This is a genomic window from Leptothoe sp. PORK10 BA2 (assembly GCF_034932105.1).
In the GTDB taxonomy this organism is placed as follows: domain Bacteria; phylum Cyanobacteriota; class Cyanobacteriia; order Phormidesmidales; family Phormidesmidaceae; genus Leptothoe.
In genome coordinates, this window is record NZ_JAYGIG010000121.1 from 1 (window position 1) to 56884 (window position 56884).

The 56884-nt window shown below is 50.2% G+C and carries 58 protein-coding genes; 28 read left to right on the forward strand and 30 right to left on the reverse strand.

The features are described 5' to 3' along the window. Positions 1 to 154: 154 nt before the first annotated feature. Positions 155 to 967, forward strand: coding sequence for a class I SAM-dependent methyltransferase (locus tag VB741_RS18470; protein WP_323366669.1), 813 nt, complete (start codon positions 155 to 157; stop codon positions 965 to 967). Positions 968 to 1049: 82 nt separating this feature from the next. Here VB741_RS18470 and VB741_RS18475 read toward each other — a convergent pair whose 3' ends face one another. Continuing rightward, positions 1050 to 2231, reverse strand: a complete 1182-nt coding sequence (locus tag VB741_RS18475) for a TRC40/GET3/ArsA family transport-energizing ATPase (RefSeq protein WP_323366670.1) — start codon at positions 2229 to 2231, stop codon at positions 1050 to 1052. Between the two features lie 354 nt (positions 2232 to 2585). Between VB741_RS18475 and VB741_RS18480 the strand changes: the two genes are divergently transcribed. Both VB741_RS18480 and ruvB read left to right on the forward strand, forming a co-directional pair. After that, entirely contained in the window at positions 2586 to 2993 is a 408-nt protein-coding gene (locus VB741_RS18480; RefSeq protein WP_323366671.1) for a hypothetical protein, read from the forward strand. Between the two features lie 129 nt (positions 2994 to 3122). Continuing rightward, positions 3123 to 4289, forward strand: coding sequence for a Holliday junction branch migration DNA helicase RuvB (gene ruvB, locus VB741_RS18485; RefSeq protein ID WP_323366672.1), 1167 nt, complete (start codon positions 3123 to 3125; stop codon positions 4287 to 4289). Between the two features lie 376 nt (positions 4290 to 4665). On the opposite strand, the gene VB741_RS18490 is transcribed toward ruvB, so the two are convergent. Further along, entirely contained in the window at positions 4666 to 4812 is a 147-nt protein-coding gene (locus VB741_RS18490; RefSeq protein ID WP_323366673.1) for a hypothetical protein, read from the reverse strand. 114 nt (positions 4813 to 4926) lie between these two features. Here VB741_RS18490 and VB741_RS18495 point away from each other — a divergent pair, with 114 nt between their 5' ends. Further along, positions 4927 to 5565 (forward strand): hypothetical protein, encoded by a 639-nt coding sequence (locus VB741_RS18495; RefSeq protein ID WP_323366674.1) that lies wholly within the window; start codon positions 4927 to 4929, stop codon positions 5563 to 5565. A 97-nt stretch (positions 5566 to 5662) separates the two neighbouring features. Here VB741_RS18495 and bicA read toward each other — a convergent pair whose 3' ends face one another. Further along, positions 5663 to 7312, reverse strand: coding sequence for a bicarbonate transporter BicA (bicA, locus tag VB741_RS18500; protein ID WP_323366675.1), 1650 nt, complete (start codon positions 7310 to 7312; stop codon positions 5663 to 5665). A gap of 1134 nt (positions 7313 to 8446) precedes the next feature. Between bicA and VB741_RS18505 the strand changes: the two genes are divergently transcribed. The 3 genes from VB741_RS18505 to VB741_RS18515 all read left to right on the forward strand — a co-directional run bounded on the left by VB741_RS18505 (position 8447) and on the right by VB741_RS18515 (position 11016). After that, on the forward strand, positions 8447 to 9571 hold the full coding sequence (locus VB741_RS18505) for a DUF1611 domain-containing protein (protein ID WP_323366676.1): 1125 nt from the start codon (positions 8447 to 8449) through the stop codon (positions 9569 to 9571). Positions 9572 to 9661: 90 nt separating this feature from the next. Further along, the gene (locus tag VB741_RS18510) at positions 9662 to 10732 is read left to right on the forward strand and encodes an alanine/ornithine racemase family PLP-dependent enzyme (protein ID WP_323366677.1); all 1071 of its coding nucleotides are present in this window, start codon (positions 9662 to 9664) and stop codon (positions 10730 to 10732) included. A gap of 56 nt (positions 10733 to 10788) precedes the next feature. Beyond that, positions 10789 to 11016, forward strand: coding sequence for a hypothetical protein (locus tag VB741_RS18515; protein ID WP_323366678.1), 228 nt, complete (start codon positions 10789 to 10791; stop codon positions 11014 to 11016). A 183-nt stretch (positions 11017 to 11199) separates the two neighbouring features. Here VB741_RS18515 and VB741_RS18520 read toward each other — a convergent pair whose 3' ends face one another. Then, the gene (locus VB741_RS18520; RefSeq protein WP_323366679.1) at positions 11200 to 13581 is read right to left on the reverse strand and encodes an NACHT domain-containing protein; all 2382 of its coding nucleotides are present in this window, start codon (positions 13579 to 13581) and stop codon (positions 11200 to 11202) included. Between the two features lie 299 nt (positions 13582 to 13880). On the opposite strand from VB741_RS18520, the gene VB741_RS18525 reads away from it, so the two are divergent. Next, a complete protein-coding gene (locus tag VB741_RS18525) occupies positions 13881 to 14204 on the forward strand; it encodes an NfeD family protein (RefSeq protein ID WP_323366680.1) in 324 nt (107 codons plus the stop codon). 129 nt (positions 14205 to 14333) lie between these two features. Then, entirely contained in the window at positions 14334 to 14570 is a 237-nt protein-coding gene (locus VB741_RS18530; protein WP_323366681.1) for a hypothetical protein, read from the forward strand. 93 nt (positions 14571 to 14663) lie between these two features. On the opposite strand, the gene VB741_RS18535 is transcribed toward VB741_RS18530, so the two are convergent. From VB741_RS18535 to radC, 7 genes are all read right to left on the reverse strand, one after another. After that, a complete protein-coding gene (locus VB741_RS18535) occupies positions 14664 to 15044 on the reverse strand; it encodes a hypothetical protein (RefSeq protein WP_323366682.1) in 381 nt (126 codons plus the stop codon). Then, the gene (locus VB741_RS18540) at positions 15044 to 16795 is read right to left on the reverse strand and encodes a VWA domain-containing protein (RefSeq protein WP_323366683.1); all 1752 of its coding nucleotides are present in this window, start codon (positions 16793 to 16795) and stop codon (positions 15044 to 15046) included. Before VB741_RS18540 ends, VB741_RS18535 begins: the two co-directional genes overlap by 1 nt. Before the next feature lie 80 nt (positions 16796 to 16875). Next, a complete protein-coding gene (locus tag VB741_RS18545; RefSeq protein WP_323366684.1) occupies positions 16876 to 17508 on the reverse strand; it encodes a hypothetical protein in 633 nt (210 codons plus the stop codon). A gap of 182 nt (positions 17509 to 17690) precedes the next feature. Beyond that, on the reverse strand, positions 17691 to 19034 hold the full coding sequence (locus VB741_RS18550; RefSeq protein ID WP_323366685.1) for an IS701 family transposase: 1344 nt from the start codon (positions 19032 to 19034) through the stop codon (positions 17691 to 17693). A gap of 697 nt (positions 19035 to 19731) precedes the next feature. Then, positions 19732 to 20130 carry a hypothetical protein gene (locus VB741_RS18555; RefSeq protein WP_323366686.1) on the reverse strand — a complete coding sequence of 133 codons (399 nt, stop codon included), beginning with the start codon at positions 20128 to 20130 and terminating at the stop codon, positions 19732 to 19734. 218 nt (positions 20131 to 20348) lie between these two features. Beyond that, a complete protein-coding gene (locus VB741_RS18560; protein ID WP_323366687.1) occupies positions 20349 to 21173 on the reverse strand; it encodes a metal-dependent phosphohydrolase in 825 nt (274 codons plus the stop codon). A gap of 494 nt (positions 21174 to 21667) precedes the next feature. Beyond that, on the reverse strand, positions 21668 to 22435 hold the full coding sequence (gene radC / locus VB741_RS18565; RefSeq protein ID WP_323366688.1) for a RadC family protein: 768 nt from the start codon (positions 22433 to 22435) through the stop codon (positions 21668 to 21670). Between the two features lie 149 nt (positions 22436 to 22584). Between radC and VB741_RS18570 the strand changes: the two genes are divergently transcribed. Further along, complete coding sequence (locus tag VB741_RS18570; RefSeq protein ID WP_323366689.1) at positions 22585 to 23007, forward strand: DUF1824 family protein; 423 nt, start codon at positions 22585 to 22587, stop codon at positions 23005 to 23007. 25 nt (positions 23008 to 23032) lie between these two features. Here the strand turns inward: VB741_RS18570 and VB741_RS18575 are convergent, their stop codons facing one another. Beyond that, the gene (locus VB741_RS18575; RefSeq protein ID WP_323366690.1) at positions 23033 to 23731 is read right to left on the reverse strand and encodes a response regulator transcription factor; all 699 of its coding nucleotides are present in this window, start codon (positions 23729 to 23731) and stop codon (positions 23033 to 23035) included. 310 nt (positions 23732 to 24041) lie between these two features. On the opposite strand from VB741_RS18575, the gene VB741_RS18580 reads away from it, so the two are divergent. Together VB741_RS18580 and VB741_RS18585 are read left to right on the forward strand one after the other, a co-directional pair. Next, on the forward strand, positions 24042 to 24683 hold the full coding sequence (locus tag VB741_RS18580; RefSeq protein WP_323366691.1) for a peroxiredoxin: 642 nt from the start codon (positions 24042 to 24044) through the stop codon (positions 24681 to 24683). 238 nt (positions 24684 to 24921) lie between these two features. After that, a complete protein-coding gene (locus VB741_RS18585; protein WP_323366692.1) occupies positions 24922 to 25914 on the forward strand; it encodes a cysteine synthase A in 993 nt (330 codons plus the stop codon). A 22-nt stretch (positions 25915 to 25936) separates the two neighbouring features. Here VB741_RS18585 and VB741_RS18590 read toward each other — a convergent pair whose 3' ends face one another. From VB741_RS18590 to VB741_RS18600, 3 genes are all read right to left on the reverse strand, one after another. Further along, positions 25937 to 26728 carry a COP23 domain-containing protein gene (locus tag VB741_RS18590; protein WP_323366693.1) on the reverse strand — a complete coding sequence of 264 codons (792 nt, stop codon included), beginning with the start codon at positions 26726 to 26728 and terminating at the stop codon, positions 25937 to 25939. Between the two features lie 227 nt (positions 26729 to 26955). Further along, a complete protein-coding gene (locus VB741_RS18595) occupies positions 26956 to 27426 on the reverse strand; it encodes a YchJ family protein (protein WP_323366694.1) in 471 nt (156 codons plus the stop codon). A gap of 88 nt (positions 27427 to 27514) precedes the next feature. Beyond that, positions 27515 to 27853, reverse strand: a complete 339-nt coding sequence (locus tag VB741_RS18600) for a hypothetical protein (protein WP_323366695.1) — start codon at positions 27851 to 27853, stop codon at positions 27515 to 27517. A gap of 1008 nt (positions 27854 to 28861) precedes the next feature. Between VB741_RS18600 and VB741_RS18605 the strand changes: the two genes are divergently transcribed. Further along, positions 28862 to 29257: a hypothetical protein gene (locus tag VB741_RS18605; protein ID WP_323366696.1), complete on the forward strand. Its 396-nt coding sequence runs from the start codon at positions 28862 to 28864 to the stop codon at positions 29255 to 29257. 107 nt (positions 29258 to 29364) lie between these two features. Here the strand turns inward: VB741_RS18605 and VB741_RS18610 are convergent, their stop codons facing one another. Continuing rightward, positions 29365 to 29601 carry a hypothetical protein gene (locus VB741_RS18610; protein WP_323366697.1) on the reverse strand — a complete coding sequence of 79 codons (237 nt, stop codon included), beginning with the start codon at positions 29599 to 29601 and terminating at the stop codon, positions 29365 to 29367. 32 nt (positions 29602 to 29633) lie between these two features. Then, positions 29634 to 30617, reverse strand: coding sequence for a protein-methionine-sulfoxide reductase catalytic subunit MsrP (msrP, locus tag VB741_RS18615; RefSeq protein WP_323366698.1), 984 nt, complete (start codon positions 30615 to 30617; stop codon positions 29634 to 29636). 165 nt (positions 30618 to 30782) lie between these two features. On the opposite strand from msrP, the gene bchI reads away from it, so the two are divergent. Further along, entirely contained in the window at positions 30783 to 31862 is a 1080-nt protein-coding gene (gene bchI / locus VB741_RS18620) for a magnesium chelatase ATPase subunit I (RefSeq protein WP_323366699.1), read from the forward strand. Further along, entirely contained in the window at positions 31863 to 32357 is a 495-nt protein-coding gene (gene ruvC / locus VB741_RS18625; protein ID WP_323366700.1) for a crossover junction endodeoxyribonuclease RuvC, read from the forward strand. 445 nt (positions 32358 to 32802) lie between these two features. Here the strand turns inward: ruvC and VB741_RS18630 are convergent, their stop codons facing one another. Further along, positions 32803 to 34011, reverse strand: coding sequence for an argininosuccinate synthase (locus VB741_RS18630; protein ID WP_323366701.1), 1209 nt, complete (start codon positions 34009 to 34011; stop codon positions 32803 to 32805). 125 nt (positions 34012 to 34136) lie between these two features. Between VB741_RS18630 and VB741_RS18635 the strand changes: the two genes are divergently transcribed. Both VB741_RS18635 and VB741_RS18640 read left to right on the forward strand, forming a co-directional pair. Then, positions 34137 to 35063 carry a glycosyltransferase family 2 protein gene (locus tag VB741_RS18635; protein WP_323366702.1) on the forward strand — a complete coding sequence of 309 codons (927 nt, stop codon included), beginning with the start codon at positions 34137 to 34139 and terminating at the stop codon, positions 35061 to 35063. Positions 35064 to 35632: 569 nt separating this feature from the next. Further along, on the forward strand, positions 35633 to 36220 hold the full coding sequence (locus VB741_RS18640; RefSeq protein WP_323366703.1) for a hypothetical protein: 588 nt from the start codon (positions 35633 to 35635) through the stop codon (positions 36218 to 36220). Between the two features lie 20 nt (positions 36221 to 36240). Here the strand turns inward: VB741_RS18640 and VB741_RS18645 are convergent, their stop codons facing one another. Together VB741_RS18645 and map are read right to left on the reverse strand one after the other, a co-directional pair. Then, positions 36241 to 36759 carry a hypothetical protein gene (locus tag VB741_RS18645; RefSeq protein ID WP_323366704.1) on the reverse strand — a complete coding sequence of 173 codons (519 nt, stop codon included), beginning with the start codon at positions 36757 to 36759 and terminating at the stop codon, positions 36241 to 36243. Between the two features lie 60 nt (positions 36760 to 36819). Continuing rightward, complete coding sequence (gene map, locus VB741_RS18650) at positions 36820 to 37623, reverse strand: type I methionyl aminopeptidase (protein ID WP_323366705.1); 804 nt, start codon at positions 37621 to 37623, stop codon at positions 36820 to 36822. Between the two features lie 220 nt (positions 37624 to 37843). Between map and VB741_RS18655 the strand changes: the two genes are divergently transcribed. Continuing rightward, positions 37844 to 38143, forward strand: coding sequence for a hypothetical protein (locus VB741_RS18655; RefSeq protein WP_323366706.1), 300 nt, complete (start codon positions 37844 to 37846; stop codon positions 38141 to 38143). A gap of 22 nt (positions 38144 to 38165) precedes the next feature. Here VB741_RS18655 and VB741_RS18660 read toward each other — a convergent pair whose 3' ends face one another. Continuing rightward, a complete protein-coding gene (locus tag VB741_RS18660; RefSeq protein ID WP_323366707.1) occupies positions 38166 to 38954 on the reverse strand; it encodes an SDR family NAD(P)-dependent oxidoreductase in 789 nt (262 codons plus the stop codon). 293 nt (positions 38955 to 39247) lie between these two features. Between VB741_RS18660 and VB741_RS18665 the strand changes: the two genes are divergently transcribed. From VB741_RS18665 to thrC, 5 genes are all read left to right on the forward strand, one after another. Next, on the forward strand, positions 39248 to 39679 hold the full coding sequence (locus VB741_RS18665) for an Hsp20/alpha crystallin family protein (RefSeq protein ID WP_323366708.1): 432 nt from the start codon (positions 39248 to 39250) through the stop codon (positions 39677 to 39679). Positions 39680 to 39979: 300 nt separating this feature from the next. After that, the gene (locus VB741_RS18670) at positions 39980 to 41431 is read left to right on the forward strand and encodes a BCD family MFS transporter (protein ID WP_323366709.1); all 1452 of its coding nucleotides are present in this window, start codon (positions 39980 to 39982) and stop codon (positions 41429 to 41431) included. 4 nt (positions 41432 to 41435) lie between these two features. Next, positions 41436 to 42245: an inositol monophosphatase family protein gene (locus tag VB741_RS18675; RefSeq protein ID WP_442786395.1), complete on the forward strand. Its 810-nt coding sequence runs from the start codon at positions 41436 to 41438 to the stop codon at positions 42243 to 42245. Between the two features lie 282 nt (positions 42246 to 42527). Then, positions 42528 to 43124: a Uma2 family endonuclease gene (locus tag VB741_RS18680; protein ID WP_323366711.1), complete on the forward strand. Its 597-nt coding sequence runs from the start codon at positions 42528 to 42530 to the stop codon at positions 43122 to 43124. A gap of 606 nt (positions 43125 to 43730) precedes the next feature. Next, a complete protein-coding gene (gene thrC / locus VB741_RS18685; protein WP_323366712.1) occupies positions 43731 to 45092 on the forward strand; it encodes a threonine synthase in 1362 nt (453 codons plus the stop codon). A 59-nt stretch (positions 45093 to 45151) separates the two neighbouring features. On the opposite strand, the gene purQ is transcribed toward thrC, so the two are convergent. Next, on the reverse strand, positions 45152 to 45850 hold the full coding sequence (gene purQ / locus VB741_RS18690; RefSeq protein ID WP_323366713.1) for a phosphoribosylformylglycinamidine synthase subunit PurQ: 699 nt from the start codon (positions 45848 to 45850) through the stop codon (positions 45152 to 45154). A gap of 97 nt (positions 45851 to 45947) precedes the next feature. Then, complete coding sequence (purS, locus tag VB741_RS18695) at positions 45948 to 46214, reverse strand: phosphoribosylformylglycinamidine synthase subunit PurS (RefSeq protein WP_323366714.1); 267 nt, start codon at positions 46212 to 46214, stop codon at positions 45948 to 45950. A gap of 116 nt (positions 46215 to 46330) precedes the next feature. On the opposite strand from purS, the gene VB741_RS18700 reads away from it, so the two are divergent. Together VB741_RS18700 and VB741_RS18705 are read left to right on the forward strand one after the other, a co-directional pair. Next, on the forward strand, positions 46331 to 46720 hold the full coding sequence (locus VB741_RS18700; protein ID WP_323366715.1) for a Fur family transcriptional regulator: 390 nt from the start codon (positions 46331 to 46333) through the stop codon (positions 46718 to 46720). Positions 46721 to 46790: 70 nt separating this feature from the next. Then, positions 46791 to 47567: a Uma2 family endonuclease gene (locus tag VB741_RS18705; RefSeq protein WP_323366716.1), complete on the forward strand. Its 777-nt coding sequence runs from the start codon at positions 46791 to 46793 to the stop codon at positions 47565 to 47567. A 230-nt stretch (positions 47568 to 47797) separates the two neighbouring features. On the opposite strand, the gene VB741_RS18710 is transcribed toward VB741_RS18705, so the two are convergent. Both VB741_RS18710 and VB741_RS18715 read right to left on the reverse strand, forming a co-directional pair. Continuing rightward, a complete protein-coding gene (locus VB741_RS18710; protein ID WP_323366717.1) occupies positions 47798 to 48754 on the reverse strand; it encodes an SPFH domain-containing protein in 957 nt (318 codons plus the stop codon). Between the two features lie 49 nt (positions 48755 to 48803). Then, positions 48804 to 49229 carry an NfeD family protein gene (locus VB741_RS18715; protein ID WP_323366718.1) on the reverse strand — a complete coding sequence of 142 codons (426 nt, stop codon included), beginning with the start codon at positions 49227 to 49229 and terminating at the stop codon, positions 48804 to 48806. Between the two features lie 108 nt (positions 49230 to 49337). Between VB741_RS18715 and VB741_RS18720 the strand changes: the two genes are divergently transcribed. Together VB741_RS18720 and VB741_RS18725 are read left to right on the forward strand one after the other, a co-directional pair. Further along, positions 49338 to 51206, forward strand: a complete 1869-nt coding sequence (locus VB741_RS18720; protein ID WP_323366719.1) for a PP2C family protein-serine/threonine phosphatase — start codon at positions 49338 to 49340, stop codon at positions 51204 to 51206. A 173-nt stretch (positions 51207 to 51379) separates the two neighbouring features. Then, positions 51380 to 51616: a ferredoxin-thioredoxin reductase variable chain gene (locus VB741_RS18725; protein ID WP_442786396.1), complete on the forward strand. Its 237-nt coding sequence runs from the start codon at positions 51380 to 51382 to the stop codon at positions 51614 to 51616. On the opposite strand, the gene VB741_RS18730 is transcribed toward VB741_RS18725, so the two are convergent. The 5 genes from VB741_RS18730 to VB741_RS18750 form a co-directional block, all read right to left on the reverse strand. After that, positions 51609 to 51842, reverse strand: a complete 234-nt coding sequence (locus VB741_RS18730; protein ID WP_323366721.1) for a hypothetical protein — start codon at positions 51840 to 51842, stop codon at positions 51609 to 51611. The genes VB741_RS18725 and VB741_RS18730 overlap by 8 nt on opposite strands. 11 nt (positions 51843 to 51853) lie before the next feature. Further along, the gene (locus tag VB741_RS18735; RefSeq protein ID WP_323366722.1) at positions 51854 to 52624 is read right to left on the reverse strand and encodes a YdcF family protein; all 771 of its coding nucleotides are present in this window, start codon (positions 52622 to 52624) and stop codon (positions 51854 to 51856) included. A gap of 197 nt (positions 52625 to 52821) precedes the next feature. Further along, positions 52822 to 53133: a hypothetical protein gene (locus VB741_RS18740; protein ID WP_323366723.1), complete on the reverse strand. Its 312-nt coding sequence runs from the start codon at positions 53131 to 53133 to the stop codon at positions 52822 to 52824. 255 nt (positions 53134 to 53388) lie between these two features. After that, positions 53389 to 53685 (reverse strand): 50S ribosomal protein L25, encoded by a 297-nt coding sequence (rplY, locus tag VB741_RS18745; protein ID WP_323366724.1) that lies wholly within the window; start codon positions 53683 to 53685, stop codon positions 53389 to 53391. Between the two features lie 230 nt (positions 53686 to 53915). Next, a complete protein-coding gene (locus VB741_RS18750) occupies positions 53916 to 55253 on the reverse strand; it encodes an adenylosuccinate synthase (RefSeq protein WP_323366725.1) in 1338 nt (445 codons plus the stop codon). 426 nt (positions 55254 to 55679) lie between these two features. Here VB741_RS18750 and VB741_RS18755 point away from each other — a divergent pair, with 426 nt between their 5' ends. Then, positions 55680 to 56708: an adenosine deaminase gene (locus VB741_RS18755; protein WP_323366726.1), complete on the forward strand. Its 1029-nt coding sequence runs from the start codon at positions 55680 to 55682 to the stop codon at positions 56706 to 56708. Positions 56709 to 56884: the final 176 nt, after the last annotated feature.

Genomic DNA, 56884 nt, shown 5'->3' on the forward strand with positions numbered 1-56884 from the left:
AAACGACCGCTTGGTCAAACGATATCAACCACAGGCAACGGGGGGTTGACTGGCAGATGAAGGTCGATGATGCTCGCTGTAAGCTAGCCTCCGTTTACCCTAAAATTAAGCTTTGACACTGCACTAGTTGGCTAACACTGTTTGGTAATTGGTGATGGATAGCCTTAGCTCCATGGATACCCTCAACCCAACCGAAAGGTTTTCAAATCGGGTAGCTGACTATGTTAAATATCGGCCCGATTATCCTGCTTCGCTAATGGATTATCTGGTGGAATGCGTTGGCTTGAAGCCAGAACATGTGGTGGCGGATGTGGGGGCTGGTACAGGATTACTCACCCAGCTGTTTCTCAAGCAGGGAAACCGAGTATATGGGATTGAACCCAATCCTCCCATGCGGGCCGCCGCTGAAGATGGATTGCGAGCCTATGGCAACTTTGTGAGTGTGGCTGGCCAAGCGGAAGCAACCACGTTAGAAGCCACTTCCATCGATTGGATTGCGGCGGGTCAGGCATTTCATTGGTTTGACCAAGGGGCGGCCAGGCTAGAGTTTTCGCGCATTCTGAAACCGGGTGGTTGGGTGGCTCTGATTTGGAATAGTCGGCTGATGAGTGACCCCTTTCATCAGGCTTACGAGCATTTTTTGTTGGCCCATCTCCCTGATTATTCTAGGGTTAAGCAGCGACGACCCACCGCCGAAGAACTGGCGGTATTTTTTGCTCCTGCTGCCATGACTATTGCTGCCTTTGATCACCAGCAGGTGTTTGATTTTTCAGGCCTACGGGGACGGTTGCTGTCCTGTTCCTATGCGCCCAAAGAAGATGGGGCGAACTGTGGGACGAACTATGGGGTGATGATGGAGGAGTTGCGATCTCTCTTCGAGCGTTACAGTCACCAAGGCCAGCTAATCTTTCGCTATACCACCCACCTTTACTACGCCCAGCCATACCCCAACAGCAAAACGGAGTGAACCGGGGTCCACTCCGCTGACGAGATATCGCCTGGGATACTGACTGAGATTTTATGGTGTACGGCCCAGGGGATGGCGACAACTAGCTCATGGGCTTAAAGCGAATCTTCAAATAGTCATCTTCCATCTTGGCCCCGGCAGGCTGGAGGGCTGCTAAAGACTGGGGAAGCACCAAATTACGCCGATGGTTGCCAATGCGAATATTTAACTCATCGGCATTTTTACTCAGCTCCACCTGGCTTTTGGGAATACCGGGCAGATAAACCTCTAGGCTGTAATTGTTTTCTTCTTGCACCACCCGCAGGGTTGTTTCCTTGTAGTAAACCTGGGTGGGATCTTCGTCCCCATAAATAGTCTCCTTTAGACGCTCCAGGGCAGCCAGGCCACACATCTCCTCTGAGAATAGGGGGACTTCTTTTACCGGTAACGGACTAAAGTCATCGTGAATCTCTTTCCGATAAACTTCCTGGTTCTCTTTCCAGCGCTTAAAGAAGGGATCCGTCACCGCATCAGGAATAATCCGGTTGGCCACCACCATATCCGTACCGACGTTATAGAGACTGAGATAGGCATGGGCCCGGAGGGACTCCTTCAGGACCATTTTTTCAGGATTCGTCACCAGCCGGACAGACGTGGTCGTCGTATCTGTGAGGACTTTTTCCAACTCCACGAGCTGTTCATAAAACTCATAGGGAGCATCCATCACCTCATTCGTCGGCAATGAGAATCCTGCCACGGGTCGGAAAATGGGTTCCACCAAGGGACGGAGGGCGGCTGACACAGCTTGAAATGGCTTGTAGAGCTTGCGCATGTACCATCCAGCTACCTCCGGCAGGCTGAGTAACCGCAGGGCTGTCCCCGTGGGGGCAGAGTCGATGATTAGCACATCATACTCATTCTCGTCATAGTGGCGTTTCATCCGCACCAGACTAAAAATTTCATCCATCCCTGGCAAAATGGCCAGCTCTTCTGCTTCTACACCATCTAGCCCACGGGCTTGCAGCACCTGGGTGATATAGCGCTTCACCGCACCCCAGTTACCCTCTAACTCGCGCAGGGCATCTAGTTCCGCCCCCCAGAGATTGGGCTTGACTTCACGGGGATTGTGCTCCAGCTCCATATCAAAGCTATCAGCCAGGGAGTGAGCCGGATCGGTGCTCAATACTAGGGTTTTATAGCCCAGCTCAGCACAGCGTAATCCCGTCGCCGCTGCCACCGACGTCTTGCCAACGCCGCCCTTACCCGTCATCAGGAGTACGCGCATACCTACCTTAGAAACGTTACATTCTTTTACTGTAACGAGTTTTACACCATTGCGGCAGATGTCTTTGGTGTCGATACCCGGAAATGAGACCTACAGTTCGGTGGATGGTAGGTCGTAACCTAGGGTGAGCCTTAACCGAACTGATACGCCCACAATGTCGGGACACAACATCGTTGGGCCCGACATCTGGTGTCGATATCTGGCTCACTGCCAAGACTTTGACAATGTGTGGGTTAGACTTGCGGTGGCCAGGGAACTCTGAAACCGATAACGATGACTCCGATAGCGGTTGGACTCCATGGCCATGGAACGCACTGACAGGATGAGTCGTCCTCTAGGTACGGAGGAATTATTATGCTTAAAAAATTACTTTTTCTCAGCTCTGCCCTGTTGGTAGCTACGGCATCCACAGCTGTCCAAGCAGCAGAATGTGTCTATCAATGTGGGTCAGATGAAATTCAATTTACCCCTGGACAGGCGGTGATCTTAGAGGTGGTGAACCGTACGGGGGGACGGGTGAGCCTGGAACGGGTATTGGATTTTAACCCCTATGGCATGTGGCCGGATCAGGTGATTACCCTGGATGTTCAGGTGGGCATAGGGGATTTATCCCTGGTGTTTTGGGAGGCGGCCCGGCGCCCCATCGAAGTGCGGCTGCATCGGCCCAATGCCAACCGATTACAGATTGAGCTATTGCCCAGTGGTGCTGTCAATGACAGTGCGGTACACATTGTTAACGATGGACGCGTAGTGATTTACTAAACGTTATAGTACATTTGTTGTGCTTGCGATTGGTGGATTTAGGACGACCTTTTCTGGTTACAGGGTTTTGAATTTACGCCAATTGCTGCTCAGTAATGTCCATTTATCTACATCGTTGGTTGAGTTGCCATGGCAATTATTTCATCCAAGCAGCCGGAGCCTGATCAGGCTGGCGATCAACCGCAGCAACCGAAAAAAACACTGCCAAAACCGCCGACGCAAAAGCCAGCGGGCCAGAAAAACCAGCTTTTAGAAACGGAGGCTCGCCCCGATGAAGTGAGCCGGAATGATGAGGGTATCCGTCCCCAAAGCTTAGATGATTACATCGGTCAAAAGGCCCTCAAAGAGGTCTTAAACATTGCCATCAAAGCGGCTCAATCCCGTAAGGAGCCGCTGGATCATTTGCTGCTTTACGGGCCGCCTGGTTTGGGAAAAACCACCATGGCCCTAATTTTGGCCCATGAGATGAAGGTGGATTGCAAGATCACCACCGCTCCAGCCCTAGAGCGGCCCAGGGATATTGCGGGGCTACTGGTGAATGTCAAAGCAGGGGACATTCTCTTTATTGATGAAATTCATCGGTTGTCGCGAGTGACCGAGGAAATCCTGTATCCGGCTATGGAGGATTCTCGCCTGGATATCACTATTGGTAAGGGGCAGAGTGCCAGAACCCGCAGTATTCCTCTGCAGCCCTTTACCCTGGTGGGGGCCACCACTAAAGTCGGTGCCCTCACATCCCCCCTGCGGGACCGGTTTGGCTTGGTGCAGCGGCTGCGGTTCTATGAATTGGATGAGCTGACTAAGATTATTTTGCGCACGGCGGCGGTGCTTAAAACCGACGTGGAAGAACCTGGAGCGCTGGAAATTGCCCGTCGGTCTCGGGGCACGCCGCGCATTGCCAACCGTCTGCTGCGGCGGGTGCGGGACTATGTGCAGGTCAAGGCCTCTGGCCCCATTACTGAGCAGATTGCGGGGGAGGCGCTAGAACTGTTTAACGTGGACCCCTGTGGTTTGGATTGGACTGACCGGCGACTGCTGTCGGTGATGATTGAAAACTTTAATGGTGGCCCAGTGGGTCTGGACACAATGGCGGCGGCCACGGGGGAAGACTCCCAGACCATTGAGGAAGTGTATGAGCCCTATCTATTGCAAATTGGCTATTTGCAGCGTACCCCCAGGGGCCGCATTGCCACTCCAGCCGCATGGCGACATTTAGGATACGAAATGCCTGAACGACCTATGCTAGTTGCAAAGCCAGAGCCTGAGGACAATATTGATCAACTTTCTTGGATGTAAACTTTCTTGGATGTAAAGGACGTACAAGGTCTGTTCCACCCGATCTTCGCGCCCCAAGCACGGGGACGCAGTACGCTCGAAACATAGAAACCGCCTGTCTTCGAGATGATTCGCCCGGGGGAGAGGTAGTCATTCAAAAGTGAGCTAATGTTCAGCAACAAACCTGAAGCCGATTAATCAGTTCCAAACGGTGACGAAACAAACTGCTTCAAAAACTCTCGCTGCTGCTCCAATGTTCGAGACGGATTACTACTACGCATCGCTCCATACAACAGCTCTGATTTCACCGCTGAACAAACCGCCATCTCCTCAATAGGTGTAGCCAACAATCAATCTCGTACGGTAACGGATTTGCTAAGGAACTCGTCCCAGTCATTCACACCTGCACTGGCTGATAAATCACCATCATTTCTACTTGCCGATCCGTTAATCCGACCGGAATTTCGAGGTGCAGCATGCCATCCTGCCCCACACGCTGCCGTACTCTAATGCTTTCAATGTTGGATGACTCCGGACTGAGCACGATCCCTACTCCATTGGAACCACAGCTCATATCAGCCTAAACGGCTACGACTTAATCCCACTTTGGCTGACGGTTAACTGATAAAATCGGTGGGTTATAAATTGTGACGCGGTCTTGGGTGTAGAACTTCGTAGCTACGTATATATTGACAATTTGCAACCACAGCACGCTGCTTACATGGGCAGCGTTTCTGTTGGTTTCTTACCATTGCCTGGTGATGCGTCCCTGTGGGTTGAAATTTCCCCTGGTATTGAAATTAATCGCATTACGGATGTGGCTTTAAAGTCGGCGGTGGTTACTCCTGGGGTTCAGATCGTAGAGCGATTGTATGGCCTGCTCGAAATTCACTCCAGTAGCCAAGGTGAGGTGAAGGCAGCAGGATCTGCGATTTTGGATGTCCTGGGGGTGAAAATGCGCGATCGCTTAAAACCGCGCCTGGTATCTAGCCAGGTGATCCGCAACCTAGACCCCCACCATGTGCAGCTGATTAACCGTACCCGGCGGGGGAATATGATCTTGGCGGGGCAAACCCTCTACGTGATGGAGGTGGAGCCTGCAGCCTATGCCTCTTTAGCGGCGAACGAGGCCGAGAAGGCGGCCCTGATCAATATTCTGCAGATTTCGTCCATTGGTAGCTTTGGTCGACTTTACTTGGGTGGAGCAGAGCGGGATATTTTAGCGGCGGCGCGGGCGGTGGAGGACTGTTTGGCTAATGTGCCGGGGCGCGATCGCAACACCCTCCAACTCGAATAGACCCCTGCCTCAAACAGTCCCCGATAGCGAATAAAGATCACCATGGTGGCCCAGGAGCCAAGGGCTACTAAGTTCTCTTCAAGTCTCCCTGAAAGTTTCACCCAACGTTGACCGCCGCCGCAGCATATTTCAGGGCTTCTTCACGGTTCTCAAACAGGTGATTTGGCGGCAATAAACTCAATACCTTGAGACTTTCAAGCCGCTTTCGAGTCTGACCGGCTGCACCGACAATAAACACATGACGACCTTTTTCTAGGGCGTCCTTGATGGCATTTTCAATGGTGAGGGAGGCGGTGACTCCCATGTGGGGCACATCGGCCAAGTCAAAGACAATGGCATCGCAGTCTTTGATGGCATTATGTTGTCGGGTAATGGCCTTGGCCACGCCGAAGATCATGGGACCACTTAAGCGAAACAGCAAAATCCGATCCTTCGCACTGTTTAACCAGTGTTTTTCATTGGCATTCAGCAAAATGGTGTCATCGTCGTCGCTGATGGTCCTGACTGATTTCGACTGGAGGAGACTCATTCGCTCAATGGTGAGGATATTGGCAATGAAGACACCTACACCCACGGCGACGATCAGGTCTACTAAGACGGTGAGGATAATCACCAAATACATGATCATTGCGCCCTTAAGGGAAACCTGATGGGCGCGCTTCAAGAAACTCCAATCGATGATATCAATCCCGACCTTGAGGGCGATACCGGCTAGTACCGCCAGGGGAATGGTGGCAGCGAGGTTAGCGGCACCCAAAATGACGATTAGTAACAGGACCGCGCGGGTTAGGCCAGATAGGGCAGTTCTTCCTCCAGATTGGATGTTGACCACGGTTCCCATGGTGGCACCAGCACCTGCGATGCCACCAAATAGACCAGACATGATGTTGCCAATACCTTGGCCGATCAGTTCTTTATTAGAATCATGCTCTGTGCGGGTGAGGCTGTCGGCCACCATGGAGGTGAGGAGGGCATCGATGCAGCCCAACATGCCTAAGACAGCGGCATTGATGACCATGAGCTGGAACTGGGCTGGTTCGATGGTGGGTACCTGAATCGACGGAAACCCCATGGGAATTTCGCCGATGCGGCGGATGTCTATGTTGGGAAATAGGATGAGAGACAATAGGGTGCCGACGATCAGCGCAATTAACTGGGGCGGAATCACGCGCTTAAACCGGGCGGGCATGAACCAAATAATTGCGATGGTGATGCCCGCCAGCGCTGTTTCTGCTGGCTGGATGTTGCCCAACAGCTCAGGGATAGATTGCAGGGTGCCAATCACCCCTCCAGAGGGACTAGCCTGTCCTAAAAAGGGCCCTATTTGTAGGATGATGAGAATGATGCCGATGCCAGACATAAAGCCTGAAACCACGGTGTAGGGCATCATAGTGACATATTTTCCTAGCCTTAGGGTGCCAAAAATGATTTGAAACACTCCGGCCATCATCACGACGGTAAAGGCCATGGCCAGGCCATTGTCGGGGTCAGCTGCCGTGAGGTTGGCAATGATTGCCGTCATCACCACGGTCATGGGGCCAGTGGGTTCTGAAATGAGGGAGGGGGTACCGCCAAAGAGGGCGGCAAAAAAACCGACTAACACCGCTCCCCATAGACCGGCCACTGCTCCGGCACCGGAGGCGACACCGAAGGCTAGGGCCATGGGTAGGGCGATCACTGCAGCGGTAATCCCACCGAAGATGTCACCGCGTAGATTGCGAAAGTGGATTTGGTTGGTAAGTTGCACGGCTACACTATTTTGAAAACAGATTGGGCGTTGCTGATCTTCATCAGTAACAGGACGGACTTGGAGGCATCCGACTAGTGCTCTTGCTACGGTGGGGCAGCAAATTGGCTAAAAGCATACTTGCTGCTATAGATCTAGGTCTATGCGAAAATTTGACTGATAGATTTAAGTCTATATTAAAAAGGTCGAGGTTTAGATCTAACCCTGGATAAAAACTACTAAAACTATTGCAGGATTTGCATGCGGTACTTTTGTGCTGAGTAGATTATCCAAATTAGGCTTCAGACTCCGAAGCTCCCTTTTCCCAATACTGGGGTTAACTTAGACTCAAAGCCTCCACCATGTAGCCCAAGGTTCAAGAAAAGGGGTTTGGGGCATATTCGATGAGGTCAAACTCTTGATCTTCCATCTTGTAAATGATTAGACCAATAAATGATTAGACCAGCCTACTTATTGGGTCTGGTAATTACTTCTGGCAATCATTGTTTATGGGCTGACGTTGCAGATGATTGCCCCCGTCGTACTCAGTTCCGTAGATCGAAGCTCAGGGTGGTTATGTCTTTTGTTATATGGAAAATCTTCTTGAATCTTCTTTGTATTCTATGATGTAACCACTCAGCAACAGTTAGGGGTGCGATGTGAAGACTCTCTGAGGACTGGTTAGAACTTGAGGGAAATCTCTTATGGCTGCTAAAAAGGTGAGTTATGGGAGTTGTTTTATCTTGTTTAGGGAAGAAGAAAGTACTCCCCGACTACCTACTCTGTTAGTGGGTTAGCCTAATCGTTTATTGAGATAGAAGATCAGGGGTCCATTGATGGGACAGGGGAATTAATCCAAAAAAAGTAATGTGTGTTACTGTTAATGTGGGCTAAGTACAAACCGAAACTCGATTAGGTCTTGAGATTTCCGTTACAAATCTACATCACTTAGGCCTTTCAAAAGATTTGCAAGGGCGCTTAGTTATATGGATGCTTGCAAAGCTAGTGAGTAGAAAAAATACGGGTCTCAAAGTGAACAACATCTGATCAGTATTTTTTTCATATCAGGCAGGGTTTTTAAACTTTAGGGAAACTTTTCGGTTTCAAAGGAGCTTCTTGAGGGTCCGGTCTACGGTCCTGAGGGAAATTAATGGAATGGTAACCACAAAAAAAACGGCTTTAGTTTACTGCGAGAGTGAATTTGGCTTAGCGGATGGGAAAACTGCCGCAGGGCTCGTGAGGCATTCTGAAATCTATAGAATTGTTGGAGTGTTGGATAGCTCATTAGCTGGCAAGGATGCAGGGGAGGCATTGGGGGATAAAAAGAATGATATTCCCATTTTTGCCAATTTAGATGATGCTTTGAGTCATCTCCCAGTGTTGCCAAATTGTTATGTATATGGGAAAGCACCCTTAGATACCTACATCTCCATAGCGGAAAGATCTCTCATCTTAGAAGCAATGGAGAAGGGGATGGATATCATTAGTGGTCTGCATCAATTCTTTTCTGAAGATCCAGAGTTTTCCCATATGGCGGTGACCTGTGGTGTCCAAATTGAGGATGTTAGAAAACCGCCTAAATTGCAAGATTCCCATGTTTTTACGGGGCGCATAGCTACGGTAGATGTGCCTGTAATTGCTGTACTGGGTACCGATTGTGCTTGCGGGAAAATGACTACCGCAGTGGAGCTTAACAAAGCCTTAAACAATCTAGGCTTGAAATCCGTCATGGTTGCCACAGGGCAAACCAGCTTGATGCAGGGGGCCAAGTATGGCGTATCCATGGACGCACTGGTGGCCCAATTTGCCATCGGTGAAATAGAAAATTCTGTTGTTCAGGCTTTTGAACAGGAAAGTCCCGATATTATTTTAGTTGAAGGACAAAGTGCGGTAAGTCATCCTGCTTTCATGAGTTCCATTGGTATTTTGAAGGGTAGTTTACCCGATGGTGTGATTCTGCAACATCCGCCTGTGCGACGATTTCGATGTGATTTTCCTGGGTTGGCGATGCCCACGGTTGAAAGTGAAATTCAGCTGATTGAGACGGTTTCTTCGTCTCGGGTAATTGCGATCGCACTAAGCCACGAAAATCTACCAGACGAAGAAATTCCGATCATCATCCAGGATTACGAAGACCGTTTTCACTTACCCACAACGGATGTATTGCACTACGGGTGTGAAAAGCTGATTCAAGCCTTAAGCGCTCGCTTTCCCAGTCTGAATCAAAAAATTAATCCACCTGTGCCTTTAGAACCGTTGCCCGTATTGGCCATGGGGTAGGACACCATGTCGTGCCGTTGCTGATTGAGAGGATTTATTCAAATCGATGTATCCCAAGCTCAGCAACGGCCAATATCTGGATAGATATCGATGAACGCGTTCATGCCAAGAATAGAAATTTCCCTCGCTCAAATCCGGCACAACGCTGAAATCCTATCTGAACTCTATGGACGCCAAGGCATTTCCTTAATGGGCGTATCCAAGGCGACCCTAGGAGATCCATCAATCGCCAAGGCCATGATTCAAGGCGGCGTAAAATTTATTGCCGATTCTCGCCTGGAAAATATTCAAAAAATGAAAAATGCAGGCGTTGCGACCCAGTTTGTGCTGCTACGCACGGCATTGAGCCAGGCAGAAGCTGTGATTAACAATGTCGACATTAGTCTCAATACGGAACTTGAGACGGTGAGAGAGCTTGCCCATTATGCCAAGATACACGATACGGTCCATCAGATTATTCTCATGGTGGAGTTGGGCGATCTGCGCGAAGGCATATTGCCTCCTGACCTGCCTCAATTTATTCGCATAATTCTTGGCCTACGCCATATCAAACTCCTTGGCATCGGCTGTAACTTGGCCTGTTACGGTGGCATCAAGCCAGATAACCAAAAGATGCATGAGTTATCCAGCTTGGCTGACGCCATTGAAAAAGAATTTAAAATTAAGTTAGAAATAGTCTCGGGCGGTAACTCCGCTAACTATGAATGGTATGAATCGGCCCCACAGGTGGGAAGAGTTAACAATCTACGCTTGGGGGAATCGATTCTTTTAGGGTGTGAAACCATTAACCGAAAAGCCATTCCAGGCTTGCACACCAGCGCTTTCAATTTGATTGCCGAAGTCATTGAATCCAAATCAAAGCCATCTTTGCCCTATGGTGAGAGCTGTCAGACTGCCTTTGGCAATAGTCCCACCTTTATCGATCGCGGCATCCATCTCCGGGTGATTATCGCCTTGGGCAGGCAAGATATTCTATTATCTGGTTTAAGGCCCCATAAAAACCTGGAAATACTCGGGGCTAGTAGCGATCATGTTGTTCTCGACAGCGAGAATTATGATTTGCAGGTGGGTAGCGAGGTGACGTTCGATCTTGATTATGGTGGGTTGCTGTCGGCCATGACATCTCCGTTCATTAAAAAGCAATTTATCGGCTGTGCGTAGCTCCAGTCACCTGGCCGGAGCGAATGTGCTCAGCCACTGCAACCCCATGGATTTCAATGGTAACTAATTGCCCTTTGCTGGTAGAACTCCTTGAATGTCCGGTAGCCCGAACCATTGAAAGCAATGACGATGGTTATTACCTCGCTGATACTCAACCGAGACTGATAGCCTTTCAGCTGGCCACCCCACGGCAACCGGGGGATAGCTCGTTCACAGAGCCGCTCAAACTCGCGGTAGAAGTCGTCCACGTCGCAGAAGATTCGGGTCAGGTCGAGGCTCGCTAAACTCAAAGACATGGCTGAGGTGCTTAGAATTCAATACTTTGAGCGTCACCCTCAGCCTTTCTTTCTGCACTTTACTCGTTGTCGAACTCAGGTTGATCAGGGTATTCCTTTGTACAAAGTCCAATACTTGATTTATCAGAGGACTTCCTTATTGCTCCAAATGAGATTAGCAAGAGCTGGTCCCTAAGTAATGCTTTCGTCCATCGGAAGCAAGTAATTTTTCTCAAGTTTTTCTCTCACTTCACGTGTTAGGTAACAATCACTTTTCAGGCAATCATGAATGAGTGTGCTGGCGTTGTAATAATCTTTCAGTATAGTTTTTGTGTCTCCATTCAAAGACCATTCCTTTCCAATATTCCTATGCATAATTGATATCTCTCTTAATTTTTTAATCCACTCATATCCATTTTTGTCCCACCACTCAATTACCGGAATTTTGCTATCAATGAGCTGATTTCTCAACATGGATATACCCTGCTTAAGGCCTACCAGTTGAATCTTTTGAATACAAATTCCCATATTCCTTATTAAGATATTGTGGCTATTCTCTATTTCAGATGTACGTTCATCTATTTTAATCTTTTGTGATAGTGAGGGAATAAAATTAACGTTTTTCTGAAGCCAAATACTATGATCAAGAATCTTCATTAACATGCAGTCAAGCTCTAGATCAGAATGTTGTTTGTAGAGCTTACTAAGCTGATTCATTACGACTAGCTCAAAATAAACAATCTGGGCTGAAGATTTTAGCTCTGAACTGCTTATAAATTCTTGGTTAGAAAAAACCTTGTCTCTCAGCCAAGACATAAATAACTCTATTTCTTGATGGTCTTTTACTATGAAATCAATCTTGGCTTTAGCAGCCAAGAGCAGTTTATCTGCTTCCCTTGGAATGGAAACAGACATAAGAAATACTTCTCTCCATCTATGATCGTGAATATTATTTATAACCATTTTCAAATGTAAGTCTCTCTCCTCTAAATTTGAACTATTAGTAATTGAATTGGCTACGAAATACTCATGAAAAGTTCGATGTGAGAACGCGTATATTCCTCTTGTGACCTCCATTATGATTCCATGTTGAACTATGATTGCATTTAGAACAGCAGCAGCATCTATATCAATTTCTTCTGGATGACTTATAAATTTTGGAAGATTTTGAATATAGTCCTTTATTATACTTTCCACTAATCTTTTTTTAAATAAGCCTTCATCACGCTCAAATGTTTCAAGCGCTATTTTACTTAGCAAATCTTCTTTTCTCTTTTTAGAAAGTCCCTTATAGACTTCAGGCCTTTCTACATTTCTAGATTCGTCCCACTTTTGTAGCAAAACAAGTACTCCCTGCTCATATAATTCATAACGGCTATGAGGAAGATCTCCGGAGTTGAGGAAAGTAATGCATAGCAGTGTTAGAAGTAAAGGGTTCGAAGCTAATTCCCTTATCCCTTCCTCCTCGTTGATACGGTTAAAAAACTTCTCTATTTTTTGGTTCACTAGAGCTGCTTCTTCATCTATTTTTTTGTGAGCTTGAAACCAGTTCTTTGAAAATTGTCTAATCTGTTCATCTGAAAAATCACAGATTTCTGCTTCTGTAAAACCCTCAAACGTATATTTATTGGCCGCCACACGACAAGTAATCAAGAATCTATTGTTCTGAATATCAGAATCTAAAAGTTCTTTTATTTTTTGAGTAACCTTATCCACTTCTTTTTGACGAATTTCATCTAATCCATCTAGGAGAAATATGATTCTTGAATGAAGCAATAATCTATCTAGATCATCTTTAGTAACTTCATATTTAATAAGTTCTTCCTCAATATACTCTCTGAGAGTAAGGTTCTTGTGGTTATTTTGAAAATCTTTTAATGAAACAAAAACTGGAACATGTCCTGGTAAGAGTTTTGAACTATTTGCAAGAACAGCAATATGTTTAAGAAACGTCGTTTTTCCTGCACCTGGCTTGCCCAAAATCAATAATTTGTTGGAGATATTTAAGACATTAACGCCGTCAATTTTCGTGTCAGGTAATAGAGATAACTGCTTGTTTTTTTGGCCTTTTCTGTCTTTAATACTTTCAATAACGTCAGGCATTTCCATTTGAATCTTAGACAGAATTTTGTCTGTAATTTTAACTTGTGTGAAAATTTCCTGAACTTCTATAGGTTGGGTCATGTCGAGAATCTGCATGTAGCCACACTTCTTTTTAATCCAGCCAGAAATTTGATTTTGAGTATCTTCGGCTAATGCATCGACAGCATCTTTAACTCGTGTATTGGCTATAGCGCTATTTGGGTGCGCCATCTCATACATATCAAGGACTTTATAAAAAAGCTCCTTGGCCTTGCCTGGGCCTCGCCCTTCCCCTAAGCCGAACACCTTGTAAACCGTAGTCATTCGGTTACTGTACAAGCTTCTCGCTATGTTTAATTCCATAGCGACCTTCATATCAGTCCGATCTCGATCTACTAAACGTTCTACAAATGCAGCCTTAGCAAATGCATTGAGCCCTTTCTGATCGGCTAATTTTTCAAGATAATCGCGAGGAATAGAAGGCATGTTCATTATTAGGGACATCTTTTCCTTATATATCATTCGAAAAAAAAAGGAAACCTATTAGAGCCCTAAAAGGAAAACGTCACGATATGTCAAGCAATGTCATCAGCTTGTCCTTAGATTATTTATGTACTTTTTTTAGAACATATAATATGTCATCAGATATCCGGCTATGTCTCTCTATATCCCATGAACCAGGTCAGTATTGAATTTGTCATTCTAGTTCTAGGTGAGTTAAACCTGTTTCAACAAGAGCCTGATAACTCATCCGCATTTTTATTCCCAAATTGCACTAGAGGGAGAAACACATGTTAGGACTACTCCGAGTTACTGCTTTCCTTAATAACGGACATGTCGAGCAAGCCCACGTTTTTGAAGCACCATTCCATTTAATAGATTTTAATCGGATGGAAAATAGATATTTAGCTGAAAAATGTGTTGTAGAAAAGCCTCTTGCTGCAAAAGGAGAATACAGGGTCAAAATTGGCGGCTCATGGTGGAATGCTCAAAGCCACAATGGGTGTTTATTAGAAGTTGGTCAATCAGTTCATGTTATTGGGAGAAAAGGTTTAACCCTCTTGGTTAAACCAAGGCAATATGCTTATACATTTAGAGGGAAAACCTTCTCCTAAATCAGATCTAATTTGGAATTACATTTAAAGCACTGCTAAAAGCTTGGACTTTGTACAAAACTGGCGAAAGGGATGTGCTAGGAAAAGGTAATAGGCGATAAAGAGTACAAACACGCTCAGCTTATTGCCATGACTACTCCAGATCTTATCAATCAACTCGTTCAATTGCAGGCGCAGATTTACGCTAGTTTTAGCCAACGTTCAGACAGTGTGATGGATTTGTTGGATTTGCTCTGTGCCAATACCGGTGCTAATTCGGTTGTAGAGTTAAGTCTTAATCCGCTATTTCGTCGAGTTGGACTTTTAACAAAAACTTGTGGGCAGCCGTTTTTGTCTCTGCAGAGTACAGAGCGTATTGTCGTCTGACACACCTTTTTGTTAAAAGTCCAACAGCTCTGTTTCTCTCCAGTCACCTTGCCGAGACGGGAGGGAAATTTACTTGGCTAAATTATACTAACCCTACGGTCCACATTTGAGCACAACAGTCTCTGGAAACTGTTGCTGTAACTCAGTCAATGTTTCAGGGCTGGGGGCTTGACCAAAGGGATTACCCAAATCCTCGGGGGTGGGAATCGTGGCCAGGGCCGTTTGGTCAATATCCGTCACCACCACCACCTGGGAAATCTTGCGCTGGTTGGCCTGACTCTTTTGATACAGGTCACCGTAGGGTTGAACCACAGAGGACTGCCACTGGGCTGGGGGACAATAGCTCTGATCAATAATGACGGTCACTTCTGGTACCTGAACGGTATAGCGTAGCCCCAGGCCCAGGCCAGCAAATGCTAACCAGCCGAGGCCGAGGGTACTTAAGAGACGTTTTGTGGGATTGAGGGGGGCCATTACAGATTTACTTGGAATAAGTCCTTAAACAGGGTTTGCACATTTTCCGGGTTGCCTTGCTTCACTGTTGATTCTCTCAGACTGGCAATGGCTTGTAACTCTGACTCGTTGATGTCACCATAGGCAATGGGATAGAAGCGCACCTCACTGTAGGCCATGATGTCTTTAACATCTTGGAACAGGTGACCCGCGTTAACCGCCCCATCGCTGAGTAATAGTAGATAAAACCGACCGTTGGGGTCGCTGGCTCGTTTTTCCATCAGTTCAGCTAGGGCTACCATGACGCCGTCATACATGGCGGTGCCCCCATCGGCTAAGAGTTGGTCAATGGCCGCCAATAGCTTTTTCTGTTGTAATTCATCAAAGGGTGTGAGATCTAGTCGTCGCACTGGCTGGTCGGAAAAGGTGACTAGGCCCACCTGGTTGCCCTGGTTGATTTGCTGACTGGCAATGCGCAAACCGGCTTGAACTGCTTGGAGTGGCTCCCCTTCCATGGAGCCGCTGGTGTCGATCACCATTTCCAGATACACGGTGCGACCGCTATCTTTGTTGTTTTTCCAGCTGGACTGGGCAGCCAGTAGAGTTTCTCCATTGGGGATGGGGGGATGGGAGGCTTTGAGATAATCGGTTTCGATAAAGCCCTGGTTGTTGGCCAGCTTGACCATGGCAGGAGACTGGGCAAAGGTGGCGAATTTTTGCAGGGCAGCGGCGGTCTCGGGGGTATTCCAGTCAAAGCCCACTAGGGGGTTGTTGTGGGGGATGCCAAAGGGAATAAACTCAGTGTTTTCAAATCCGGAGACTTGCTTGAGGGCCAGGTAGTTTTGGTATTCTAAGGGGAATGCCTGGAGTTTAGTTTGGTCTCGGAGAAAGAGTTCTTGCAGCTCTAAGGTAGTGGGGGTGGTGATCAGCACCTGGGATTGAAACTGGTCAAAGACGGACTTGACTTGGGGGGTTTGTAGCTCAGGGATGGTGAGGGCTTTGCCGTCTTTTTGGTGTCCGGCGGCGCGCCAGTAGAGGGTGTAGAGCAGGTTTAATGCGGTGGAGCTTTTGTAGGGGTTGGGGTAGGCCACGCTGACCTGGCCCGCTGCGATCGCATTCAATAAACTGTCAAACGTCACCTCACCACCGCCCTGGAGCTGTTGATAAACATCACCGGGCACTACCCAGCCAGCGGTATTCGCCACTAAACGCTCAGCGACGGGGATGACGTTAATATCCTGGCTTTTGATCATGGACACCCATAGATCGTTGGAGGGACTGTAGCCTGTCGGTTGAACAGCCCCTGCCCCAATCAGACGGGCGGCGGTGCCGGAGTCGACTTTACGGATGCCCACCTGGATCACTTTACCGGAGCTGCTTTTTTCCTGTTGTTGGTTAAAGGCTTCGGCCACTTCCACCAGCCAGCGTTCATTTTGCCGGTCAATATTGGCCTTTTCCGAGGAACTGTAGATTTCTAAGTAAACTTGGTTGGCCTTGGGTGAGGCTCCGTAAAGGGGAAATTCCTCGATATTTGGCAGGGGGTCAACAATTTGGTCGACGGTGTAGCGGCTGGCGACTTCGTCGGAGACTAAATTGCTGACGACGTTGATTCTTGGCAATACATTTTTTGTGAGGGATTGTTGGGCGGTTTCTAGGGAGGTGACGGAGGATTGACAACCCACCATAAAACCCAGGCCCAGGGTAAAAACCAGCCCCAGGGCAACGCTGAGGAGATGACGATAGGTGCGGTTGGGAAGCAGTTTTTTGAACATTGATAGTGCTTAAAGAAACGATTACAGCGGGTGTCTGGTGTTAGGCAGTAGATGAATGCTCGATTGGCCCCAGATAGACGTTAGGTTTCTAAAATTTCTTTATTGGCGGCGATCAGGATTTCTAAGCGCTGGGGCAAGGGGGTGTCCCCCTGGGAGAGGCTGGCCAGGGCCACCTGGTCCTGGAGCTGCTGCAGCTGCCGGTAGGTTTGCTCCATGCGATCGCAACTTTGCTGCAGCCGCTGTTTGGCCATTTGCCGGTAGGCGGGGGTTTGAATCTGAGCCTGCACCTGAAGGCCATCCGCTACCTGCTGGGCTAGTTCCACCACGGTGTAGAGCGCTTCTAGCAGTTCGGCACGGAGGGTGGATTCGCGATCGCAAATGCCCATGGCAAAGGCTTGGGACTGCAATGCCCAAGTCTTAACCTGCTGCCAAGTTTTATCGCCATCGCGGGACACTTGGGCCTGGATTGCATCAATCCGCCGTTGAAAGCTAGCCGCATCCAGGAGATCCGTATCATCGTTTTCCCCCACCGGGGGTATCCCATAGCCCTTGATCCAGCTACCCACCATCACCGTGGCCACCGCTCCGCCCCCCACCCAGGTCACCGGTCGGTTCCCAGCCAAAGAAACTAACAGACCAAAGCCCAGGGCTGTGCCCAAGAGTAATCCATAGGTCTGAGGTTGACGTCCCAGGGTGGGCCAATTAATGGACATAGGGTTTACGCGCCTCCATGCGCTGCGGATCTAGGTAGACGACTCTAATATTTAGATGATTACCTTGGCCGATGCCACTTGCTCAATGGTAGTAGAAGGCGTTGCGTGACAGTTAAACCTCCTAGGAATATGTTTATTTCACCGTAAATTCCTGAATGATGTGCTTAGCTCGACTTTATCCATTAAGCTGCGTAGCAAAGTAAGTCAGACCAAGTGTTGAAAAGGTCTACTGGGACTTTAACCATCTCAGGTTCATGCATCGACATCTGAAAAGTCTTCAATTGCCAAAGTCGTTGTCTGACTAGGGCTAGTGCATCTGCGAATGTCGGGAGAGTCTTGTGGTACCAGATTGTTTTTGGCAGCGTAAACGGTTGTTGTTTTTGCAATTGGTCAGCCAGAGCGGTGACGATAGAGAATAGGGCAAGCAGCGCGGGAGTGGTTCGTAGAATGGCTTTATCAGTCCACTGTCGTTGGGTTTCAACGCCCAGATGAGCCCGAACTTCGGCAAAGGTCACTTCCACCTGCCAGCGCAGGCGAAACCACGTCGAGATTTGAATGGGCTCAGTGCTCACGTCAGTGCAAAGCAATGCTTGGGTTTCAAACCGCCGCTTAGGATCTTTAATCAAGACCCATCGAATGGGCACGGGAGGCCTGCCTGAGTGATACCAAACAGCGGTAGACGAAGCGATTTCCAAGGTGTAGTCACCGTGGCCATACCAGTCTTCCATGACCACGGTTTGCCAAGGGGTATAGGGATTATCGATGAGTGCTTTGAGGCCTGGTAATCGCGGCCCCACTTTGCGAGGACGTCCTAGGGTCCCCGGAGCCCGAGGGGGTGCGGGCTGATACAGTTGGGCATCTAAACGCAGTCGGGTGACCATATGTACTGGGGTGGGCAGCTTAACCAAGGCTGCCAAGAGTTCCAAGGTCGCAAAACTACTATCGGCAACCACCACAATCGCTCGGGTCGGTAGCCATCGACGAACCTGAGTGAGCATCTGTCTAGCCCAATCGGTTAATCGTTTATGCCGTCGTCCTTGTGCTTGATGGTAGCGTTCTGAAGGGGCTAAGACGGTCAAAAAGGGGAGTCCCCAAGTTCGCTGTGCCCAAGGAATCGGGACTAATAGCTGTAAACTCAACCAGCGCAGTCCACTGGCTTTGACCAAGTGGCTATCACTCGAACGGACGGGGTCTCGATAGATCCCTTTAGCCGCGATCTTCTGCCCCCGTCGGCGCTCTATCGTATCATCGAGTCCCATCACTAACCAGCCGGTGGGGGCAAACACTGCCAGGATATGGATTAACACGATACGACTGGCCGCAAGGCTTGACCATACCGCTCGATTGAGCACCCGATGATAGGTTTGAAAGTTGACTGCCTCACTCAAGCCCATCACTCTCAAAATTGCCGTTATCGTTCGTTTGCCCGGTGCTAAAATAGCCCCAAGCAACAGCACCTGAGCTGAGACCCAGACTCGATGAGAGAATAAAGGGGCGAATATGCCCAGCACACTCAGTATTTCCATTCGCAGCAAGTTGGTTCTGATAAACCTATTGTGCTTGCTGCTTTCCTCTTAATCCATATGTTTGGATAAAGTCGAGCTTAGAAGGATCATTCCCCAGCAGGAACTCACTATAGTCAGCCAGGGTATCAACTACGGAAACTATTGCGTCATAGGTACAATCGCAGTCAGGGGAGGCATGACGGAGGTTATGAATTATCTTCTCGGTTAAAAAACTACCCAAGAAAACAATCGACCATCCCTGGAGTGGAGAATTCTTAAACGATTGCAATCGCTATATTGCTAGTTCAAACCCAGCAGAATAATCTTTTTTATCGCAATCTGATGCAACCCTTCACCAGATTGCGACGCCCATAGCTTTTGTTATCTAATGTTTTCAGCGATTACCTCTGGTGTGAACTATGGGTGCAAAGCTATATTAGAAAATACAGTTGTTTCATTGGCGACGTTATCCTTGAAACCCAGGCCAGGGGATAAAATCTAGTTGCACTGCCATGGTCTGCAATGATAAAAAAGAACACTTCACCTACCGAGGTTTCCCAGGTGATAACAAAATAAAATAACAACAGCTATGGGCGCAAAGCTATCAATGCTTTGCCCTAAACCACCCCTAAACCACCAGAAAACACCGCATCTTCCTGATTAGGGATGCGAAATATACTTATTGCTCAGTATTTAGGCTTAGGTGCCTAAATTTGGACTATTTCAGCACCGTGTCCAAAATATCTCTAGCGGGTTGGGCGTTTTCTAGGGCTGCTTGGTAGTCGCTATAGATTCGCACCAATTTAGACAGGCCACTGACCCCGATTTTGAGCTGCTCTAGCTCATCCCCCGATAATAATTCTCCATCCAGCATTCGCACAATTAAGGGTTTAATATCCCCCACTTCCTGGCGTGACTTTTGCAACTTGTCCACCGATGTCATTAAGGTTTTGAGGGCGTTGAAGATGGTATCCAGGTTATCGGTGTCAACCGGTGTTTCAGTGGCTGGGGCAGCGGGGGGGGCGGGTGCAGGTGCTGTCTCAGCTGGGGCAGTTACCTTTTCCTCAAGCTGAACTTTGGGTTTACTTACATTGGCGGGAATATTGGTGGGAGCCATTAGTCTCTCGGTGAAGAACAGCCACTAGTGTAGGGTCTTTCCGTAAATATGGGTATGAATGTTACCAGATACGGCCAGTAAAACTTAATCAATGGTTTAGATGGTCATGGCTAACTCGAATCTGCATAGCCGTGCCCCAGGAGGCGACGGTCTTGGGATTGACCATCATCCCAAGGTGAGAGTCCGTTCTGGCGCAACTCCCCATCCCTAAACCTAGGTCAGTCGCCGGATACATTGGCCTGGAGTTCTGTCACGATTTTCTGACCTGAGGGGGTGTGGTTTAGATAGGCGATCGCTTCTTCCACATACCCATGTACACAGTTGCGATAAAAATCTGATAGCCCTGACTGCACATCGATCAGATGGCGATAGCCCAAGGTTTTATTGGTGCCATTTTGCTCAAACTCATAAAATAGGGCCGGTAGCTTTTGCAGATAGTTGCGATCGCTAAACTGCCCAATCAGATCCGCCGATCTGCCTAGGCTAGCCAACCCCTGGGGATCTGGCAAGCTACCCTGACGGACCGGAAACCGGGTCAGATCCACAATTTGCTGCACCGTCGTCATATCAATCAGGTGTTCATCCTGAAACTGTTCTTTGACATACTGCTTACCCCGATCCACATGGTAGTTACTTAAGGATGCATCGGTGGAGCCCAAGGGGAGAACCACGAAATTATTTCCCAACCCCGTCGTATGAAGTCCCTGTTCACAGTCATCCTCCTGACAGGCACCTTTGCAATAGCCAATGTCATGGCACAGCAAAGCCACCACCAAATGTAACCAATCTTCCGGCGTTACACTCCCAAACCCGTCACACACCTGTTTGGCCTGCAAAATTTCCTGCCCAACGGAGGTGACTAAAATCGTGTGCTCTAGGTCATGGTAGAGGGCATCGCTTTGGGCAATGGTATCGAGCACCCTGGGCGCGACGGCACCCAAAAAATCGACATGGTGAGGCTGACCCTGACCAAATACGGCTTGATAGGTTTCCTGTAAATAGCTAACAAAGGTTAGAACTAGCGTTTGCTTCGGGCTATACATTGGCGGATGGATTAAACCCCTAGTTGTAATCAAGCATCACCCTGGCAATCAAAATGGTACCTGGTTCTGGGGCAGAATATCTGCCTGTCACCTTTGAACTGTGTGGGTGCTTTACGGAATTTAGTTATGCCCACGGCCAGCAGCACCCAAAATAGATAGGTGGATCAAATATGTGGGTCAAATACGCAGATAAACCATGTTCAAGTAAAACCCGTTCCTGTCTCCTAAGTAAAATTACCGTTCTGGACGCGAACAGGGTTTATAACGCTATCATCGGCCAAAACACGGGTGGTTACATCCCTTTTTACACCCAAGAATGATTGCATTGCATCGTACATATGCAGGACGAGCATATCTACTAGACTTGTTCCTGGCATGGACTATCCAGGGTTTGGGGAATCTCTAATTTTGACTTTAACGAAGATGGCCGTCATGCCAATTCAAAAGCACAGGACGGGGGATGGAAAAGGTTATCTATCCCCCTATTTCCCGGGTCACTCTGCCTGATCATCCCAGAGGGCCGTTGTTTGGCGCAGACTGAGGAAATCTCCGTTTCCTAAAATCAGATGATCTAAGAGGGGAATGCCTAGGATGTTGGCCCCTTTGAGTAGCTGGCGAGTTAAGTCTAAGTCCGCCTGACTGGGTTGGAGTTCGCCTGAGGGATGGTTGTGGGCCACAATCACGCGGGTAGCGCCCTGTTTAATCACTTCCCGAAAAATCTCCCTTGGGTGGGCCAAGGTTTCGGTGGCTGTGCCGAGGGAAATGACTTTGGTGCCCAGGAGTCGATGCTTTACGTCAAGTAGTGCGATCGCAAATCTTTCCTGGGACTGCCACATTAAATCCTGGCCCAGGGCCGCTGCAGCGACGGCGGGATCATCCACCACTGTTCGATCGGTGGGGCGATTTTGTAAAACCCGTTTGCCCAGTTCCAAGGCGGCGATGATGGTGGCGGCCTTGGCCAGCTTAATGCCGGGAATCTGCATCAGTTCTTGGGGACTGACCGTTCTAAGGGCCTCTAGGGAAGACTGCCCGTCCTTGGCCAGCTCGTTCAAAATATATTGACCCAGGTTAACCGCCGATAGCTTATTGCCTCGGCTCACGCCAGTGCCTAGCAAAATGGCAATCAGTTCTGCCGGAGTCAAGCTCTTGGCTCCCCGAGCCATCAGTCGTTCCCGCGGGCGTTGCTCCGTGGGCATGTCCTTTACCCGCAGGTTATAGGGGCTGATCTGGTCTTCTTGGCTGCGATCGCAGGTGAGTGTCATTCGATGTAGGCTCAATGGCATAATGATTACCGCGCCGCTCTGGAGCGGCACCATCATGATTTAGTGAGCCCAACAGTCCGCCTAAGAGCGACCCCACTTACCCAAAATCAGAACAAGTCCACCTGAGCCCCCCTCTTCGTCTAGGCGCTATGTCAACCTTCCAGCCCACCCCCGCCAATATCCAAGACGTGCGCCAACGGTTATCCAAGTTCAGCAGTCTGGCGGTCCCCCCACAACTATCTCTGCCCCAGAAGCAGGAGCTGATGGAAGCGCTGCTGTGGTTTAGCGACCTAGCCGAATACGAAACCTTGGGCATTTGTACCGACACCCTAGCTGCGGGTAAGGCAGCCATGGAAGCCTATGTCCGCAAGTTGGCCCGGCCCATTAATCTGGAGCTGCCTGAGCGGGAAGGCGCAGTGTACATCAAGTTCAATACCCTTAAAGGAGCCTGGTATCTGGATGACTATGTCGGTCCTAACCGGGGGGTGCTCGTGTCATTCCACACCACCGAACCGGAATATGACCTAGTGAATGGCACCTATGGACCGTTTCCCCTGGACTTGTTTGATTAGTTTGGCTTAGTTCAAGCAGTTTGGCCTAGGTCGTCACTAACCCATGCTCTAGGGCAAATCGAACCAGCTCTGTCCGGCTGTTGGTACCGGTCTTCCCAAATAACCGGCTGACGTACTTTTCTACGTTCCGTACCGTCGTCCCCAGACGGCTAGCAATTTCCTTATTCATCAGACCTTCTGCCACCAAGTTCAGAACATCCTGTTCGCGGGGGGTGAGGTCAATGCGAATCGGTGACGTTTTTTGGGGGATGGTACCGCGCTGGGTGAGCAGGGCCTTAATCTCCTCAATTTGCCGGGCCATGGCGGCAATGTCGGGAACTGCACCCGTCTCAGGGGTACGGGCTGCCTGGCGTTCAATCAGATTCGTCACCATGGCCACCAACTCTTCGGGGTCAAAGGGTTTAGAGAGGTAGGCATCGCAGCCAGCGTTGTAGCCTTGGATGCGATCGCTCGTCATGCCGCGAGCCGTCAAGAAAATCACCGGCAATGACTTAAAGCGAGGGTTTTCCCGCACCTGCTTGAGAAACTCATAACCATTCACCTCAGGCATCATGATGTCTGAGATCAGCACATCTGGGGCTTCCTTTTGCAATAACTCCAGGCCTTCCTCCGCATTACTCGCAGTTCGCACCTGAAAATCACTGTCCTCTAAATAGGCTTGAACCGCCTCACGCAAGCCTGGTTCATCATCTACCAACAGGACTCGTTTAGCTGTCTCTGCCATGGCTTTTCCTTGGATTCTACTGGATTCTTATAGTTTCTAAGCTTAATCGGTATTGGTTGCAATGGGCAGGGGCAAGGATGAAAGGGAGGGGGGACGTGGGGCCGCCGGACAAGGTTAAAAAATATACATATTTACTCGTAGGCCATTGAGGCAATTGATACTATTTTGATTCTTTCAAGCTACGATGATTAAGAATCATCTAAACTCCTACCGGAATACCGGGGTTTGTGAGATGCTTAGCTGGAATGGTCTCAGCGTAAGGCTTTAATCCAGTCGTTTTGATGTAAGGAAACAATCAGGAAATTCCGTTATGGCTCTTCAACTAGGCGATCAAGTCCCAGACTTTACCCAGAAATCTTCAGCTGGGGATATCAATTTTTATGAGTGGGCTGGCGATAGCTGGGTCGTTCTTTTCTCCCACCCTGCTGACTACACTCCCGTTTGCACCACTGAGCTGGGCACCGTGGCTAAGTACCGGGCTGAATTCGACAAGCGCAATGTAAAGACTATTGCCCTCAGCGTTGATGGTGTGGAATCTCACCAAGGCTGGATCGGTGATATCAACGAAACTCAAGGCACCTCCGTTGACTACCCCATTCTGGCGGATGAAGACAAGACGGTCTCCCAGTTATATGGGATGATCCACCCCAATTCCAGTACGGGTAATACGCTGACCGTACGGTCCGTGTTCGTGATCGATCCCAATAAGAAGCTACGTCTAACCATTACCTATCCGGCGAGTACTGGTCGTAACTTTGATGAAATTCTGCGAGTAATTGATTCCCTGCAGTTGACCGACTATCACAAGGTGGCCACACCTGCTAACTGGCAGGATGGCGGTGACTGTGTTGTGGTGCCTTCCATCTCTACCGAAGATGCTAAGCAGCAGTTCCCCAAAGGGATTACCGAAGTGAAGCCCTATCTACGCATGACTCCTCAGCCGAATAAGTAGGCCGAATAAGTAGTCTGAAGTCATTAGCCTGAATTATTGCTGTCCTACGGGTTGGTTAGGGTAATGACCCGTAGGACAGTGAACCAGGTCTGTTAAAACGAAAAGGATGTCTCCATGGGGCATCCTTTTCGTTTTTTAGGAAGGATTTGTTTTTTCCCTGCCTCTACCTCGTCCCATAGTCCATTCCCCATTACGATAAAAAGACTGCATACGCAACGTTTACTGAATGAAGACTTCTATGGATATCAAGCAAGGTTTTGTTGGCTCCGTTGGCAATACCCCGCTGATTCGGTTGAATAGTTTTTCCGATGAAACCGGCTGCGAAATCCTAGGTAAGGCGGAATTTCTTAACCCCGGTGGCTCGGTTAAAGATCGAGCTGCTTTGTTCATCATCGAAGATGCCGAGAAAAAAGGACTGCTGAAGCCCGGTGGCACCGTGGTGGAAGGCACCGCTGGGAATACGGGCATTGGTCTCACCCACATCTGTAACGCTAAGGGCTACCGGTGTGTCATTGTCATTCCAGAAACCCAGTCTAAGGAAAAAATTGATCTGCTCCGTACCCTAGGGGCCGATGTGCGGACCGTACCGGCGGTGCCCTATCGGGACCCCAATAACTATGTCAAAGTATCAGGTCGGTTAGCGGATGAGCTAGAGAATGCCATTTGGGCCAATCAGTTTGAAAATTTGGCCAATCGCGAGGCCCACTATGCCACCACCGGCCCAGAAATTTGGCAGCAGACTAACGGTACCGTCAATGCTTGGGTGGCCGCCACGGGCACCGGCGGCACCTATGCCGGTACCGCCATGTTCCTCAAGGAGCAGAATCCCGACATTCACTGTGTGGTGGCGGACCCTATGGGCAGTGGTCTCTATAGCTATGTCAAAACCGGTGAAATCAAGACCGAAGGCGATTCCATTACCGAGGGTATTGGTAACGGTCGGGTCACGGGCAACATGGCAGGAGCCCCGGCCGATGATGCCATTCGCATCGATGATCCTGAAGCCCTACGGGTGGTTTACCAGCTCCTCTATAAAGACGGCTTGTTTATGGGAGGATCCGTCGGAATCAATGTGGGAGCGGCCGTTGCCCTGGCCAAGCAAATGGGACCGGGCCACACCATTGTGACCGTGCTCTGTGATAGTGGTTCCCGCTACCAGTCAAAGCTGTTTGATCGCCCATGGCTAGAAGCTAAAGGCCTATGGTCCGATCAGCTACTGCCGCCTAGCTAGGATGGTGGACTAGAGAACGCTGTTAGCGAAAATTATCCGGATTTAAGGGTTGACCTGATTGATCCAGATAGAGCCCAGTACCCCCATCAGAGGGATCTAAATAGGGTTTTAGATAAATGGCGTTAGTGGTGGGGCGGGTCGAACGGCCACCCAAAATTTCTTCCACAGCGCCAAAAATTTCACTGTTTACATTTCCTGCACCCAATAGACCCGAGTCTGATAGGTCCGTATCGGGCCATCTAGTGCCACCGACCAAGGTATTCACCGCATTGGTATCGGTGCCTGCATCGGCTAGGGTAATGTTGGAAAAGACAGCATTGCGAGTGGCGACTGGATCTTGTCCCGGTGGTACGGTAAATACAATTCGACAGTCATCCAAATTTTCTTCGGTGGTGGCACAAATGGTGTCATAACCATTTTCAGTGGCAGTTCGCAATTCCACCAGTCCATCGGGGCGATACTCCTCTAAGCGTGCACTGATGGTTTCACAGCGTAGTTCCGGGGTCCAGCCACCGCCCATCTCTGCGGGGACAGCCCAGGGATAGGCCTGACCTGGCTCACTCTTGGGATGGTACATTACCGTGTACTCACCGGCTTGGATTTCACAAGTAAACCGAGAACTGGCGGAGGTGGGAGCTTCTTCCCCATCATTGGCCATGGCCAATGGTGGATTAAATATCGGTCCCGGCATAACGCCCAGAACAGGTCCTAGGACCACACCTAAGGCAAGTGTACTGGCAGCTTTTTTCCCCATGGGCAATAGGGCACTGAGGGGAAATGCTTTGTCAGCCTGACGCGATATCATCCAGCCCATGGTTAACTCCTTGTATGGGGTGCTACGTATGGTGTCCTACAGCCACCAACCTCTTTAGCTATGAAGTTAACTGATCGCAGTGAATCGGGGGATGAGTGAGGTCCAGTGTGTAAATTGGCTAAGCGATTCGTAGTATGTAAACCTTTGTCAAGTCTAGATTTTCTACGTTCAGAACGGTCGTTTTGCCGTGGGAGCAATGATCGGTTTTAACTTGGACCGGGTTTAGATTAACCATGGCAATGCTTAAATTTTCGACCACTACCACACCAGCAGGGCTGATTTCGCTTCGGTAAAACGGGCGGTAGCATGGCACCATCCACATAAAACCAGCGGCCGTTCTCCTTGATAAACCTTGACCGCTCGTGGAGCTGTCCCCAGCCTGGTTGGCTATGGACCGCCATAAATTCTACCTGCCCCGTCGTGTCGATCTGGCTGCCCTGGCGAGTATTGAGCACCGTCAAGGCTTCCCAAGTAGTGGCTTTTACGCTTTTGTTTAGGTTGATCCGGTCGTCAAACCTACGGGTGGAGGGATGGCGTGTAGCAATCAGGTAATCTACATTGCCATGGCAATAGGCGACATATCGCGATCGCATCAACGCTTCAGCCGTTGGAGCCACTTCAACCTTAGTCAAATAGGGCTCACAACAGTTGCCATAGGGACGATTGCTACCGCAGAGACATGGGTTAAGGGAAGACATGGTTGAGGTCTGGATGCATTTACAGCCGCCAGACTACCAGACAGAGGTGAGCAAAAAGCGTTTGCCGTTGCCCCACGCCCCGCTGGGCCTAATCCTCTTCCAAACTATCAACACTCAATGGGACCAACTCATGATCCGTCGTCCATGCCAGCCACATTTCCTCTTCTGGCTCAATGAGTACACCCGTTAGGGCACAGCGCTCGCGGCGTTGAGCTTCAGCTGCCATAATCACCCGAACCTGCTGTCGTTGGATTTGAAAACCAGGATCGTCGGAATGCTGGCGAACATAGTCCCAAAGGACTTCACGCACCAGTGATTGATAACCACGGCTGCCAGCCAAGGTTTTTAATTTGTCGATCAGCTCCCGTTCAAAACGGATGCTAGTGACTTGCATATCGGTGGTGGGCAGCTTGGTATTAAGACTCATTGGTTTGGGGAAAATGGGTGAATTGAGAATTGTCTGCCATCCTTGTAATACGTTTGTTTGTGTTACGGATGTAGTGCAGTAGAGGTAGTACTCTTAGCGTGAGTTTACCCTTCTTGGGTAGTAATCGCCCTAATTTTGTTGAAAAGTCGGCTAAATAGCTGATTGCTAGGTGAAGATAGTTGCTGCGGGTATGGCTTAGTAGGACTGGCGTAGTAAAGGTATACAATGACACATATATACTACTGTTGCAACTACTTTAGTGGTCACTAACGTTAACCTAGTCTGACACTAGGACGGATGAAAAACTGGACCGGTTAGATCTCTTTCCAGAAACAGATCTTAGATTATTATCCCAGGATGGTTCAAAAGTTTTAAAATTTTCCAAAAATTTAAGATCTGTTTCTGTCCTTACACCATGACCAATGAAAGTTGTTGTGGGCAGGGCAAGATGGTGAGAGAGATTCTGCCGTTAATCTAAAAAACTGTTATTACTGTCGGGCGAATTTCCTAGAAATCTTATGGAAATAGAAAGGGGTAGTATTGCAAATCTATGGTTGAGTTCGCGGAATTTATGCTTTTGCTATTGTAGTGACTAGTGCCATGGCTGGGGATCGGAGTCTGATGACTCAGTACGCTAGCTATCCATATCGATGGGCTATTGGACTATGGTCAATATAAGTAACTCCATGATAGGCAACTCCATACCATCTGTACCCCATGGACATGGGCTGGTGTAATCGTTGCTTGGAGCTGTTTAGGGATGATGTGGGGCCAAGGTTGCATGTGGGTTTCCATGGGGCTTGTGCAAACATGTTTACTGTCACGTCAACACTTGTTGATTTTCCCAGAAGTCTGGATGATTACTCTAATAGAGTCCATACTAACTTCTATGGCCAATTGTAAGAAACCAAATATCGGAACAATGAGTCTTTCCACCAAAGTCTAATCATTATCGGTCCGGATCATATTGATTAATCTAAATTTGTTCATTAGCTGACAGGGATCGCCATGACTACTAATCGGCAAGTACCCTACCTCATAGGGGATAGCAAAAAGCAGACGTATGCTGGCCGGTTGCATCAGCGGCTAGATGAAGCGATGCAAGAGGGCACCGAGGTTCAGGTACGCCTGCCTTGGGGTGGGTTAAGCGGTGTTCCTGTTTATCTAGACGATACCTGTGTGGAGATCGTTTATGTCCATGTCTATGAACCTGACGAAGACGATGAGCCTGACGATGAGGTTTCTCGTCGTACGGTATGGCTAGTGCGCCTTGAGGAAATTAGCGCAGTATCCTTCGTCAGCGAAAGTTGGTCTAAGGATCGGTTGGAAAAGCTGTTTATTCCAGATAAAAAGACAGAAAGTCCATCGATTCAGGATATTGGCTCCGAAGATTCCCCTGACTAAGGGCCACCTCAATCTAGCTGGACGCGCCCACCTAAATACCCCTCAAGCACTGTTCAATTGGGTCTTGGTTGAGGGGGTATCGTTTTCAAGCTGTCTATTTAGGCTGACTATTCAGGCGGAACTGTGTGCACAGTAAACCTTTTCATGACCCAGGTTTTGGCCCGTCTAATCGCCTCACTACGGCTATAGGCTTTGGGGACCGCGACGGCACTGCCGGTGGCGTAGTCGATCCAGGCAGTATAGATTTTCACCCCCAAGTGGGTGCCGCTGGCAATCTGAATGGTCACACCGCGATAGGGAAAAGCCAAAACGGTGTGGATATGGTCGGGGTCCGCAATATGCATAGGTATGGCCAAGTGACCGGGTATTTCGTATTTTACGCATATAGCGCTGCTACATAATCCCCGTAGCCGTTATAGATAACTGTATCCCGTTTGACCCAATTCCAGGCTTCGCCTTCTCCCACCATGCGTTCCTCGTTTTGCGACCAGCGGGGATGGGGCACATCAGGTTCCACATTGGCCTCAAATTTATATTCGTTAGGGGCAATAGTATTCCAGTAGGTGGAGGGCTGCTCCGCTAAGAACTCAATTTTGACGATGGATTTTCCCCCTTTGAAGCCATATTTCCAGGGCAGTACCATGCGAATGGGAGCACCGTGCTGTTTCGGTATCGTGCGTCCGTAGATGCCCACGGCAAAGAAGGCCAATTCATTTGCCATTTCCTCAATGCGCAGTCCTTCATGGTAGGGCCAGGGCAGGTTGGAAAAGGAGATGGATGGCCCCCCAGTAATTTTTTCGTCGTAGAATGATTCGAATCGAACATATTTTGCGTCCGATGTCGGTTCTACCGCCTCAAGTAGCTTAGCCATGGGAAATCCTAGCCAGGGAACAACCATGGCCCAGGCTTCGACGCAGCGAAATCGGTAGATGCGTTCTTCTAAAGGAAATTTTGTATAGAGGTCATCAAGGTCATAGGTTGTGGGATTTTTGACTAGACCGGAAACCTCTAGCTTCCATGGATCCGTTGGTAGGTTTTGGGCATTTTCCCAAATATTTTTAGTTAAACCAAACTCATAAAAATTGTTATAACGGCTGGCAAATCTCTGCTCAGTCAGGGGCCAACCCGCGTCAGCAAAGGCTGGGTTAGGGGTGAAATTGGTCAGGGGTTCACCGAAGGTATCATCTAAAACCTCAGTACCTTGGGCTGTCAAGGGCCGACCGTAGCAGCTGGTGGCGGCAATGCCTAAGCCGACACCGGCCAAATTTTTAAGAAATCGACGGCGATTAAAGTAGGCGGCTTCTGGGGTGGCTATTTTTTCGGGTAGTTGCCAATTTGGACGGATATGAATAAAGCTCATGGCTCAGCACTAGCGGCAAGGGAAAACATGACGGATGCAAACACCGACACCTTAACCCATCTATCTGAGCTGTAAATGAGCAGAGCCTGAAGACATCGGTAGGCGAGCCGCACTGTGGCACAATTAACCTTAGTCGTTGAAATACCTTACATTTTAAAAAGCCCTGTGAGTACTGCTACCTCTATCCAACGCGCCGTTTTTCCCTTCACTGCGGTTATCGGTCAAGAAGATATGAAACTTGCCCTGATCTTAAATGTCATTGATCCCAAGATTGGTGGTGTGATGATTATGGGCGATCGCGGTACGGGCAAATCCACCACCATTCGGGCCCTGGCAGATTTATTGCCGGAAATTCCTGTGGTGGAAAACGACCCTTTTAACCGTGCTCCTGACGATCCTGAAGTCATGCAGGAATTTGCCGGTCAGACGGTGCCGGTCGGAAAGATGAAAGTGCCCATGGTGGATCTACCCCTGGGGGCAACCGAAGACCGCGTTTGTGGCACGATTGACATTGAAAAAGCCCTGTCTGAGGGGGTAAAAGCTTTTGAGCCTGGGCTGTTGGCTAGGGCAAATCGCGGACTGCTCTATGTGGATGAGGTCAATCTGCTGGATGACCATCTGGTGGATGTGCTGCTGGATTCTGCGGCATCGGGGCGCAATACCGTAGAGCGGGAGGGGATTTCCATTCGTCACCCGGCTCAGTTTGTGTTGATTGGTTCCGGTAACCCTGAGGAAGGCGAACTGCGGCCCCAGCTGTTGGACCGTTTTGGTATGCATGCTGAGATTCGTACGGTGAAGGATCCGGTCCAGCGGGTGCAAATTGTAGAGCAGCGCTCTGAGTTTGATCAGAACCCCGATGCGTTCTTGGCGAAATACCAAGGGGCTCAAACGGCCCTGCAGGAGAAGATCGTCAGTGCTCAGCAGCGGCTCAAGGATGTCACCCTGGAGCATGAGTATCGGGTGCAGATTTCTCAGGTATGTTCTGAGCTAGATGTGGATGGTCTGCGGGGTGACATTGTGTCTAACCGCGCCGCCAAGGCCCTTGCTGCCTATGAGGGCCGGTCTGAGGTAACCCTGAATGACATTCAAACGGTGATTGCTCTTTGTCTGCGTCATCGTTTGCGGAAGGACCCCCTAGAGTCGATTGATTCTGGTTATAAGGTGGAAAAAACCTTTGGTAGTGTGTTTGGGGTGACCATTGCGGATCCTTCTGCTAACGGGCGTAAGCCTGTGGGTGCTCGATAAATGCGCAAACGAATCCTAGGATTGGATCCTGGTTTAGCGATTCTAGGTTTCGGCATTCTGGAATACGATCCAGCCACCAGTCGAGATCTAAATCCGGATCTCGAAGTGGTGGATTTTGGCGTTATTCAAACCCCGGCAGGGACGGAGATGGGCTCTCGGCTATGTACGCTCTATGAGGATCTGAACAGTGTCATTGAAACCTACCGGCCTGATTCTGTTTCTATCGAAAAGTTGTTCTTTTACCGCATGGGCAACACAATTTTAGTGGCCCAGGCTAGGGGGGTGGTCATGTTAGTGCTGGCCCAGCATAAACTACCCTTTGTAGAATTTACCCCAGCTCAAATTAAACAAGCCCTTACGGGGTATGGTAACGCTGATAAAAAAGATGTCCAGGAAGCGGTGCAACGGGAGTTAAAGCTAGAGAAGCTTCCTCGGCCGGATGATGCTGCTGATGCTCTAGCCGTGGCCATGACTGGCTGGTTTAGATTGGATTAGGCTGAATGGGCTAAATGTGGGTTTAATTTATGGGTTGAGGCAGCTATGCAATATCTGGAGCAGTTCTTTATCTAGGTAAGGTTTGGTTAGGTAGACTGAGGCTCCTAGTTGTTTTGCTAATAGCCGGTAGCGTCCACTATTGTGGTAGGTCAACATAGGGTAAAGCGAGTCCCCTGACCCGGTTATGGATTGGTTATGTTGACGGTTGCTGACAAATGTTTAGCCTGCATTTAGGCCAGCTTCTCAGGAAACCCTTAAGAGCTATAGGATTCCTACGACTTCAAGGGCGATGAAGCCCGTAGGAGCCCTATGACCCTTGGTTTTTACTTGAAAACAGGTTGTTTGTTACAGTTGTTTTTGACCTTTTAAAGGTTGTTGTAACACTTGTTGGTGGATGTGCCTAAAGGTTCTACGGCCTGCTTCACGGGAACCTCTCGCTTGGTTCCTATGATAATTGGCGAGTCTTGTCAGACCACAGGCGGATAGGTAAACCCCAGATATGGATAAAGCCTTCGGCAGCCTTGTGGTCAAACTTGTCGTCTGCGCCGTAGGTGGCTAGTTCCTCGTTATAGAGAGCATTGACGGATTTGCGACCGACAATGGTGGCGTTGCCCTTGAACAGTTTGATGCGGATGGTACCGGATACCCGTTCTTGGGTCTGTTCGATGAAGGCATCGAGGGCGGCTTTGAGAGGACTAAACCAGAGGCCGTTGTAGACTAGCTCGCTATAGGTTTGTTCGATGCCCCGTTTGTATTGGGTGACGTGGGCATTGAGGGTGAGACTTTCGAGATCGCGGTGGGCGGCGATTAGCACCAACAGGGCAGGGGTTTCGTAAATCTCACGAGACTTGATGCCGACCACTCGGTTTTCGACCATATCGAGGCGACCAATGCCGTGGTTGCCTGCTAGGGCATTGAGCTGGGTAATCAGTTCAACGGGGCTTAGGGGGGTGCCATTGATGCTGGTGGGGCTGCCTTGCTCAAAGTCGATTTCTATGTACTCAGGCTGATCCGGTGTGTCGGCTATGGCTTTGGTCAAGGCGTAGACTTCTTCGGGGGGTTCAGTCCAGGGGTTTTCGAGAATGCTGGCTTCGACGCTGCGGCCTAGCAGGTTGCGGTCGATGCTGTAGGGGGAGGATTTTTTCACTGGGAAGGTGAGGCCGAACTGTTCGCCGTAGGCGATGGCTTCTTCCCGGCTCATGCCCCATTCCCGGGCGGGGGCGAGGACCTTGAGGCTGGGGTTAAGACCTGCGATCGCAACATCAAACCGCACTTGGTCATTACCCTTGCCCGTACAGCCATGGGCCACCGCATCGGCGCCATACTTTTCCGCCGCCGCCACCAGTGCTTTAGCAATCAACGGACGGGCTAGAGCCGTGGACAGGGGATAGCGACCTTCGTACATCGCATTGGCCTTGATTGCAGGAAAAGCGTAGTCCGTGATGAAGGTTTCTGTCATATCCACCACCAGCGACTCCATTACTCCCGCATCGAGCGCTTTTTTCTGGATGGGGCCGAGTTCTTCACCTTGGCCTAGATCCGCCGCCAGTGTGATTACCTCTTTGACGCCAAATTCATTTTTTAAGTACGGTATGCATACAGTCGTATCCACACCACCCGAATAGGCAAGTACAACCCGTTCAGCCCGACCCATAAATTTACTCCCGATGAGATTACAAACCTATATAGTACGGCAGTGGTTCAAGGGCAACACAACTCCTCCTAAGATTGTTTAGTGATCCCGCTATCATGGAGGGCATTCCCCTTAATCGCCGATCCATGTTTTTCAGCGTTGTTATTCCGACTTACAACCGCAAACCCATTTTAGAGAAATGCCTGCGAGCCATGGAAAAGCAGGTGTTTCGGGCCGATACCCAGATTCAAAACTATGAAATTGTGGTGGTGGATGATGGTTCCACCGATGGCACGGTGGCATGGTTGAATGCGGAACATTTTCCCCACGTCAAGCTATATGAGCAGCACCATAAGGGGGCGGCTGTTGCCCGCAACCTCGGCGTGGAGAGGGCGGCAGGGGACACGATTATTTTTATCGATAGCGATTTGGTGGTTCTAGAGGGTTTTCTGCAATACCATGCCGATGCCCTGACAAAGTACAGCTCTGACCACGGTAACGATCGTGTCTTTACCTATGGACGGGTGGTGAATACCTGCAATTTTGAGCAGCCCACTGCAGAGCGATTTAAGGTGACGGATTATTCCCAGGCGTTTTTTGCTACTGGGAATGTTGCGATCGCAAAACACTGGCTCACGGAAGCAGGCCTATTTGACGTGCAATTTACCCAGTATGGCTGGGAGGATCTAGAACTCGGCGTACGCCTGAAAAACCTTGGCCTGAGGCTAATCAAATGCCCAGAGGCCGTTGGTTACCACTGGCATCCCCCCTTTAGCCTCGACGATCTACCCCGGTTGATAGACGTCGAAGTCCAGCGAGCCCGCATGGGGGTAGTCTTCTATCAAAAACATCCCACCCTAGATGTGCGCATGATGATCCAAATGACCTGGATACACCGTGCCCTGTGGGGGCTACTATCCCTGGGCGGTTTGCTCAATGAACGCACCCTGAAACCCCTGTTACAGTGGCTGATTGATCAGGGACGCCCCCAACTATCCCTAGAGATAGCCCGCATTTTTCTCAACTGGTACAACGTCAATGCCGTGTATGCCGCCTATCGGGAACAGGCCTAGGTGTTTGCTCGAAAAAGCGATACCGATTGAAGTCCCCCCTGCTATGACAGTAGTTCTATTGTCCCAACTAGGCCTAATGGGGTTTCCCAATTCTGGTGGGGCAAGCTTTAAAGCCCCAGAATATAGGCCCAAGGGGCATTCAAGAAAGGGGGGTGGGGGCCTGGATAACTGATATTTTCATTTACTGGAAATGTTCTAGGCCGCGTTTACCAACCGGATTGATCCATCCGTTGTACCCCTGAGGGTGAAGCGGTCGCCCTTGAACAGGGCTATATTCAACGTAGAATCTCAGCCCTTGGGCTGATTCCTACGTAATTTACCTAAGGCTTAACCCTGGGTCCACCCACAATATCCGTCATAAGACGGATGGCAACTTGGGAAAACCATTGCTATACCCAGTACTTGTACCAAGCAGATGCTACGGATTTAATTTAATTTTTAATTTCAGCTTTTTTGAGAAATTTGGTACCTATCACTACACCAGTTCCCTAATACAGTCGCTAGCTTGATATGAAATAAAACGATAAAAAATCCAAAACCCACCACACCTATCCCTCAAGATTCGTGCCATGCAATCTGATAACGTCCAACTCTTTCGCATGTTAATTGAAGCCGGTGCCCAGCCCGGTGAGGATTTTTCCTATGACCTGAGTCAAGGTACCTGCCACATTAACGAGCGCGGATTTATCCTGCTGCAACAAGCATTTCCCCACATTGACTGGCATGAAATCTCCAGTGTGATTGAGCGGGATTTAGACGGCCCTGTACAAAGCCTAAATCAGCAGTTGGGCGTGAATTTTGCGGCAGCGGTGATCCAGCGTCTGCAGGAACGCCTCCTGCAGCTACCCACCAATGAAGCCACCTGGTACGTCCACCAGATCTTAGGCGGTGTAGAGCAGCGTACCGGGATTCCCATCTATCAGTTGATTCAGCGGGAGCTACCGCCGGATACTTGTGGGCACTTGGATCAGCTGCTCAAGCTCACCCCCATGACTCCTTGCCATATCTGGATCGAAGATTTAGTCATGGCCGCCGGGGGCTCTAGCCATGATATTGAATATGAGGGTGAGGAAGTGTTGCTCAGTGAAACCGGCATCGAACTCCTGGCCGCAGTTTGGACCGGGGAGTTAGAAATTCAGGACGACCTAGCGGCCTAATGACGACCGTTAGGGTTGACTCAAAAAGCGCATCCTGTGGGCAGAGGTGCAACAGTTTCTAAACTGGGCAAAGAATCCATCACGAATTCAAAGCCGCCATCGACAGATCCCCCCAGGACCTGACCGCCATAATGACTCTGGATGCCGCCCATGTGGGCTCTAATAATTACGGGCTGTTCGGGGCTAATGGGCACGGGGCCACCGCTGCGGGTGAACGGTTGTTCATTGACGTGGCTATGGGCCAAAATGCGGCGATATAGCAATTTACCTGTTGCGACATCGGCCACTTCCCACCAGTCAGCATATTGTTCACAGCCGGTGTCAGCACTGCTAATGGTCACGGCAAAGGTGTAGTTGCCGGCTTCGCCAGTCACGGCCACCGACACTAGGTCGGCTACGGGGAGTCCGGAGGCATCGGTGGGATTGGTTACAAGGGAATCGACCACGGGTTCAGTGACAGTGTCGGGCACGGGTGTAGGGGGGGATGTGGTGCTCACTGTCTCTGGATCTGCCACACAGGCCATCGTCGTGAGCACCAAAAGTAAGTATAGAATTCTTCTATGCATTAGTTTCAGGGGCTGGCCTGGGGGCAGCCCAGCTTAAACGGTTGCTGCCACGGGGGCCTTAGTTAAAATATCAACACCCTCTTTGGTCACGACTACGGTGTGTTCGAACTGAGCTGTGAGGGCACGATCCTTGGTAATGGCAGTCCAGCCGTCGGCTAGCAGCTCTACCTCGTAGGTGCCCACATTGATCATGGGTTCGATGGTAAACACCATGCCCGGGGAAAACTTTTTACCTTTGCCAGCGGTTCCATAGTGGGGAATTTGAGGCTCGGTGTGGAAGATGCGATGGACACCGTGGCCAACAAAGTCGCGCACGACGGAAAATCCTTCCCCTTCGGCATAGGCTTGGATAGCGGCACCGATGTCGCCAATGCGGGCACCGGGTTTAACGGCCTGAATCCCCCGGTACATGCTTTCTTGGGTAACTTCTACCAGTCGTCGGGCCTGGGGGGAGACATCTCCGACTAGGAATGTCCGTGAGGTGTCTCCGTGGTAGCCATTTAAAATCGGTGTGACATCGACGTTGATGATGTCACCGTCCCGTAAAATTTGCTTGGCATCAGGAATGCCGTGGCACACCACCTCATTGACGCTGGTGCAGATCGATTTTGGAAATGGGTCTACGCCTTCGCCGCCTGGATAGCCCAGGGGCGCACTCTTCGCGCCATGGGCCTGGGTCCAGCGCTCGGCTTCGTCGTTGAGTTCTAGGGTACTAACACCGGGTTGAACCATGGGCTCTAGGTGGTCTAATAAACGCGCCGCTAGCTGACAGGCACTGCGCATTTGTTCAATTTCCCGCTTGGAGAGCCGAATGATTCCTTTAAATGGAGCGTCCACGGTGTTTCTAGTGATTAATAATCGTTCAGGGAGGGGGCCTATCTAGGGATAGGGGACTGCCTATCCCACTCTAACGCTATTGCTATCCTCTAGCAGCCAGATAATAGAAAATTGATCGAAATGGGGTCAGGGATTGCCTATCCGTATATCGGTTTAGATGTGATACAACGTGGTCAAAGATATTTAGTGGTGAAAGGGAATGCAAGGTTGGGCATTGTGTATGGTTTGTCTGTACGTGTCCCTGGGTTTGTTTAACTGGGTGACGGGGCTCCATTGGCTTGGGGAATTTTCGCTGCCGCTCTCAATTTTTGCTGGCCTGGGACTTGCGATCGCAAGCAATTCCCCCCCCGCCACCATCTCCGCTGCTTCTACCACACGCAATACTCCAGAGGCATCAGCTCCCCCCACCGAGCCCAAAGATATCATCGGCGGCCAGTCCACCCCACCAGCGTCAGCCCCTAAAACAGTCCCAGAACCCTCCATTTCCTTCACCATTCATAAAACTGTCCGTCCCCAGTAACCTTTCCCCCTGCCTGGCTCCCTCACTTCCCCTCTGGCGCTTGCAACCGTCCCACCGCATTCGTGACGGTACGCCGGGGCATGATGCGATTAGTAAACACCAGCAGCCGGTTCAAGACACCATGGACGGCTACGACCTGATTGCGTTCTAGGGCATCGTAGCCAAACTGTGCTACAGCAGCGGCATCAGGCAGTTTGAGTTGCTTAAAAAACTCCACTTCGCCCAGTTTAGCCCGAGCCTGAAAATCTGTTCCTCTGGTTGGTCCTGGGCACAGTACCGTCGCCGTAATGCCTGTGCCATCAACTTCGTGGGCCAGGGCTTCTGTAAACGACATCACATAGGCTTTACTGGCATAGTAGGCTGCCATAAAGGGCCCTGGCTGAAAGGCAGCGGTTGAAGCCACATTGAGCACTTTGCCAGATCCCCGCTCCAGCATCGGCGGCAAAAATAGTCGGGTCAGGTGGGTCAGGGTAACCATGTTGAGCTGTAGCAGGGCACTGTGTTTGTCCCAGTCACACTCAGCCAAGGGACCATAATCCCCAAAGCCAGCATTGTTAACTAACACATCCACCGTTAGCCCCTGCTGTTGCACCTGTTCAAATAGGGCCAAGGGGGATGCAGGCTGACTGAGGTCGTAGCTAAAGATATGGACCTGTCCAGGGTGGGACTGGGTCAGTTCAGATTGAATTTGCTGGAGTTTATCGGTGCTGCGGGCGACCAAAATCAGGTCATATGCATGGGTGGCAAAAACCTTAGCCAGTTCGTACCCAATGCCGCCGGAGGCCCCTGTAATTAATGCTGTTTTCGCCATGCTGTTTTCGCCAGAATTTTTTATTGATCGCTCAATGTCAGCTCTACCTTATCCCTAGAGTACGGCCAACCGATCCAACCATGAGGGTTCTCTCCCCTAGGTTTCATCACCACCGACGGGATGGCCTGGTTGACCTTCGGCAAGCCCTAATATTCGGTAGGGTTCTCTCCCCTGGGTGGAGCCAGACCCTTACGGCATCATGGTGACTGTAAGGCAAACCAAGAGATTCAGCAGACAGGAAACAGTCTCTTCATTGCCACTAAAACACAATCGTGAACTAAGGAAACAACAACATGCTCGTACGTTACTGGCAGCCGTTTCAAGAAATCGAAACCATTAAACAACAGCTGGATACCATTTTTGAGGATCTCACCCCCACCACAGCGAATTGGATACCTGCAGTGGATCTGATTGATGCAGGTGATAACTACGTTTTAGAAGTGGTTCTACCGGGGCTTAAGGCGGATGATATTAATATCGAAGCCAGCCGCAAGAGTATTACCCTCTCCGGTGAGCGGACCGCTGCTGAGGTCAGTGAGGATAAAACCGTTCTACGGCGTGAGCGCCGCTATGGCAGCTTCCGTCGGGTGGTGAACCTACCCGTGGCGGTTGACCATGAGCAAGTGAGTGCTGACTACAGCAACGGTATTCTCACCATCCACGTGCCCAAGTCCGCTGAGGTGCTGAATCAGGTGGTGAAGGTCAATGTGGCTCCCGCTGCATAAGACTGGATGGGTGGTGAGATGGGATGAGTGGGGAATACCTGATTCCCCTCACCACCGATAAATTTTTTTGACTCTCCTCTAATTCTCTTAGTTTGGTCTATGGCGGCAGGTTTATTCTGCCGCTTTTTTTGTTTTTTAAAATAACGATCGGACCATGGCCTGGGTGAATCGGGGTATCCGCTAGGGGGTGCCTTTAGGAGGTACTTCATCAGAACCTGGATGACTGTCCGTTGGTGGCTGTTGCCGTTTAAGCTGGGTATTGCATACAACATAAGAAACCCAGTTAGTAAATCAACGGTTATGAGCAATCCAGATCTGACCGATAGCTATGTTAACCCCAACCGAGCTATTCCCAAAATCGGCCTATTTACCATGCTGCGTCTGGGGGTGTTCAACATGGGCCTCGGTATCATGTCGCTTCTCACCCTGGGGGTGCTGAATCGCGTCATGATTGATGAGCTGAAGGTGCCCGCATTGATTGCTGCGGGTGCGATCTCAGTGCATCAGTTCATGGCCCCGGCCCGGGTGTGGATCGGTCAGATGTCAGATGCCAAACCGCTTCTAGGCTATCATCGCAGCGGTTACATTTGGCTCGGCATTGTCTCCATGGCGGTTATGGCCTTTACCGCTGTGCAGGTCATTTGGCAGATTGGCAGCCGAGTGGAAGCAGTGGGCTGGAGCAGTGATCTATATCCTTGGGTCGGGTTACTCGCCTTTATATTTGCCCTTTATGGTTTGGCCTTATCCTCCACCTCCACACCGTTTACAGCGCTCCTGGTGGATGTGTCGGATGAAGAAACTCAGTCTAAGCTGGTGGGCATTGGCTGGGGCATGTTGATGGTGGGCATCATTTCCGGGGTGATTATTACCTCCATTGTCCTCAAGTCCCTGGGGGATAGCCCCACCCTGGATCAGCTGCGCAGTTCCATTAATCGACTGTTTATCATTGCCCCGTCCATTGTGTGTGGGATCACCATTCTCAGCACCTTTGGCATTGAGAAAAAGTATTCACGATTGCAGCAAAGGACGCGTCAACGAGACGATCAGATCACCTTTAGAACGGCATTGAAAGTCTTGACTGCTAGCCGTCAGACAGGGTTATTCTTTATCTTTTTATTAGTTCTGAGCCTCAGCCTGTTTATGCAGGATGCGGTGTTAGAGCCCTACGGTGGCCAGATTTTTGGCATGGCTATTACTGAAACCACTAAGCTCAATGCTTACTTTGGCATGGGCACCTTATTTGGCATTGTTGCCACGGGCTTTTGGCTAGCTCCGCGACTGGGTAAAAAGCGCACCATTAAACTGGGCTGTCTGTGGGCCGCCGCCTGCCTGATCTTACTCATTGTTGTTGGCACAACCGGGGATCCCAACCATTTAATGGTGGGGGTGGGCCTATTTGGTTTGGCATCGGGGGTCCTCACCACTGGCTCTATCTTGCTCATGTTGGATCTCACCGTAGCGGAAGTGGCGGGTACCTTTATTGGCGCGTGGGGACTGGCCCAGGCCATGGCCCGGGGCACGGCAACGTTGCTGGGGGGAAGCTTATTGTCCTTGGGCAAAAGCATTATGGAAACCATGGCTGGTGGTCCCGTGCCTGAATCGCAGCTATTGCCTGCCTATGGTTTGGTGTTTGGTACCCAGGCAGTCGGTATGCTGGTGGCGGTGGCGATTGTGAGTCGGGTGAATATTCGAGAGTTTCAGACGACAGCCCAGGATGCGATCGCAACCGCCCTAGAAAGTGACATGGATTAACCCGATGACCCTAGACTGGCAACACATTCTCACTGTCGCAGAAACCGCGACTACCGTAGTCGGAGCCCAGCTGCTCAAAGACTTTGGTCAGGCCACCGCTGAAGAAAAGGTCGACGGTAGCCTCGTTACCCAGTCGGACAAGTGGGCCGATGGCGAACTGCGACGACGGCTGCAAAAAGAGCTGCCAGACCATGGCGTCCTCAGCGAAGAAGACAGCCACATTTTCCCACCCCAGGATTTTTGCTGGATTATTGACCCCATTGATGGCACCACCAATTTCACCCGTGGGGTGCCCCTGTGGGGTATTTCCCTGGGCCTGCTGTACAAAGGCACGCCGGTTTTTGGCCATGTGTACATGCCCACCCTCGACCAGCGGTTCCATGGGTTTTACATGGGAAACTCCGGTCTGGCCGGACCTGACGGTGCCTTTCTCGATGGTGAACCGATTCACACATCGTCAGATGCGGCTACGGGCAGTCAGTTCTTTAGCCTCTGTGCCCGTAGCCTCAAGGTGCTACAGAAACCTTTCCCTTGCAAAATCCGCATGTTGGGGGTGGCTACTTACAATCTACTCACCGTTGCCGCTGGCATTAGCCTTGGCGCAGTGGAAGCGACACCCAAAATTTGGGACATTGCTGCTGTCTGGGCCATTACCCAGGCGGCTGGAGGGGTATGGACTCCGCTAGAAGATGTCGATATTTTTCCGCTCAAAATTGGCGTTGACTATGGCAGCCGCCCATTTCCCACGTTACTTAGTGCCCGACCTGACTTGGCGCAAACGTTTCGCCCCTTAGTTGAGGTGATCATTCAATAGGGCGTTATGGATTTTGCCTGAACCCATAACTGGAGGATCTAAGGTAGTCGAAGTCAGGCTAGATTGACGTGATCCATTGGTATGTCCGCGATGACTTGGTGGATGAGAACTATCGGGTTGATACTCACGCACTGGCTCCCATTGAGCGAATGGCAGGGAATGACTACTGTTTACGGATCGACAATTTACCATTCCCAATGGTCTGCCGAAATTATTATAGTTAGCTATTGTGAAGGAAGCCTTACTCCATAACCTAAAACAGTTGACTAGGTGCTGGTTAATATGATCGCAGTAAAAGACAACTTCCCCCACCTTACGCCCGAAGAGTACTTCGCTTGGGAAGAAAAGCAGCCCGACAAACACGAATATATCGACGGTCGAGTCTATTCAATGAGCGGCGGTAGCGTTAACCACGGTCGCATTGCTATCCGCTTCACCGCTATGTTCGATACTCACCTAGACAATAGCGGTTGCATTCCAGGTAATTCGGACATCAAAGTCAACATCGTCGAAACTAATAACTACACCTATCCCGATGCTAGCGTTACCTGCGACGAGCGTGATAAAACAGCGGCCAACTATTTCACCTATCCTTGCTTGATCGTCGAAGTTTTGTCTGATAGTACTGAAGCCTATGATCGCGGTGCCAAATTTAGAATGTATCGCCATAATCCAATGCTACAAGACTATTTGTTAGTCAGCTCCACCCGCATCGAAATGGATTTGTATCATAAAAAAGAGACGGGTGAATGGATCATTCTTAACTACCAGGAAGGTGATGTGATTGAACTAAAAAGCATTGACCTCAGCTTTTCCATAGAACAAGTCTATCGTAACCTTGTCCTTACTCCAGAATCCAGCCCTTTCAAGGTGAATTGAATACTTTTAATAATTGCCAAAACCTTTTTTGAAAAGGAGTTCTGGGCTCTCATGCCGAAAAAGCACTGTCTACAATCTGAGAGCTTTCTAACAGGAATCGTAAAAACTTCAGAATAAGATAGCTGAAACACCCATAAGTTCGTCGACCCAAGTCGCGATTTAGTGCATTTGTTCTTATTTTGGCATGGGCGAATATGATTGAAAGTCCTGCTGAGTATTGGTTTTAGCCAAATATAAAGCTCAAACATGTCACACCTTTAGAGGGCTGGCTTTTTAAAACCTATAGTCGGTAAAAGGGAAGAACATAAGTTTAACTTCCTCGAATATGTCCCAAACTCTTATTCTTAGAGGCTTTGAGACTAGTCTTCCCAAAAAAATAAGGACGGAGGGAACCCTCGGTTTCTAAAGACTCATTCATAAAGAACTGGGCACCCTCCTGCGTTAAAGTACAAACAGTGCCGTTGTTGATTTAGGGGATGAACCGAGCCAGAAAAAGCGCACTATTTAGGAGCATCAGCATCACTGAGCATAGCGCAATCGCCCCTTGCCTCATCTGTCAGCTATTGAACATAATGGCAACATATTAATCATCCTCAGGAACCCTTCATGTCGTCAGCTGTCGCGTCTAAATTGGATACAGATAAACAGACCACCTACTTTCGCTGCATCGCAGGCTGCCCCGGCCACCACTCGATCTACGACGTGATCTATACCTGTCCATCCTGCGGCAGCCTACTGGAAGTACACCATGAGCGGGAGCCGCTAAAAAAACGCAGCGCAGCCGAATGGAAACAATTATTTGAATCGCGTGCCAGTACATCGACTTGGCCCTACGGTAGCGGTGTGTGGGGGCTGCGGGAGTGGGTGGTGCCTTCCTTGGCGGACGAAAATGTTGTCAGTATGTTCGAAGGCAACACCAACCTGTTTTGGGCCGAGCGCCTAGGGCAGCAACTGGGGGTGCCCGATCTATGGGTTAAACTCTGCGGCAATAGCCACACTGGCAGTTTTAAAGACCTGGGCATGACCGTATTGGTCAGCGTGGTTAAGCAAATGATGGCCCAAGGCAGCCCCGTTAAAGCTGTGGCCTGCGCCAGCACTGGTGATACCAGCGCCGCCCTGGCGGCCTATGCGGCCTATGCTGGTATCCCGGCTGTGATCTTCCTCCCGGCAGGTAAAGTCAGTACCGCCCAGCTGATTCAACCGGTGGCCAACGGTGCCCATGTACTGGCCCTGGACACCGACTTTGATGGCTGCATGAAAATTGTTCAAGAAGTCACGCAGGACAACTCTATCTACCTGGCCAATTCGATGAACAGTTTGCGCATCGAGGGTCAAAAGACCGTTGGTATCGAAATTATTCGTCAGTTCGATTGGCAAGTGCCCGACTGGATCATTATTCCGGTGGGCAACCTGGGCAACATCAGTGCCCTTTACACAGGGTTCAAGTTGATGATGGACCTGGGGTTAATATTCCGTATGCCCAGGCTAGTCGCTGCTCAAGCGGCTAGGGCCAATCCGTTCTACGAATCTTTCAAACTTGGATTTAAAGAAAAAATTAGCGTCACTGCCCAGGACACCTTGGCTAATGCCATCAGAATTGGGGATCCGGTGAGTTACGACAAGGCTGTTAAGGCAATTGTAGAAACGGACGGCATTGTGGAACAGGCTACGGAAAACGAATTGGCCGCGGCGGCGGCTCATGCTGATTTGACTGGCATGTTCACCTGTCCACACACAGGGGTGGCTCTAGCCGTGCTGACCAAACTGATCAACCGTGGTGTGATCAAATCCAGTGACAAAACAGTGGTGATTAGCACCGCCCACGGTCTGAAGTTCACCGACTTTAAAGTCGGTTACCACGAATCGACGCTGGAGGAGGTGACTAGCCAGTATGCCAACCCCGCCATTAACTTACCTGCCGATGCGGCTACCGTGAAAGCTGAAATTGAGAAACGGCTTGGCCATTAATAAATAGTTCTAATATTGGATTAGACCAATATTAGAACTATGGGGTCAGCATGGGTTCCTTAAACAGTACTCAGCGCCACCTGTAATATCGATTCAAATAACGCTACTCCGTCGGTGCCTCCCAGCCTAGGGTCGGCAGCTCTCTCTGGATGGGGCATCATGCCGAGAACATTGCCGGTTTTGTTGCAAAGACCGGCAATGTTGTTAAGGGAACCGTTGGGATTACTGTTGTCGTCTACGGTGCCGTCGGCACTGCTGTAGCGAAAGACAACTTGGTTGTTGTCTTCAAGAGACTTTAGGGTATCGGGGTCTGCATAGTAACAACCTTCTCCGTGGGCGATGGGAATGGTGATGGTTTGACCCTGGGTGTAGTTTTGGGTCCAGGGGAGGTCCGTGCGTTCTACTTGGAGGGGGGTGCGATCGCAAATAAACCGCATATCCCGATTCCGCATCAGGGCACCGGGCAGCAGACCCACCTCCGTCAAAATCTGAAAGCCATTGCAAATGCCTAGCACCAGCCCACCTTTATTCGCATGGTCAATGACAGCTCCCATCGCTGGGGAAAACTGGGCCACGGCCCCACAGCGCAGGTAATCGCCAAAGCTAAAGCCACCGGGGAGCACGACTACATCAACATCGCCGAGATTGCTATCCTCATGCCAGATGCGGTGGGTCGGACGTTTGAGGATATCGCGGGTGACGTAGAGGACGTCGCGATCGCAATTCGAACCGGGGAATGTAATAACGCCAAATTTCATGGGACCAAAAATGGTTGGGTAATGGGTTGGGCTGTCGACAGATTGCCTAAATATTGAATGGTGGACATTTACCCACCCTACGAGGCGATGGCGCGGGTTATGCCGCCGCCATCGCCTGCAATTCAATCCGATAATTCTCAATTACCGGGTTGGCCAAAATCTGATCGCACATCTTATCCAACTGTTGCCGAGCGGCCTCTTCGCTCTCCGCCGTCAGCGACACCTCAATGTATTTCCCAATGCGGATTTTTTCCACATTGTCATATCCCATATGCTCTAATCCAGAACGCACTGCCGTCCCCGCCGGGTCGAGCACGGACGGACGGAGGGTCACATACACCTGAGCCTGATAAGTCTGGGCCACAATGAAAATCCTGAAGGGGGTTGGTTATCCGCTTATTTTATAGCACCCTTGAGCCGGTCTACCCTAACCTTATGCCCAAGGTCTAAGCTAGTAAAACGATCTGACCCTTTAAACCTATGACTATTCGTCGTACGCGAAACCAAGAGCGCATCCTAGACGCCTTACAAAATCTAGAGCAGGCCATCTCTGCCCAGGATCTGCATGGTGCCATGCGGCAGGATGGTAGTCGGATTGGCTTAGCAACCGTTTACAGAGCATTGGAGGCCATGAAGTTGGACGGCACCGTCCAGGTCCGCACCCTGGCCAATGGAGAGGCTCTCTACAGTCTCACCCACGAAGATCGCCATCACCTTACCTGTCTGCGCTGTGGTGACTCCTTACCAATTGAGCAATGTCCTGTCCACGACCTGGAGAAGCACCTCAACGACTCCCACCATTTCCGCATTTTCTACCACACCCTAGAGTTCTTTGGCCTCTGCGATAAATGCCAAGTTGTCTCGGGTTAGCTAATATAATGCACATGTACTCCTATGTACTTTTGCATTTACTTTCGCATGTACTTTTGGGCGGTTAGACATGTACCCAAGCGACTCACCTAAATCAGTGCAGCAGCCCCTGCCCACCATGTACGATCTCCCCAGCGAATATCCCGAGGAGCTAGGCTTGCCAGACGAGTTTCATGACTTTCAACCGCAGTTATTGCGAGAGACCTGCCAGCTGCCCAACCATGACCTGAATGATATTTTTATCGGCACCGACCTCAATATTTACTACGATAGCCGTCATACCCAGTGGCATAAGCGCCCCGACTGGTTTTTAGTATTGGGGGTACCCAAAGCAAAGCAGCAAGAGGACTTGCGCTGGAGTTACGTGATTTGGCAAGAAGGTGTCAGTCCATTTTTAGTGGTGGAGTTGCTATCCCCAGGGACCGAAGATGAAGATTTAGGTCTTGCTCCCCGGCGGATCGATCAGCCCCCTGGCAAGTGGGACGTTTACGAGCGTCTGCTGCGGGTTCCTTACTACGTGGTTTTTGATCGTTATCAAAATGGATTTCGCCTGTTCAAGCTGACGGGCATTCGCTACGAAGAAGAATCGATCACTGATACCCGTTATTGGTTTGAAGACTTAGGCCTAGGCCTAGGGCTATGGCAAGGCAGCTTTCAAGACGCTAATGGCGTTTGGCTGCGTTGGTATGATGCCGATGGTGATTGGATTTCTACCTCAGCTGAACTCGCCGAGCAGGAAAAGCAGCGGGCTGAGCAGGAAAAGCAGCGGGCTGAGCAGGAAAAGCAGCGAGCTGATAAATTAGCCGCTCGGCTGCGGGAATTGGGCATCAATCCTGAGGAGCTTTAATCCAAAAGAATGACAACCTGAACCTTAGGTAGAGTAAGGCTTACAGGGTATCAACTTAACCCGGAAAATCCTGGCTAGGTGGGAATCAGGGGACAGAGGCCAGAAGCCAGTGAGGCCCTGACTCCTGACTTCTGAATACTATCGTTGGGAAAGCGTCCCGCTTTGAGTTGTTACCTAGACCTACTGACCGGACTTCATCTGCTGGAATAAATTCACGGATGACTATCCCTTTACGCCTGTTCTATGTCCCCAATAATAGACTTCATGCCTTCTAAGGTGGCGGGAATTGTGCGGGGGTCCATAAACATCACTTTGCTGCTACCGCTGGCCCCAATTTTGCTGCCCACATCTAGATAACCCTGGGCTAGTAAAAACTGTAATGCTTCCCGTGCGGTGGGATCACTCTTGAGTTGTTGGACTAACACCTGCATAGCTTCGGCGGTGGCCTGGGCTCGTAGTACCTGCTCTTGGCGGTCGGCCTGGGCCTTCATGACAATAGCCTTCTGCTCTGCTTCGGCGGCCAGAATGGATGATTTTTTACGGGCTTCGGCGGCCAATATCTCCGACTCGGCCTTGCCCTGGGCTGCATTGATGGAGGATTCTCGCTCGCCTTCGGAGGTGAGGACGGCGGCACGCTTCCGGCGCTCTGCGGCCATCTGCAGTTCCATGGAGTCTTGCACCGCCTTGGAGGGCACAATGTCCCGCAGCTCCACACGGGTGACCTTGACCCCCCAGGGATCGGTGGAAGTATCCAATTCGCGCAGCAAGGTTTCGTTAATTTCGGATCGGGCGGTAAAGGTCTCATCCAATTCTAGCTGTCCCATTTCGGCTCGAATCTGGGTGAGCACTAGGTTGACCATGGCGGACTGGAGGTTTTCGACTTTGTAATAGGCCTTTTCTAAATCGACGATGCGCCAATAAACAACGGCATCGACACTGATGGAAACATTGTCCCGAGTAATGCACTGCTGGGGGGCCACATCGAGTACTTTTTCCCGAATGGTTTGTTTGTAAACCACCTTGTCAATAAAGGGCATGGTGAAGTTCAAGCCTGGCTTGAGCTTTTTTCCGGTATACCGACCGAGACTTTCCACCAGGGCTTCATCCCCCTGATTGACGATACGAACGGAACCGGCGGCAATGGAACCGCCAAAGGCCAACATCAGTAACAGTGCAAATGGGTTCATGGTGTGTATATTTCTAAAAAAATGTGGTGGGTAGGGATTTGAGAAATTCCTACATGATGGCGCTTTCGGGCATGACAATTAGGGTGTTGCCCTGGCGACCGATGACAATGACGGTTTGATCGGTGGCGATTGCCATCTCCCGATCACTACAACAAGCGGGCCATGAATTCCCCTCGTACATCACTCGGCCACTGCTACCGGGGGGAATCGCCGTAATGGTTCTCGCTTCCGTTGCATCCATCAGGGCGGGGGGCTGCCGCCGGGGGGCAAAGCGCCGCAGGCCCAAAAACATCATTAGGGACAGCACCATCCACAGGGCCACCTGCCAGTTAAACCCCATGGGCAGCGCCAGCGCCAGCAATCCAACGATGACTGCACTCACCCCCAGGGCCGATTCTAAAAAAGCCGTTGGAATCATCAATTCCATCACACAGAGGGCGACGCCTAGCAGAATCCAAAAAATTGCCAAGTTCATGGTCATTTTACGTTTTAGCTATTTCAAGGGTATAGCAAATGTCTGACGCCTAAGGCCGTTACACAACTCCTCAATTGAGCTCTTTGGGACTACCATTAACCTAATCTTTTGCCCCTCGATTTTTTTGCCCCTGGGGGGAATCTTGGCAAACCCTTTGGTGACATGACTCAAGTGGACCTCTATCCCTTTAAGAAATACGTTCTAGCCTTAGGGCCTGGGCGCGATGTTCCGCCTGGCCAAAGCGTTAACGACCGCTACTGGGTGCTTAGCCCTGGTGTCTGGCAAGATACCCAGGCCCCCGAGCCTCCAGCCTATCCCACTAAAGTTACCCCAGCTGCCCTGCCCTATCTCAAGGCCTATCCCCACCAGCTTCATGTGCCCACGGTTTATGGTGAATGCCAGTTGCCGACCGGGCCGGTATTGCTCCTCGACAATGTGCCGGTGGATCGCCATGGCCGCTTAATGCCCACTTTGGGGTCCGCTTGGGCTTCGGCTAAGCCCTTTCGTCAGGTTTACTGGTGCTGGCAGCTGTTTACGCTTTGGCCCCACCTATTTGGTCTTGAGATGGCCGCCACCCTGACTGCCCCTGAAGCGATCCATATTGATGGTTGGCGGATTCGGTTGAGTAATCTCATTCCTGGCCAGCCGCCGCTAAAGGCGCTAGCGGATCTGATTGCCTCTTTACTTCCCAAGGCGTCTCCCCTGGTGGCTACCAGCCTGCAACCGGTTTTAGATCGGTGCAGTGGACCCCAGCCAAATTTTGATCAGATTCTTGAGCATCTTAACCGGGCGTTACTCACCCAGGCCATGGGGATTTCCCTCACTACTGAGGTTGCTGGTAGCACCAGCAGCGGCCAGCAACCTCAAAATGAAGATGCCTGTTATCCCAGCCAGGTGGAGTTAGAGCGGGCCAGTACCGCCGACTTGCCGAGTTTGCCTCGCATTGCCATTGTCTGTGACGGTGTCGGTGGCCATGCTGGGGGGGAAATTGCCAGCCAGATGGTGGTGCGATCGCTACAGCTACAACTACGGGGTTTACTGGCAGAAGCCTTGGAGCAGGAAGAACCTTTGCCCCCCTACGTGGTGATGGGGCAGATTGAAGCGGCTATTCGGGTGGCGAATAATTTGGTGGCTAGCCAAAACGATAGCCAGGGCCGCACCGAACGGCAGCGGATGGGTACCACCCTGGTGGTGGCGGTCATGGTGCCCCAGCGCATTCCGACACCGGAGGGACCTCGGACGGTCAACGAGCTGTACGTGGCCCATGTGGGCGATAGCCGAGCCTATTGGATTACGCCAGAGGCTTGTCACCTGTTGACCATTGATGACGATGTGGCCGGACGGGAAATCACCAATGGCAGCTATCCTACCGCTGCTCGGGCGCGGGACGATGCAGGGGCTCTGACCCAGGCCTTGGGCACCCGCGAGGCCGATAATCTCACCCCCCATATTGAGCGGTTTATCTTAGATGAAACCGGTATTTTGCTACTGTGCTCCGACGGTCTGAGCGACCATCAACGGGTGGAAACATCCTGGGCCAATTATATTGGCCTGATTGTGAAAAACATCGTGCCCCTACCCACCGCTGTGGAGTCATGGGTGGAACTGGCTAACCAAAAGAATGGCCATGACAATATTGCCGTAGTGTTGATGCACTGTACGGTGGACGGAGAGACGGTGATTGTGGACGACATGCCGCCGCCGCCCTCCCTAACCGAGCAGGGCTTAGGGGCTACAGAACTGACGGCGGCATCTAGGGCTCTACTCTACGGAGAAAGTGAGGAACCGGCAGAAATCGGGGACGCTGTCATGTCGGATGAGGCAAAACCCCGCCGCCTCCAGGCATTGGTGCTGAGTATTGTGCTGTTGATTGCTGTCAGTATGGCTGGGGTGATTGGGATGCTGCTGTGGCAAAACTCATGGCCCGCCCCCGATGAAAACTTCCAGGATGTTCCTACGACGGAACCCGACTCTTAACGGGCCAATTTTAACGAGCAAGTTTTAACGGGCAAACAGGTTTAGTGGATAGCAACTTTAGCAACTAAATGGTTGTTTAAAGCATTGCCTGGGGACTATCTTGTGAGAAAATAGTTCCCAGTGCACATTCCCCATCGGTGTGCTACCGATCAACTTTTAGGTTAACGATGTCTATGAAAGCTGGCGATCGCGTAAGAGTTTCTGCCCCTGTTGTTTTGTATCATCATCCTCAGCACCGGAATGAACCCCATAACGCTGAGGGTATGGAAGGAATTATCAAGCAAATCTTAACTGACTGGCAGGGACGTCCCATTAGTCCCAACTTTCCCGTCGTCGTCGAGTTTCCCCTGGAAGGGGCCAAGCGGCCGTTTAAAGCCCATCTTGCTAGCACGGAGTTGGAAGTTATCTAGGGGCTTCTGTCGATTTTCCGCGCCGGAACCAGTTAAACAGAGGAATGTCATGTTCCATGGCCGCTAGCTCAGCTTGATGTTGGGCAGCGGTTTCGTAATACCACTGGCAGTAAGCTTCAAAGGCTTCCCGGTGCCGTACTTCCTGACTAAAGTCGTAGGCGATCTGCTGCCGCTCAATCGCTTCATGGGCGCTGGTGGAGGAGGGTTCAAAGGAAAGTTGGGTCATGGGTGTTTGGGCTATAGCCAGCCCTTAAGACGGTAAACGCCCAAGCCGATATATTCCTTCAGGGCCCTGGTAAATAGGTGTAGGGCTTCGGTATCGGGGAGGACGTTGATAAATGTCGCGGAGGAAATGCCTTGCATCTCTGCCAAGGATTCCTGGGAAACCCAGTAGTCCGTTGGGGCCGCTGTTACATCAAATCCTTGTTTCTTAAAAATGGCCATGGACCTGGGCATGTGGATGGCTGATGTGACTAGCAAAATCCTGTTGATCTGTTTCTGTTGCAGGATTTTGGCGGTTTCTACGGCATTTTCATAGGTATTTAAGGATTCATTTTCTAGCAAAATAGACTCCTGGGGCACCCCCATGGCCTGGGCGATTTCAGCCATGTCTTTGGCTTCTGAAGGCTTAGCTGCCGCAGGGTTGGCTGCCGCAGGGTTGGTTGATACTGAACTTTGACGGCCTTCTTTCCAAGAGATGCGGCCACCGCTAAACAGGATCAAGGGGGCGACGCCTGTTTGGTAAAGTTTGATGCCATATAACACCCGGTCCCCCGCTTCTAAAACCTCGATCCAAGGTCGGGGGGGCGATTTGGGGCGGGTCGCTCCTCCTAGGACAACAATGGCTTCGACTGCCGGCATGGGATCAGGGGGAAAATACTGCCACTCTAGAGTCCTGACGAGGGTGGAGGCAATCATGGGGTTGCTGCTGCAAAAGAGAATCAGCAGGGCGGTTGCGATCGCAAGTAACGAACGCCGAGGAAACTTCCACAGCCAAATTATGGCCATCCCCAACAACACACAGGACAACCCCAGGGGATAAATGAACAGGGGGATTAGTTTCGATAGAAACAGGAACATGTCTGAAGGAAAATGACCAATAGACTATCGTTGACGTCGTCCTAACGGTTGCCAATGTTGCCGAACAGTGGCCAATAGATCATCGTTGACGTCGTCCTAAATGTTGCCGAACAGTGGCCAATAGGTTATCTTTGGCGTCGTCTCAAATGTCGTCGTTCGGTGCGTAAACGCCACTTAGGCAGCTGCAAAAGGGATGGACGGTTACTTTTTTGTTGGCGTTCTTGCTTGGGCATGGGTTCCCCCCCGGGAGCATACCACCAGGCCGATACCAAACCCCCAGCGACCCCCCCCAGAGCCCCAAACAAGATACTAGCTGTTACTGAATATCCCAACAGGGCAAACACCAGTAGGAACATTAGCCACAGTCGTAACGCCGCAGGCACAATCAAATCGGTCATGTCGTTGATAATGGGTTTGGAGTCCTTAGGCATTTTCATGGCCGTTACGAAAGAAGCTGAAGAGGCTAACGCCCATACTATACCCGTCATCGTCGAACGGGTAGGTGCCAACCCCAAACAATCAACAAACAATCAACAAATTAGGCCCTTGGGTGCCAGGGGCCCAAGGGCCTGAAATAACCCGAAATCTATGGCCATGGCTGATTGAAAAGATGAGCCGACATGGCAAAAAGCCCCATGCTAAAGTTTCGCATGGGGCAAGACCGTTCAAATTAAATCAGCTTCAGTTTTGCTTCAGTTCTGCTGGGCCAAAAAGCTAATGTGATAGACCTCATTCTTCCAAGGGTGGTTTTGCACCTCTTGTAGAATAACGTTTCCATTCCAAGGCATATCTGCCACATTTAGACTTATTTCAACCTTTTGCCCCTTAGCTTTGCGCAATAGGGCCTCAACTTCACGGGTGTTGGCTTTAAGCGAGACAGAATTGGTGCCGTCATGGCCATAGAGCACAGCAGGCATCACCCCTTCACGGCGTAAAGCTCCAGGCTTTTCGTTATCAGCACGCTTGCTACAGTCGAGAGTCAGTTCCATTGCAATTGTCCAATCGATGAAAAAATAAATTGTTGTCTGTCAAACTTGATGGAGTGCTAACTTTCAAGCAGACGGTTCACTAGTGATAAGACGCCTCACTAGCGAGAAGACGGCTTACCATTGTAAGTCGAATTTGGCCCCGCCCCACATTTTCCTAACCACAGCACTAGCTATTGGCGAATGCTACGTTTAAGGCTTTACCATCCTAGCGCCTCAAGTTACCGCAGTCCCTAAGCTACTTTGAATGCACTGCCATTTTCATACAGCAACGCCCGTTTTGGACCGTGGATGGGGTCTTCCACAATGATGGTCTGATCGCGACTTGCACCTAAGGACACAATGGCGATGGGCACTTCCATCAGTTTGGCCAAAAATTCAAGGTAATCTAGGGCCTGTTTCGGCAAGTCTTCCAGACGACGGCAGTTAGCCGTTGATTGCTGCCAGCCCGGCATAGTTTCATAGATCGGCTTGCAACGAGCAAAAAGGCTGGCATTGCCTGGCAAATTTCTGCAGCGCTCACCGTCTAGCTCATAGTCCACACAGACCTTAATTTCCTCCATTTCATCTAGGACGTCCAACTTGGTGATGGCCAAGCAATCCAGTCCATTAATGCGGACAGCATAACGACCCACTACGGCATCAAACCAACCACAGCGTCTCTGTCGGCCAGTGGTGGTGCCAAACTCAGCCCCCCGCATACAGAGAGCATTGCCCATTTCATCCATCAGCTCCGTAGGGAACGGTCCCTCACCCACCCGAGTGGTATAGGCTTTGGCCACCCCAATCACCCGGTCCACAGCCGTTGGACCAATGCCAGAACCAATACAGGCTCCACCAGCCACAGGGTTAGAGGATGTCACGTAGGGATAGGTGCCATGGTCCAAGTCCAGCAGTGTGCCTTGGGCCCCTTCAAACAGGACATTTTTGCGCTTTTGTAGGGCGTTATAAATGTGCAGAGAACTATCTACTACGTGGGGACGCAGTCGCTCAGCATAGGCCTCATACTCCTGAAATACCTGATCTGGGTCCAGGGGCGGCAGATTATACAGTTTCTCTAAAACGATATTTTTGTAGCTGATGGTCCACTCTAGCTGCTCCCGAAACGCTGTCAGGTCCATCAGGTCGCAGATGCGAATCCCTGTGCGTTCAGACTTGTCTGCATAGGTGGGGCCAATGCCGCGCTTAGTGGTGCCAATTTTCTTATTACCCCGGCGTTCCTCCGACGCCTGATCGATCAGGCGGTGGTAAGGCATGGTCACATGGGCCGTTTCTGAGATGAAAAGATTCTTACTGGAAACGCCCAGACCGTCTAACTTATCTAGTTCAGCAATCAATTCTCTCGGATCAATGACTGTCCCGTTACCAATCAGACATTCGGTTTCACGGTACAAGATACCCGAGGGAATCAAGTGCAGCTTAAAGGTCTGATCTTTGACCACAACAGTGTGGCCGGCATTAACCCCGCCCTGATAACGGACAACCACATCCGCTGATTTGCTGAGCAGATCGGTAATTTTTCCTTTACCTTCATCGCCCCACTGGGCACCAATTACAATAACGTTTGCCAAGGGAATTTCGCGCGTTAGAGTTCAAACAAATCACAATTATGATTAGCCAAGGTGGCTAGTGTCAACAAATGCAGCGTAAATCCCTGGGGTAAGACAGTCTAGTTTTTGGGATTTTAGTGTGGTTTGTGCACTCACCAAAGGTTAACTAAAGTTTAAGCCCTGGTTGGTTTTGGATATAGTCCTGGGCAAAAAAACAAATCCTGCGGTAAAACTGACACTAATAGGCATTTCACACTTTTTTAATTTTTGTATCAACGGTTTAATCACTCAATCCCCCGTTTCAATGTTTCCGTTTGTGCCTAAGACTTTGGCGCGCACTGGTGATGGGGCTGCGGTGCTAGTTATTAAACCAGTCATGTTGGGCATTTAATTAATTAATCAGCTCATCAACTATTCTTTGTCAATCTACCCACACTTAGAGGCACTATGAGTCTTTATGCAGAACTCCACCGCCACCTGGGAGGCTCTGTCGTACCCAGGATCCTATGGCGTTATTTCCAAAGAAATCGCCCCGATTTAGCGGAGCGGTTTGCTGACTATTCAGCATTTGAAAGGTTTTACACCCAGCCTAAGGATTCGCTAGAGGAGTACCTAGAGCTTCACACCTTGGTGGAGAGCGTCCAAACTCGAGAAGCATTGCCCTACTTTATCTATCGTCTGATTCGGGGGGCTTATATTTTTGAGAACCTGGCCTATCTGGAACTGCGTTATACGCCGTTTTATCGGACACCCCATAGCCTGGGGGAGCGGCAGCGGACGGACATGATGGCGGAGATCGTGGAGATTGTAGGACGCGCCAGTGCCCAGTCGGAATATCCGGTGGTGACGCGGCAAATCCTGTGTATGCACTCCCGCTTGCCCTACGAGATCAATCGCACCACGATTGATCTGGCGGCCCAGTACCCAGAGTATGTGTGCGCGATTGATATTGCAGGTGGTGATGCGGCCTATCGGGAAAAGCTCGATGAGATTGTCCAGCTGTACCGCTATGCCCAGTCCCTCGGGGTGAAAACCACTGGCCATTTGTACGAAACGCCCAATGGTTGTTATCCAGAGCTATTGCCCTATCTAATGCGGATTGGCCATGGTATCCAGATCCCGTTGCATTATCCCGAGCTGTTGAAAGATGTGGCGGCTCGTGGTCAGTGTTTGGAGGTTTGCCCCACCACCTATCTACAAACTGGCACTCTAGATGAGATTAGCCAGCTCAAGGAGGTATTTAGCCGCTGTTTTGATGCCGGTGTGGATATCGCCATTTGCACGGATAATGCTGGGTTGCACAATGTTCGTTTGCCCTTTGAATATGAAAACTTGCTGACTCAGGATGTGATTGGCTTTGACGGTCTGCGGGCGTGCCAAGAGGCAGCCTTCCGCCATGCTTTTGCTTGGCCCCACCGGAGGCAGCCGGCATCTGTGTTGTCCGATATGCTACAGGGACAGGCATTGGTGCAGTAATGGTTTAGGTAAGGGGGTGCTTGTTCTTAAGTGCACCTGAATGGTTGCGTTTTGGGCTGATGCTACTGGACTGGCAAGAACAATTTAGGTGGGCTGAACGGAAAACTCCAAATTCAAGCCTCAAAATTACCTAACAATCCTAGATAATGGGTAGGCTTTATTTGACTGTAAGAAAA

Bases quoted from the DNA above. Each gene is read 5' to 3' on its own strand.
- VB741_RS18470 (WP_323366669.1), top strand. From the start codon at position 155: ATGGATAGCCTTAGCTCCATGGATACCCTCAACCCAACCGAAAGGTTT.
- VB741_RS18475 (WP_323366670.1), bottom strand. From the start codon at position 2,231: ATGCGCGTACTCCTGATGACGGGTAAGGGCGGCGTTGGCAAGACGTCG.
- VB741_RS18480 (WP_323366671.1), top strand. From the start codon at position 2,586: ATGCTTAAAAAATTACTTTTTCTCAGCTCTGCCCTGTTGGTAGCTACG.
- ruvB (WP_323366672.1), top strand. From the start codon at position 3,123: ATGGCAATTATTTCATCCAAGCAGCCGGAGCCTGATCAGGCTGGCGAT.
- VB741_RS18505 (WP_323366676.1), top strand. From the start codon at position 8,447: ATGGTAACCACAAAAAAAACGGCTTTAGTTTACTGCGAGAGTGAATTT.
- VB741_RS18510 (WP_323366677.1), top strand. From the start codon at position 9,662: ATGAACGCGTTCATGCCAAGAATAGAAATTTCCCTCGCTCAAATCCGG.
- VB741_RS18515 (WP_323366678.1), top strand. From the start codon at position 10,789: ATGGTAACTAATTGCCCTTTGCTGGTAGAACTCCTTGAATGTCCGGTA.
- VB741_RS18520 (WP_323366679.1), bottom strand. From the start codon at position 13,581: ATGAACATGCCTTCTATTCCTCGCGATTATCTTGAAAAATTAGCCGAT.
- VB741_RS18525 (WP_323366680.1), top strand. From the start codon at position 13,881: ATGTTAGGACTACTCCGAGTTACTGCTTTCCTTAATAACGGACATGTC.
- VB741_RS18530 (WP_323366681.1), top strand. From the start codon at position 14,334: ATGACTACTCCAGATCTTATCAATCAACTCGTTCAATTGCAGGCGCAG.
- VB741_RS18535 (WP_323366682.1), bottom strand. From the start codon at position 15,044: ATGGCCCCCCTCAATCCCACAAAACGTCTCTTAAGTACCCTCGGCCTC.
- VB741_RS18540 (WP_323366683.1), bottom strand. From the start codon at position 16,795: ATGTTCAAAAAACTGCTTCCCAACCGCACCTATCGTCATCTCCTCAGC.
- VB741_RS18545 (WP_323366684.1), bottom strand. From the start codon at position 17,508: ATGTCCATTAATTGGCCCACCCTGGGACGTCAACCTCAGACCTATGGA.
- VB741_RS18550 (WP_323366685.1), bottom strand. From the start codon at position 19,034: ATGGAAATACTGAGTGTGCTGGGCATATTCGCCCCTTTATTCTCTCAT.
- VB741_RS18555 (WP_323366686.1), bottom strand. From the start codon at position 20,130: ATGGCTCCCACCAATATTCCCGCCAATGTAAGTAAACCCAAAGTTCAG.
- VB741_RS18560 (WP_323366687.1), bottom strand. From the start codon at position 21,173: ATGTATAGCCCGAAGCAAACGCTAGTTCTAACCTTTGTTAGCTATTTA.
- radC (WP_323366688.1), bottom strand. From the start codon at position 22,435: ATGACACTCACCTGCGATCGCAGCCAAGAAGACCAGATCAGCCCCTAT.
- VB741_RS18570 (WP_323366689.1), top strand. From the start codon at position 22,585: ATGTCAACCTTCCAGCCCACCCCCGCCAATATCCAAGACGTGCGCCAA.
- VB741_RS18575 (WP_323366690.1), bottom strand. From the start codon at position 23,731: ATGGCAGAGACAGCTAAACGAGTCCTGTTGGTAGATGATGAACCAGGC.
- VB741_RS18580 (WP_323366691.1), top strand. From the start codon at position 24,042: ATGGCTCTTCAACTAGGCGATCAAGTCCCAGACTTTACCCAGAAATCT.
- VB741_RS18585 (WP_323366692.1), top strand. From the start codon at position 24,922: ATGGATATCAAGCAAGGTTTTGTTGGCTCCGTTGGCAATACCCCGCTG.
- VB741_RS18590 (WP_323366693.1), bottom strand. From the start codon at position 26,728: ATGGGCTGGATGATATCGCGTCAGGCTGACAAAGCATTTCCCCTCAGT.
- VB741_RS18595 (WP_323366694.1), bottom strand. From the start codon at position 27,426: ATGTCTTCCCTTAACCCATGTCTCTGCGGTAGCAATCGTCCCTATGGC.
- VB741_RS18600 (WP_323366695.1), bottom strand. From the start codon at position 27,853: ATGAGTCTTAATACCAAGCTGCCCACCACCGATATGCAAGTCACTAGC.
- VB741_RS18605 (WP_323366696.1), top strand. From the start codon at position 28,862: ATGACTACTAATCGGCAAGTACCCTACCTCATAGGGGATAGCAAAAAG.
- VB741_RS18610 (WP_323366697.1), bottom strand. From the start codon at position 29,601: ATGCATATTGCGGACCCCGACCATATCCACACCGTTTTGGCTTTTCCC.
- msrP (WP_323366698.1), bottom strand. From the start codon at position 30,617: ATGAGCTTTATTCATATCCGTCCAAATTGGCAACTACCCGAAAAAATA.
- ruvC (WP_323366700.1), top strand. From the start codon at position 31,863: ATGCGCAAACGAATCCTAGGATTGGATCCTGGTTTAGCGATTCTAGGT.
- VB741_RS18630 (WP_323366701.1), bottom strand. From the start codon at position 34,011: ATGGGTCGGGCTGAACGGGTTGTACTTGCCTATTCGGGTGGTGTGGAT.
- VB741_RS18635 (WP_323366702.1), top strand. From the start codon at position 34,137: ATGTTTTTCAGCGTTGTTATTCCGACTTACAACCGCAAACCCATTTTA.
- VB741_RS18640 (WP_323366703.1), top strand. From the start codon at position 35,633: ATGCAATCTGATAACGTCCAACTCTTTCGCATGTTAATTGAAGCCGGT.
- VB741_RS18655 (WP_323366706.1), top strand. From the start codon at position 37,844: ATGGTTTGTCTGTACGTGTCCCTGGGTTTGTTTAACTGGGTGACGGGG.
- VB741_RS18660 (WP_323366707.1), bottom strand. From the start codon at position 38,954: ATGGCGAAAACAGCATTAATTACAGGGGCCTCCGGCGGCATTGGGTAC.
- VB741_RS18665 (WP_323366708.1), top strand. From the start codon at position 39,248: ATGCTCGTACGTTACTGGCAGCCGTTTCAAGAAATCGAAACCATTAAA.
- VB741_RS18670 (WP_323366709.1), top strand. From the start codon at position 39,980: ATGAGCAATCCAGATCTGACCGATAGCTATGTTAACCCCAACCGAGCT.
- VB741_RS18675 (WP_442786395.1), top strand. From the start codon at position 41,436: ATGACCCTAGACTGGCAACACATTCTCACTGTCGCAGAAACCGCGACT.
- VB741_RS18680 (WP_323366711.1), top strand. From the start codon at position 42,528: ATGATCGCAGTAAAAGACAACTTCCCCCACCTTACGCCCGAAGAGTAC.
- thrC (WP_323366712.1), top strand. From the start codon at position 43,731: ATGTCGTCAGCTGTCGCGTCTAAATTGGATACAGATAAACAGACCACC.
- purQ (WP_323366713.1), bottom strand. From the start codon at position 45,850: ATGAAATTTGGCGTTATTACATTCCCCGGTTCGAATTGCGATCGCGAC.
- VB741_RS18700 (WP_323366715.1), top strand. From the start codon at position 46,331: ATGACTATTCGTCGTACGCGAAACCAAGAGCGCATCCTAGACGCCTTA.
- VB741_RS18705 (WP_323366716.1), top strand. From the start codon at position 46,791: ATGTACCCAAGCGACTCACCTAAATCAGTGCAGCAGCCCCTGCCCACC.
- VB741_RS18710 (WP_323366717.1), bottom strand. From the start codon at position 48,754: ATGAACCCATTTGCACTGTTACTGATGTTGGCCTTTGGCGGTTCCATT.
- VB741_RS18715 (WP_323366718.1), bottom strand. From the start codon at position 49,229: ATGAACTTGGCAATTTTTTGGATTCTGCTAGGCGTCGCCCTCTGTGTG.
- VB741_RS18725 (WP_442786396.1), top strand. From the start codon at position 51,380: ATGAAAGCTGGCGATCGCGTAAGAGTTTCTGCCCCTGTTGTTTTGTAT.
- VB741_RS18730 (WP_323366721.1), bottom strand. From the start codon at position 51,842: ATGACCCAACTTTCCTTTGAACCCTCCTCCACCAGCGCCCATGAAGCG.
- VB741_RS18735 (WP_323366722.1), bottom strand. From the start codon at position 52,624: ATGGCCATAATTTGGCTGTGGAAGTTTCCTCGGCGTTCGTTACTTGCG.
- VB741_RS18740 (WP_323366723.1), bottom strand. From the start codon at position 53,133: ATGAAAATGCCTAAGGACTCCAAACCCATTATCAACGACATGACCGAT.
- rplY (WP_323366724.1), bottom strand. From the start codon at position 53,685: ATGGAACTGACTCTCGACTGTAGCAAGCGTGCTGATAACGAAAAGCCT.
- VB741_RS18755 (WP_323366726.1), top strand. From the start codon at position 55,680: ATGAGTCTTTATGCAGAACTCCACCGCCACCTGGGAGGCTCTGTCGTA.